General features: G+C 52.2%; 56 protein-coding genes and 1 tRNA gene (2 of these 57 running past the window's edge). 34 read left to right on the top strand and 23 right to left on the bottom strand.

All coding sequences use genetic code 11. The annotated features are described in order from the left end of the window. The 5 genes from RHOLA_RS01660 to RHOLA_RS01680 form a co-directional block, all read left to right on the top strand. A protein-coding gene (locus tag RHOLA_RS01660; protein WP_038503682.1) for a substrate-binding domain-containing protein crosses the window boundary here: on the top strand, window positions 1–227 show its end. Its footprint begins 712 nt before the window's first position; only the last 227 of its 939 coding nucleotides appear in the window; its start codon lies off the left edge, out of view; the stop codon is at window positions 225–227. Window positions 228–323: 96 nt separating this feature from the next. After that, window positions 324–1,829, top strand: coding sequence for a sugar ABC transporter ATP-binding protein (locus RHOLA_RS01665; protein ID WP_038503683.1), 1,506 nt, complete (start codon window positions 324–326; stop codon window positions 1,827–1,829). Between the two features lie 19 nt (window positions 1,830–1,848). Next, window positions 1,849–2,910, top strand: a complete 1,062-nt coding sequence (locus RHOLA_RS01670) for an ABC transporter permease (RefSeq protein ID WP_084321335.1) — start codon at window positions 1,849–1,851, stop codon at window positions 2,908–2,910. Window positions 2,911–3,022: 112 nt separating this feature from the next. Then, on the top strand, window positions 3,023–4,399 hold the full coding sequence (locus tag RHOLA_RS01675; RefSeq protein WP_038501943.1) for a TrkH family potassium uptake protein: 1,377 nt from the start codon (window positions 3,023–3,025) through the stop codon (window positions 4,397–4,399). A gap of 32 nt (window positions 4,400–4,431) precedes the next feature. Next, entirely contained in the window at window positions 4,432–5,124 is a 693-nt protein-coding gene (locus tag RHOLA_RS01680) for a potassium channel family protein (RefSeq protein ID WP_420834832.1), read from the top strand. 7 nt (window positions 5,125–5,131) lie between these two features. Here RHOLA_RS01680 and RHOLA_RS01685 read toward each other — a convergent pair whose 3' ends face one another. Further along, the gene (locus RHOLA_RS01685; protein WP_144239015.1) at window positions 5,132–6,943 is read right to left on the bottom strand and encodes a heavy metal translocating P-type ATPase; all 1,812 of its coding nucleotides are present in this window, start codon (window positions 6,941–6,943) and stop codon (window positions 5,132–5,134) included. A 55-nt stretch (window positions 6,944–6,998) separates the two neighbouring features. Here RHOLA_RS01685 and RHOLA_RS01690 point away from each other — a divergent pair, with 55 nt between their 5' ends. Beyond that, window positions 6,999–8,390 carry an MBL fold metallo-hydrolase RNA specificity domain-containing protein gene (locus RHOLA_RS01690; protein ID WP_038501945.1) on the top strand — a complete coding sequence of 464 codons (1,392 nt, stop codon included), beginning with the start codon at window positions 6,999–7,001 and terminating at the stop codon, window positions 8,388–8,390. Here RHOLA_RS01690 and RHOLA_RS07375 read toward each other — a convergent pair. Continuing rightward, entirely contained in the window at window positions 8,380–8,613 is a 234-nt protein-coding gene (locus RHOLA_RS07375) for a hypothetical protein (protein WP_038501948.1), read from the bottom strand. The two genes, RHOLA_RS01690 and RHOLA_RS07375, sit on opposite strands and share 11 nt — an antisense overlap. Window positions 8,614–8,644: 31 nt before the next feature. Between RHOLA_RS07375 and dacB the strand changes: the two genes are divergently transcribed. Then, the gene (gene dacB / locus RHOLA_RS01700) at window positions 8,645–9,832 is read left to right on the top strand and encodes a D-alanyl-D-alanine carboxypeptidase/D-alanyl-D-alanine endopeptidase (protein ID WP_038501949.1); all 1,188 of its coding nucleotides are present in this window, start codon (window positions 8,645–8,647) and stop codon (window positions 9,830–9,832) included. On the opposite strand, the gene RHOLA_RS01705 is transcribed toward dacB, so the two are convergent. After that, window positions 9,792–10,415, bottom strand: a complete 624-nt coding sequence (locus RHOLA_RS01705) for a copper resistance CopC family protein (RefSeq protein ID WP_038501951.1) — start codon at window positions 10,413–10,415, stop codon at window positions 9,792–9,794. The genes dacB and RHOLA_RS01705 overlap by 41 nt on opposite strands. Before the next feature lie 44 nt (window positions 10,416–10,459). Between RHOLA_RS01705 and RHOLA_RS01710 the strand changes: the two genes are divergently transcribed. From RHOLA_RS01710 to RHOLA_RS01740, 7 genes are all read left to right on the top strand, one after another. After that, window positions 10,460–11,830 carry a D-alanyl-D-alanine carboxypeptidase/D-alanyl-D-alanine-endopeptidase gene (locus tag RHOLA_RS01710; protein WP_051636179.1) on the top strand — a complete coding sequence of 457 codons (1,371 nt, stop codon included), beginning with the start codon at window positions 10,460–10,462 and terminating at the stop codon, window positions 11,828–11,830. A gap of 30 nt (window positions 11,831–11,860) precedes the next feature. Further along, window positions 11,861–13,330: an NAD-dependent succinate-semialdehyde dehydrogenase gene (locus tag RHOLA_RS01715; RefSeq protein ID WP_038501952.1), complete on the top strand. Its 1,470-nt coding sequence runs from the start codon at window positions 11,861–11,863 to the stop codon at window positions 13,328–13,330. A gap of 29 nt (window positions 13,331–13,359) precedes the next feature. Further along, the gene (locus RHOLA_RS01720; RefSeq protein WP_038501953.1) at window positions 13,360–14,829 is read left to right on the top strand and encodes a hypothetical protein; all 1,470 of its coding nucleotides are present in this window, start codon (window positions 13,360–13,362) and stop codon (window positions 14,827–14,829) included. A gap of 131 nt (window positions 14,830–14,960) precedes the next feature. Then, entirely contained in the window at window positions 14,961–16,223 is a 1,263-nt protein-coding gene (locus RHOLA_RS01725) for an inorganic phosphate transporter (protein ID WP_038501954.1), read from the top strand. Next, window positions 16,223–16,480, top strand: coding sequence for a hypothetical protein (locus tag RHOLA_RS01730; protein WP_051636180.1), 258 nt, complete (start codon window positions 16,223–16,225; stop codon window positions 16,478–16,480). Before RHOLA_RS01725 ends, RHOLA_RS01730 begins: the two co-directional genes overlap by 1 nt. A 65-nt stretch (window positions 16,481–16,545) precedes the next feature. Then, on the top strand, window positions 16,546–16,752 hold the full coding sequence (locus RHOLA_RS01735) for a DUF1737 domain-containing protein (protein ID WP_038501955.1): 207 nt from the start codon (window positions 16,546–16,548) through the stop codon (window positions 16,750–16,752). A 16-nt stretch (window positions 16,753–16,768) separates the two neighbouring features. Continuing rightward, a complete protein-coding gene (locus tag RHOLA_RS01740; protein WP_038501956.1) occupies window positions 16,769–17,917 on the top strand; it encodes a MalY/PatB family protein in 1,149 nt (382 codons plus the stop codon). Between the two features lie 4 nt (window positions 17,918–17,921). Here the strand turns inward: RHOLA_RS01740 and metZ are convergent, their stop codons facing one another. Continuing rightward, complete coding sequence (metZ, locus tag RHOLA_RS01745) at window positions 17,922–19,148, bottom strand: O-succinylhomoserine sulfhydrylase (protein ID WP_038501957.1); 1,227 nt, start codon at window positions 19,146–19,148, stop codon at window positions 17,922–17,924. 26 nt (window positions 19,149–19,174) lie between these two features. Beyond that, window positions 19,175–19,870 (bottom strand): SDR family NAD(P)-dependent oxidoreductase, encoded by a 696-nt coding sequence (locus RHOLA_RS01750; RefSeq protein ID WP_038501959.1) that lies wholly within the window; start codon window positions 19,868–19,870, stop codon window positions 19,175–19,177. Window positions 19,871–19,904: 34 nt separating this feature from the next. Between RHOLA_RS01750 and RHOLA_RS01755 the strand changes: the two genes are divergently transcribed. Together RHOLA_RS01755 and RHOLA_RS01760 are read left to right on the top strand one after the other, a co-directional pair. After that, complete coding sequence (locus RHOLA_RS01755; protein WP_038501960.1) at window positions 19,905–20,498, top strand: DUF998 domain-containing protein; 594 nt, start codon at window positions 19,905–19,907, stop codon at window positions 20,496–20,498. A gap of 31 nt (window positions 20,499–20,529) precedes the next feature. Next, window positions 20,530–22,551: an acyltransferase family protein gene (locus RHOLA_RS01760; protein WP_038501962.1), complete on the top strand. Its 2,022-nt coding sequence runs from the start codon at window positions 20,530–20,532 to the stop codon at window positions 22,549–22,551. A gap of 35 nt (window positions 22,552–22,586) precedes the next feature. Here the strand turns inward: RHOLA_RS01760 and RHOLA_RS01765 are convergent. From RHOLA_RS01765 to RHOLA_RS01790, 6 genes are all read right to left on the bottom strand, one after another. Further along, window positions 22,587–22,660: transfer RNA gene (locus RHOLA_RS01765), tRNA-Lys, on the bottom strand. 38 nt (window positions 22,661–22,698) lie between these two features. Next, entirely contained in the window at window positions 22,699–23,586 is an 888-nt protein-coding gene (locus RHOLA_RS01770) for a DMT family transporter (protein WP_051636181.1), read from the bottom strand. Between the two features lie 27 nt (window positions 23,587–23,613). Next, window positions 23,614–25,125 (bottom strand): SDR family oxidoreductase, encoded by a 1,512-nt coding sequence (locus tag RHOLA_RS01775; RefSeq protein ID WP_051636182.1) that lies wholly within the window; start codon window positions 25,123–25,125, stop codon window positions 23,614–23,616. Between the two features lie 4 nt (window positions 25,126–25,129). Then, complete coding sequence (locus tag RHOLA_RS01780; RefSeq protein ID WP_038501964.1) at window positions 25,130–26,074, bottom strand: NUDIX hydrolase; 945 nt, start codon at window positions 26,072–26,074, stop codon at window positions 25,130–25,132. Further along, window positions 26,074–28,203, bottom strand: coding sequence for an RNA degradosome polyphosphate kinase (locus RHOLA_RS01785; RefSeq protein WP_038501965.1), 2,130 nt, complete (start codon window positions 28,201–28,203; stop codon window positions 26,074–26,076). The genes RHOLA_RS01780 and RHOLA_RS01785 overlap by 1 nt, the downstream gene beginning before the upstream one ends. Window positions 28,204–28,297: 94 nt before the next feature. Next, complete coding sequence (locus tag RHOLA_RS01790; protein ID WP_038501966.1) at window positions 28,298–28,987, bottom strand: response regulator transcription factor; 690 nt, start codon at window positions 28,985–28,987, stop codon at window positions 28,298–28,300. Window positions 28,988–29,055: 68 nt separating this feature from the next. Here RHOLA_RS01790 and RHOLA_RS01795 point away from each other — a divergent pair, with 68 nt between their 5' ends. The 4 genes from RHOLA_RS01795 to RHOLA_RS01810 all read left to right on the top strand — a co-directional run bounded on the left by RHOLA_RS01795 (window position 29,056) and on the right by RHOLA_RS01810 (window position 32,195). After that, a complete protein-coding gene (locus RHOLA_RS01795; RefSeq protein WP_038501967.1) occupies window positions 29,056–29,319 on the top strand; it encodes a hypothetical protein in 264 nt (87 codons plus the stop codon). Window positions 29,320–29,439: 120 nt separating this feature from the next. Continuing rightward, window positions 29,440–30,045 (top strand): heme-binding beta-barrel domain-containing protein, encoded by a 606-nt coding sequence (locus tag RHOLA_RS01800; protein WP_038501969.1) that lies wholly within the window; start codon window positions 29,440–29,442, stop codon window positions 30,043–30,045. Between the two features lie 3 nt (window positions 30,046–30,048). Continuing rightward, complete coding sequence (gene ygfZ, locus RHOLA_RS01805) at window positions 30,049–31,113, top strand: CAF17-like 4Fe-4S cluster assembly/insertion protein YgfZ (protein ID WP_051636183.1); 1,065 nt, start codon at window positions 30,049–30,051, stop codon at window positions 31,111–31,113. After that, a complete protein-coding gene (locus tag RHOLA_RS01810) occupies window positions 31,113–32,195 on the top strand; it encodes an FUSC family protein (RefSeq protein ID WP_051636184.1) in 1,083 nt (360 codons plus the stop codon). Before ygfZ ends, RHOLA_RS01810 begins: the two co-directional genes overlap by 1 nt. A gap of 25 nt (window positions 32,196–32,220) precedes the next feature. On the opposite strand, the gene RHOLA_RS01815 is transcribed toward RHOLA_RS01810, so the two are convergent. Next, a complete protein-coding gene (locus tag RHOLA_RS01815) occupies window positions 32,221–33,012 on the bottom strand; it encodes a class I SAM-dependent methyltransferase (protein WP_038503706.1) in 792 nt (263 codons plus the stop codon). A gap of 57 nt (window positions 33,013–33,069) precedes the next feature. On the opposite strand from RHOLA_RS01815, the gene RHOLA_RS01820 reads away from it, so the two are divergent. Next, on the top strand, window positions 33,070–33,825 hold the full coding sequence (locus RHOLA_RS01820; protein ID WP_038501973.1) for a phosphoglyceromutase: 756 nt from the start codon (window positions 33,070–33,072) through the stop codon (window positions 33,823–33,825). 65 nt (window positions 33,826–33,890) lie between these two features. Here RHOLA_RS01820 and phoU read toward each other — a convergent pair whose 3' ends face one another. Then, window positions 33,891–34,541: a phosphate signaling complex protein PhoU gene (gene phoU, locus RHOLA_RS01825; RefSeq protein ID WP_038501975.1), complete on the bottom strand. Its 651-nt coding sequence runs from the start codon at window positions 34,539–34,541 to the stop codon at window positions 33,891–33,893. A 145-nt stretch (window positions 34,542–34,686) separates the two neighbouring features. On the opposite strand from phoU, the gene RHOLA_RS01830 reads away from it, so the two are divergent. Beyond that, window positions 34,687–35,841 (top strand): sensor histidine kinase, encoded by a 1,155-nt coding sequence (locus tag RHOLA_RS01830; RefSeq protein ID WP_096334817.1) that lies wholly within the window; start codon window positions 34,687–34,689, stop codon window positions 35,839–35,841. After that, on the top strand, window positions 35,841–36,527 hold the full coding sequence (locus RHOLA_RS01835) for a response regulator transcription factor (protein WP_038501976.1): 687 nt from the start codon (window positions 35,841–35,843) through the stop codon (window positions 36,525–36,527). The genes RHOLA_RS01830 and RHOLA_RS01835 overlap by 1 nt, the downstream gene beginning before the upstream one ends. Before the next feature lie 68 nt (window positions 36,528–36,595). Here RHOLA_RS01835 and RHOLA_RS01840 read toward each other — a convergent pair whose 3' ends face one another. Beyond that, window positions 36,596–37,093, bottom strand: a complete 498-nt coding sequence (locus RHOLA_RS01840) for a hypothetical protein (RefSeq protein ID WP_038501978.1) — start codon at window positions 37,091–37,093, stop codon at window positions 36,596–36,598. A gap of 100 nt (window positions 37,094–37,193) precedes the next feature. Between RHOLA_RS01840 and RHOLA_RS01845 the strand changes: the two genes are divergently transcribed. The 4 genes from RHOLA_RS01845 to rlmB are packed head-to-tail and all read left to right on the top strand — an operon-like array spanning window position 37,194 to window position 41,592. Further along, complete coding sequence (locus RHOLA_RS01845) at window positions 37,194–37,685, top strand: CarD family transcriptional regulator (protein ID WP_038501980.1); 492 nt, start codon at window positions 37,194–37,196, stop codon at window positions 37,683–37,685. 7 nt (window positions 37,686–37,692) lie between these two features. Then, window positions 37,693–38,898 carry a 2-C-methyl-D-erythritol 4-phosphate cytidylyltransferase gene (ispD, locus tag RHOLA_RS01850; RefSeq protein ID WP_051636185.1) on the top strand — a complete coding sequence of 402 codons (1,206 nt, stop codon included), beginning with the start codon at window positions 37,693–37,695 and terminating at the stop codon, window positions 38,896–38,898. Window positions 38,899–38,902: 4 nt separating this feature from the next. Continuing rightward, window positions 38,903–40,360 (top strand): cysteine--tRNA ligase, encoded by a 1,458-nt coding sequence (cysS, locus tag RHOLA_RS01855; RefSeq protein WP_038501982.1) that lies wholly within the window; start codon window positions 38,903–38,905, stop codon window positions 40,358–40,360. After that, window positions 40,360–41,592: a 23S rRNA (guanosine(2251)-2'-O)-methyltransferase RlmB gene (gene rlmB / locus RHOLA_RS01860; protein WP_038501983.1), complete on the top strand. Its 1,233-nt coding sequence runs from the start codon at window positions 40,360–40,362 to the stop codon at window positions 41,590–41,592. The genes cysS and rlmB overlap by 1 nt, the downstream gene beginning before the upstream one ends. Before the next feature lie 38 nt (window positions 41,593–41,630). On the opposite strand, the gene RHOLA_RS01865 is transcribed toward rlmB, so the two are convergent. Then, window positions 41,631–42,260 (bottom strand): O-methyltransferase, encoded by a 630-nt coding sequence (locus RHOLA_RS01865; RefSeq protein WP_038501984.1) that lies wholly within the window; start codon window positions 42,258–42,260, stop codon window positions 41,631–41,633. 70 nt (window positions 42,261–42,330) lie between these two features. On the opposite strand from RHOLA_RS01865, the gene RHOLA_RS01870 reads away from it, so the two are divergent. Continuing rightward, window positions 42,331–42,678 carry a twin-arginine translocase TatA/TatE family subunit gene (locus RHOLA_RS01870; RefSeq protein WP_038501985.1) on the top strand — a complete coding sequence of 116 codons (348 nt, stop codon included), beginning with the start codon at window positions 42,331–42,333 and terminating at the stop codon, window positions 42,676–42,678. Between the two features lie 39 nt (window positions 42,679–42,717). On the opposite strand, the gene RHOLA_RS01875 is transcribed toward RHOLA_RS01870, so the two are convergent. Genes RHOLA_RS01875 through RHOLA_RS01890 form a run of 4 tightly spaced genes read right to left on the bottom strand, consistent with a single transcriptional unit; the run spans window position 42,718 to window position 47,027 of the window. Next, a complete protein-coding gene (locus tag RHOLA_RS01875) occupies window positions 42,718–44,232 on the bottom strand; it encodes a succinic semialdehyde dehydrogenase (RefSeq protein WP_038501986.1) in 1,515 nt (504 codons plus the stop codon). After that, entirely contained in the window at window positions 44,229–45,311 is a 1,083-nt protein-coding gene (locus RHOLA_RS01880) for an Mrp/NBP35 family ATP-binding protein (protein ID WP_038501987.1), read from the bottom strand. The genes RHOLA_RS01875 and RHOLA_RS01880 overlap by 4 nt, the downstream gene beginning before the upstream one ends. Continuing rightward, complete coding sequence (locus RHOLA_RS01885; protein ID WP_051636186.1) at window positions 45,292–45,786, bottom strand: DUF1003 domain-containing protein; 495 nt, start codon at window positions 45,784–45,786, stop codon at window positions 45,292–45,294. Before RHOLA_RS01885 ends, RHOLA_RS01880 begins: the two co-directional genes overlap by 20 nt. Further along, window positions 45,786–47,027, bottom strand: coding sequence for a magnesium transporter MgtE N-terminal domain-containing protein (locus RHOLA_RS01890; protein WP_038501988.1), 1,242 nt, complete (start codon window positions 47,025–47,027; stop codon window positions 45,786–45,788). The genes RHOLA_RS01885 and RHOLA_RS01890 overlap by 1 nt, the downstream gene beginning before the upstream one ends. Before the next feature lie 37 nt (window positions 47,028–47,064). Between RHOLA_RS01890 and RHOLA_RS01895 the strand changes: the two genes are divergently transcribed. Further along, entirely contained in the window at window positions 47,065–47,580 is a 516-nt protein-coding gene (locus RHOLA_RS01895) for a YflT domain-containing protein (RefSeq protein ID WP_051636187.1), read from the top strand. On the opposite strand, the gene RHOLA_RS01900 is transcribed toward RHOLA_RS01895, so the two are convergent. Continuing rightward, window positions 47,573–48,940 carry an aminopeptidase P family protein gene (locus tag RHOLA_RS01900; protein ID WP_051636188.1) on the bottom strand — a complete coding sequence of 456 codons (1,368 nt, stop codon included), beginning with the start codon at window positions 48,938–48,940 and terminating at the stop codon, window positions 47,573–47,575. The two genes, RHOLA_RS01895 and RHOLA_RS01900, sit on opposite strands and share 8 nt — an antisense overlap. Before the next feature lie 17 nt (window positions 48,941–48,957). Here RHOLA_RS01900 and RHOLA_RS01905 point away from each other — a divergent pair, with 17 nt between their 5' ends. After that, the gene (locus RHOLA_RS01905) at window positions 48,958–49,842 is read left to right on the top strand and encodes a PHP domain-containing protein (RefSeq protein WP_038501989.1); all 885 of its coding nucleotides are present in this window, start codon (window positions 48,958–48,960) and stop codon (window positions 49,840–49,842) included. A gap of 18 nt (window positions 49,843–49,860) precedes the next feature. Continuing rightward, window positions 49,861–50,073, top strand: a complete 213-nt coding sequence (locus RHOLA_RS01910; protein ID WP_038501991.1) for a DUF4287 domain-containing protein — start codon at window positions 49,861–49,863, stop codon at window positions 50,071–50,073. 6 nt (window positions 50,074–50,079) lie between these two features. Here the strand turns inward: RHOLA_RS01910 and RHOLA_RS01915 are convergent, their stop codons facing one another. Further along, window positions 50,080–51,531, bottom strand: a complete 1,452-nt coding sequence (locus tag RHOLA_RS01915; protein WP_038501992.1) for a DEAD/DEAH box helicase — start codon at window positions 51,529–51,531, stop codon at window positions 50,080–50,082. A 49-nt stretch (window positions 51,532–51,580) separates the two neighbouring features. Between RHOLA_RS01915 and RHOLA_RS01920 the strand changes: the two genes are divergently transcribed. After that, on the top strand, window positions 51,581–52,354 hold the full coding sequence (locus RHOLA_RS01920) for a ferritin-like fold-containing protein (protein WP_158384485.1): 774 nt from the start codon (window positions 51,581–51,583) through the stop codon (window positions 52,352–52,354). A gap of 13 nt (window positions 52,355–52,367) precedes the next feature. Here the strand turns inward: RHOLA_RS01920 and RHOLA_RS01925 are convergent, their stop codons facing one another. Next, window positions 52,368–52,709: a hypothetical protein gene (locus RHOLA_RS01925; RefSeq protein ID WP_038501996.1), complete on the bottom strand. Its 342-nt coding sequence runs from the start codon at window positions 52,707–52,709 to the stop codon at window positions 52,368–52,370. Continuing rightward, window positions 52,709–52,933, bottom strand: a complete 225-nt coding sequence (locus tag RHOLA_RS01930) for a DUF3107 domain-containing protein (RefSeq protein ID WP_038501997.1) — start codon at window positions 52,931–52,933, stop codon at window positions 52,709–52,711. The genes RHOLA_RS01925 and RHOLA_RS01930 overlap by 1 nt, the downstream gene beginning before the upstream one ends. 59 nt (window positions 52,934–52,992) lie before the next feature. On the opposite strand from RHOLA_RS01930, the gene RHOLA_RS01935 reads away from it, so the two are divergent. Both RHOLA_RS01935 and RHOLA_RS01940 read left to right on the top strand, forming a co-directional pair. Next, complete coding sequence (locus tag RHOLA_RS01935; RefSeq protein WP_051636189.1) at window positions 52,993–56,115, top strand: ATP-dependent helicase; 3,123 nt, start codon at window positions 52,993–52,995, stop codon at window positions 56,113–56,115. Beyond that, window positions 56,108–57,322, top strand: partial view of an ATP-dependent DNA helicase gene (locus RHOLA_RS01940; RefSeq protein ID WP_038501998.1) — the 5' end (the start) only. It continues 1,950 nt past the right edge of the window; 1,215 of the gene's 3,165 nt are visible here — the first part of the coding sequence; the start codon lies at window positions 56,108–56,110; the stop codon falls past the right edge of the window. The genes RHOLA_RS01935 and RHOLA_RS01940 overlap by 8 nt, the downstream gene beginning before the upstream one ends.

Here is a 57,322-nt window from a genome sequence, read left to right on the forward strand (position 1 = left end):
GCGTTGGTGGAGTGCTAGTTGGTGGCGTTGACGCTACTGCAGACGCTCTAGCATCACTTGAGGCTGGCGAACTAGCTACCACCGTGTTCCAGGATGCATCTGGTCAGGGTTCAGGTGGTGTAAAGGCTGCTATCGCACTAATCAACGGCGAGTCAGTTCCTGACTACGTTGACGTTCCTTACCAGTTGGTAACCCTAGACAACATCTCGGATTTCAAGGGTAAGTAATCTAGGTTAGGCATCAGGGTTGGCCGGGCCGGGAAACTGGTCCGGCCAACTTCACTTATCGATACTTATAAAGATGTAAGTATGAAAGAGCAAATTATGAGCAAATTCATCGTAGAGATGAAAGGAATCACAAAACGATTCCCCGGCGTCCTAGCGCTAAATGACGTCAAACTAAATCTTCGTGCCGGAACCGTGCACTCGCTAATGGGGGAAAACGGCGCTGGTAAATCCACTCTCATGAAAATTCTTGCGGGTGTGTACACACTCGACGAGGGTCAAATTCTGATTGATGGTGAGCCTGTTTCCATCACGGACCCAAGATCAGGCCTGGATCACGGTATTGCCATGATTCACCAGGAGCTTTCTTTCATTCCAGAGTTATCAGCCGCCGAAAACATTTACCTTGGCCGTGAACTTCGCGGAAAAGGTGGATTAGTGAGTAAGGCCAGGATGGCTGAAGAATCGCAGAAGGTATTCGACCGATGGGGTATAAAGATCAATGCCAAATCTCAAATGAAAGATCTGAGCGTTGCTCAGGCTCAGATGGTGGAAATCGCCAAGGCAATTGCTTTTGATGCCCGAATCATCATCATGGATGAGCCAACATCTGCCATTACCGAGCGCGAGGTGGCCGCTCTACACAAAATTATTGCTCAACTTCGTGAAGCAGGAACGGCAATTATTTACATCACTCACAAGATGGATGAAGTATTCGCAATTTCTGATGAGATCACAATTTTCCGAGATGGCACTTGGGTAGCGACAGAACTTGCAAAAGACATGAACCGCGACCGGTTGATATCTCTTATGGTTGGTCGAGAACTGACAGCCTTGTTCCCTAAATCTGAGGCCAAAATCGGTGAGGTAATTCTTGAGGTTCAAAACCTGAATCGGGGTCGCCAAGTCAAGGATGTTTCGTTCACAGTAAAGCGTGGTGAAATCCTCGGCTTTGCTGGACTAATGGGTTCTGGTCGAACTGAAGTTCTTGAGACTGTTTTTGGCATCTACCCGGCTGAGTCGGGAACGATCAAGGTTCGTGGAAAAGAAGTAAAGATTCGTGAACCCCACCAAGCTATTTCGGCAGGTATCGGCTTACTTACCGAGGACCGCAAGAAGACCGGCATCATGGGAGTTCTTTCCGTACGCGACAATATGTCCGTCGCAGCCTTGTCCAAGTTCACCGCCGGTGGAATTTTACGCAAGCCACTAATCGACAAACAGTGTGAAGAGCAGCGTCAGGCACTGTCGTTGAAAACTCCATCACTAAATCAGCAGATTCAAAACCTATCGGGTGGTAACCAGCAGAAGGTTCTACTTTCTCGCTGGCTTCTCACTGACCCAGATATTTTGATTATTGATGAACCGACGCGGGGAATTGACGTTGGTGCAAAATCTGAAATTCACCGACTGATGAGCGAACTAGCCAAGCAAGGCAAGGCCATCATTATGGTTTCGTCAGAAATGCCAGAAATTCTGGGTATGAGTGACCGCGTAATCGTGATGTGTGAAGGTCGTTTGGTTGGCGAGGTTGCCCGCAAAGACGCCACTCAAGAAAAAATTATGGAACTAGCAACCCAATTCAGCGACGAAGCCGTTGCTTAGAAAATAGGAAAACAAAAAAATGGCTAAAAAAGTAATCACCGAACCTCCTACCACCACGACTCTGATGACCCTTTCTCAGAAATTCAACTGGCGTGAGTTCTTGCAGAAGTACATGATTGTCGGTGTTTTGATCATGTTCATCACCGTTTTGGCAATCATGACCGATGGAAATTCCATTGAGCCGGTCAACCTTGTAAATGTGATTCGTCAGGTATCGGCTATCGGCATCATCGCCGTTGGAATGACGTTTGTGATCATCACCCTCGGCATCGACCTTTCAGTAGGTTCTATCCTTGGCCTTGCGGCGGTGGTTGCCGCGAGTTTGGCACAGGTACCTACAGGTTCCCTGGTGAAGTTTGAAGGCATTGACCTTCCGGTTATTGTTGGCGTTCTAGCCGGCCTGGCGGTGGGGGCATTGGCGGGATTGATCAATGGTGTGCTAATCGCCAAGTTCCGACTTGCACCGTTCATCGCAACCCTAGGCATGATGTCAATTGCGCGTGGTCTTGCATATATCTACACCGGTGACGGACGACCTTTTTCTGACCTAAAGCCGGAGTACAACTTCATTGGTCAGGGTTACCTCTTTGCAGACCCAAACCAACCGCTGTCAGGTATCCCGGTACCGGTGGTGTTGTTTTTGCTCGTCGCAGGTATAGCTAGCTTTGTTTTGAACTACACCAAGTTTGGTAGATACAACTTTGCTATTGGTGGAAACGAAACTGCCGCCAGGGTCTCAGGTATCCGCATCCCACGCGTCACAATTGTGATTTACACCATCAGCGGTCTGCTTGCCGGACTGGCGGGTGTGCTGTTGTCAGCGCGAATCGGCTCCGGAAACTCAACCCTTGGTACCGGTATTGAACTTGATGCAATTACCGCGGTTATTATCGGTGGCACCAGCTTTAAGGGCGGAATCGGTACCATTTGGGGCACCATCGTTGGAGCGATTCTGATCGGTGTTATCAACAATGGTCTTGACCTACTTAATGTGTCTCCGTTTATGCAGATCGTGGTGAAGGGCTTGATTATCATCATTGCCATCATCATCGATGAACGAAAGAACTCAAAGAAAATCTAATTTATCCGTGGTTGGAGGGTGTAGCCCAGGCAAATTTGCCTGGGCTACACCTTTTACCAAAATCTACTTAGGGCGGTTGTAGGCTAAATGATGGCTCTGGAAGGGGTTCAAAATGGCTAGCCGCAAGGGCTTTCATCCAACTCAAATCGTTGCAGGTGCATTCACCGCAATCATCCTTTTGGGTACCTTTCTACTCTGGCTACCGATTTCAGCAGCGCAGGGCAAAACAACCGGCTTCATGGATGCCCTGTTCACTTCTACCTCTGCCGTTACGGTCACTGGGCTGGGAACTTTAGATACTGAAACGCATTGGTCCATGTTTGGCCACTGGGTCATTGCAGTGCTGATTCAAGTTGGCGGTTTTGGAATCGTGGGATTCGCAAGCTTGGTTGGTTACTTACTTGAAGGCCGAATCTCACTCAAGAACAAAATGACAACCACTTCAGAGGCTTCAGTAGCTGTGGCACCGGATGTTAAATCGCTACTTAAGAACATCGCCAAACTGATGCTTGGTTTTCAATTGCTGCTGCTGATATTTCTGTTCTTTAGATTCCTGACCAAGTACGAATACAGTTGGCAGGACGCACTCGGTCACGGAGTTTTTCATTCAATTGCTTCATTCAATAATGCTGGTTTTGCGCTTTACAGCGATAGTTTGATTGGATTCGCTCGCGATGGCTGGATCATCGTTCCAGTTTTCATCACTGTCTTTTTGGCCAGCCTTGGATTTCCGGTTCTGGTGGAAATTCGCGACCGTTTCAAATTGAAGCTGTACAAGGCCTTTGGTAAACAACCTGACTATTGGATGAGACCACAGTGGTCGCTGAACTCGCGAATAATTCTTTGGTCAAGTTTCGTGCTCTTGGTTGCCGGTGCAATTGGAGTTGGAGTTCTTGAGTGGGACAACCCAAAAACACTTGGGCCACTTGACCCTTTGAGCAAAGTTCTAGACTCAATTTTTGCCTCGGTTATGCCACGCACAGCCGGTTTCAACGCAATGGACATTGGTGCCATGCACCCCAGCACCTGGCTAGGAACTGAGATTCTGATGTTCGTAGGTGGCGCTAGCGCTTCCACCGCCGGAGGAATCAAACTGGGCACCGCGGTTGTTTTGTTTTACGTTATTTACACGGAGATTAGAGGCGAGGCCGCAGTCAACATCGGCAACCGTAGATTACCTCGCTCGATGCAGCGCCAGGCGCTGACAATTGTGTCGCTGACCACTTTTGTGATTATTGGCTCGGTCATGCTGCTTCGACTGACAACCAATTTTGATCTGGACCAAATTCTCTTTGAGGTGGTTTCGGCCACCGGTACCGTGGGGCTTTCTACCGGAATCACAGCCAGTCTTCCCGACCACGCAAAATTCCTACTTTCGTTACTCATGCTTTTTGGTCGCCTTGGTCCAATCGTTGTGGCTACATCATTGGCCATGCGCAGAACTAGGCGCCACTTTGAGTACCCAAAGGAACGTCCACTTATCGGCTAATCGGGCTACTGTTTATTTGTAGCTAGGAAAGGGTGAATACCTTGACGAACAAACCAACTCGCAAGCGCGGTTTCCACGCGGCAAATGTTGCCGTAATCGGATTGGGTCGCTTTGGCTCAGCGCTAGCCCTTGAACTAGTGGGCGGCGGCCATCAGGTCCTTGGTATCGACTCCGATGAAAAGGTTGTCCAGTCACTAGCGGGTAACCTTACCCACGTGGTTTCTGCTGACACCACCGATGAAGAGACCCTCAAGGAGCTGGGCCTGGCTGACATGGACAGCGCAGTGGTTGCCATCGGTGCTGATTTGGAATCAAGCATTCTTACCGCGTCACTGCTTCTGCAATTGGGCATCAAGCAGGTGTGGGCTAAGGCAAACTCAACCGCACACGGAAAGATCTTGCGCCAGCTTGGCGTGCACCACGTCATTTTCCCCGAGTACGAAATGGGCCGCCGCGTGGCTCACCAGGTTTCCGGTGAATCGCTTGACTACGTGCACATTGATGAAGACTTTGTGATGGTTAAGGTCCAATGCCCACCATCTTTTGATGGCCGAGACCTTGCCGATCTAAAAATTAGAAGTACCTACGGAGTCACCGTGGTTGCGTACAGTCACGGAGATTCTAATTACACACCAGCGTTCCCAGAGACAGTTCTTCACGCGGGTGACCACCTGGTGGTCGCGGGCCGCAAGAAGCCACTCGATGAGTTCTGTCAACTGGATTAGAAAGACTCTAATTTTTTAGTTTGCTGGCAACTGGGACCAGTGCCCAAAGAATCGCAGCCATGTCAATAAACTCTTGAGTCACTGCTGCGACGGTTGCGTTCATGATTCCGGTTGCCGCTAAAAGCATTGCTGCAACTGCAAGGCTCATTCCAATTCCGGCTGCCTGAAGGGCACGATTGCGCGCCCCTTGGGAAATCAATACGGCAGTAGCTAGATGCTTTATGGAATCTTCAATTATCACTACGTCCGCTGCCTCACTTGCCGCTGTCGCTCCGCGAGCACCCATGGCCACGCCAACCGTCGCTGCCGCAAGTGCAGGTGCATCGTTGATGCCATCGCCAACGGCAATCACGGTTCCCTTGGTAGCGAGCATTTCGGCATGAACTATTTCAAGCTTGCGCTCGGGAGTGCACTCGGCGAAAACCTGGTCCACGCCCACCTCGGCACCAACCTGGTCGGCGGTTGATTTGCGATCACCAGAAACCATCAAAATTTTGTCGACGCCAAGTTTTCTTAGAGTTAGCAAAGTTCCTTTTGCTTCATCGCGCAGCGGATCATCTAGGCCAATCACAGCTTGAAGTAAACCATCAATTTCAATTCCAACAATCAATGCGTTCTCTAGCGGAGCCCATTTAGGCAGCGACCCCGATATCTGCCCGACGCGCACATGTTGCTCGCCAACTTTTCCCTCCAGGCCAACGCCGTGATTTTCTTTGACATTGGTGGCGAGTGTGAGCGAAAGTTTTCTGCGAGCTGCTTCGGCAAGAATTGACTTTGCTACCACGTGCGGGCTTGACTGCTCGAGCGATGCGGCCAACATAAAAACCTTGGATTGGTCTGCCCCAGGAGCAAAAGCAACGCTTGACACCTCTGGCCCGCCTTGAGTCAGAGTTCCAGTTTTATCTAGCAGCACAGTCTTCGCGCGGGCGAGTTGTTCTAAAGCTGCACCGCCCTTAATGATTGCTCCCTTGGCAGCAGCCTTAGACATTCCAGAAATAATCGCCACTGGCACCGCAAGGATAAGTGGGCAAGGCGTGGCGGCCACGATAACGGCAACTGCGTTGGAATAATCGCCAGTCAAAAGCCAACTTGCCGCCGCTAGTAAAAGGGCAAAGGGTACGAAACGCACCGCCCATTTATTTGCCACGCGAACTCCACTTGCCGTCGATGCCTGTGCCTGCTCAACTAAACGCACCAGAGACGAATAGGTGGAGGTCTCCGAAGTCTTGCTTGTGTTGATTTCAACCGAACCACCGGCATTCACCACGCCAGAAGCCACCTCTTCGCCAGCAACTCGAAATTGCGGGATTGGCTCACCAGTTAGGGCTGACTCATCGAAGGTTCCCTGACCAATCACGAATCCATCTAGTGGGACAACCTCACCCGAGCGCACCATGATTCTGGAGCCAAGGGCAACTTTGCCAATCGGTGCATCAATCACGGATCCGTCTGACTGAACTAGATGCGCTGAGTTGGGCGCACGTTTCAAAAGCGATTCAAGTTGAGTTCTAGCCCTGCCCTCAGCCCAGCGCTCCAAGGCACGGCCGGTGGCAAGCATCACCGAAATCACGCTAGAAGCTATCCATTCCCCGGTCAGGGCGGTCACAAATATTGCAATTAGCGCTAGAACATCGCTGCCAAATTCTCCTAGGCGAATGGCCCTAATTAAGAGAGCCAGCGAAATTACAAAACCCACCGATGCTCCGCACGCGTATGCAATTACCGAACCCAACGAACTTTGGGGCTGCAGCAGGCCGGCACCAAGACTTGCCACAGTTATCAGCAAGAACAGGTAGTCATTTCGCATGGTTTTACTCACCCCATCAGTTTGCCAGTCTTTAGGGTTGGAATTTTGTGGGCCTAGACTTGCGATTATGGGGATACCAAAAATTGAATTTTTAGGCGCGGCTGGCACTGTAACCGGCAGCCGTTTTCTGCTCTCGTGTGATGACACCAAGGTTTTGGTGGATGCCGGAATGTTTCAGGGCCTGAAAGAGCTTCGTCTTAAGAACTGGAACCCGTTTCCGATCGATCCCCAGCAAATAGATGCCGTGATCCTCACGCACGCGCACCTTGACCACTGTGGTTATATCCCAAAGTTGGTCAAAGACGGTTTTGAAGGAAAGATTTACCTCACCGAGTTCACCGGAAAGCTTGCCGAAGTTGTGCTGCTGGATTCAGCGAGAATTCAAACCGAGGACGCAAAGTACGCCGCGAAAAAAGGTTTTTCAAAACATAATCCGCCTAAGGCCCTTTACGAAGAGCCGCACGCGGCCAAAGCCGTGCAGCAGTTTTCAGTACAGCCATTCAGAACCAGAATCCAAGTCGCCGAGCAAACCTTTGTGACTTTTTTCCCATCGGGCCACATTCTTGGTGCTTCTTTTGTTGAGGTTGAATTCTTTGGCAAGCGACTTCTGTTCACCGGTGACATGGGCAGGCAGGAGCACCCGCTGCTGGTAACGCCTGACAAAATTCCATCCGGTCATTTTGACGCGGTAATCACCGAATCCACCTACGGTGATCGAGAGCACGCGCCAACGACCACTGTTTTTGAAACTGCAATAAATGAAACGATTGATCGCGGAGGTTCAGTTCTGATTCCAGCCTTTGCGGTGGATCGAACCGAAGTCATTTTGGTGCAACTAAGGCAGCTGATGGAGACGGGCAAAATTCGCCGAGTTCCGATTTACGCTGACTCACCGATGGCGCTTAAGGCCTTGTCTTTTTATCGCAAGGCAATTGATGAGGACTCCGAGGAAATTCGAGACGAAATTGTTCGCGACTGGGCGGACAAAGATCCTTTTGACCCGGGCACTCTGGTTGAGCTGCTTACGGTCGAAGAGTCCAAGTCAATTAATGAACCGCCGCAGCCCTGCATAATCATCTCTGCCTCTGGAATGGCCACCGGCGGGCGAGTGGTGCATCATCTGCGCAATATGCTTCCAAACCCAAAGCACACCGTGGTACTCGTTGGCTACCAAGCAATCGGCACCAGGGGTCGTCGCCTGATCGAAGGTGAGACTGAGGTTAAGATGCACGGCGAGATGGTTCCAGTGAGGGCGCAGATTGAACAAATTAAATCTTTCTCGGTTCACGCGGATTCTGAAGAACTCATTGCCTGGCTTAAGACTGCCAGTGAGCAGCCCGGTCAAGTTTTGGTGGTGCACGGCGAAGCCGGGGCCGCAGAGACTTTTAGCGATCGCATAAAATCTGAACTCGGCTGGAAGTCCCACGCTCCAATCGACGGCGAGGCAGTCACTTTATAAAGCCTGGAAAGTCTATTTTTAAGTAGATGCCTCTGATTACTCGTTCGCTTTTGGCTACCACTGCCGCTTCGGCATTGGTAATGGCGCTGGCTGCACCTGCAATCGCGGTTGATGCCACCCCGTCACCCAGCCCCACCCAAAGCCCAACCTCACCTTCATCGCCAACTCCGGCACCTTCTTCATCGCCATCGCCCTCCGTTTCATTACCGGTGCTAGTTCCCAATCCGCCAAATTCCTGCAGTGCAGGATCAGCGGTGTCGCAGAGCTCACTTGGCCAGTTCTATGCCTACGTGGTGGATGTCAACACTGGGCGAGTGCTGCTAGACATCCGCGGAAACGAAGCAACGCCGTCGGCATCGGTGTTGAAGGTTTTGAGCGTGGCAGCTGGACTTACTTATTTACCGGCAACTTATACCGCAACGACAAGAGTATTTACCGTGCCATCGCAACCAGGAACAATCGTGCTCAAGGGCGGCGGCGACCACACTTTATCCCAGATGACCAAGGGTAGCTACACAACTTATTCCAAGCCGGCACGACTAGAGACGCTAGCGAACAAGGTGCTGACCAGTTGGAATAGCGATCAACCAATTAGCAAAATAATTTTGGACAGTAGCTTTTTTAAGGGTGCAAGTTATAACCCGCACTGGTTAGCTAGCGACCGAACCAACGGATACATCTCGCACATCACTGCACTTCAGGTAGACAGTGATCGCGCTAATGGTGATCAAACCAGCTACGCCTACAGCGGGTACCGGAGCACAGATCCGGTGCTAAAGACTGGAACGCTTTTCAAGGCGGCCCTAAAGGGATTAGCACCAGGGGCCAAACTAGTAAAGGGAGCCACTCCAAAGGATGCGGTTGAGCTAACGTCGGTAACCAGCCAACCAATTACCACTTGGATGGCTCATGCAACTGGAATCTCGGACAACACCGAAACCGAATTCATTGCTCGTCACGCTGCCAAAGCATTTGGCCTACCCGCTGCCTTCACCTCGGTGGAGCCAATGGTGAAAACAATGCTGTCTAGTCTTGGCATCGACTCCAGTCAATTGGTTATGAAAGATGCCTCTGGCTTGGCGCAGGCCAACCGGGTAACCCCAAAAATGATTACCGAACTAATGCAAAAGGTTGCGCAAGGAAACAGTGCGCTTACACCGCTCGAAAGTTACCTTCCAGTTGCAGGCCTGGGCCCAGGTTCGATGGGTGGCCGCTTCACCGGAGCTAACGCGGTGGCAAGAAAGTTCGTCAAGGGAAAGACCGGTTTCATCCCGGGTCTATACAGTTTGGCCGGAGTGATAAACGCCAAAGACGGCAGCCGCTTGGCTTATTCAATTTTTGCTCGAAGCGCCGGTGGCAAAAAGGTTGGCTGGGCAACTCGCGGGGCTCTAGATACCGTGGCTACTCGTTTTTATTCTTGCGGGGCTGGGCTTTACCTGTAATCGAAGCCCTGGCCTTTAGGGTTCGTCGAGTGGCAATCCAAATAACTGCCAAGACTCCAACGAAGGCGGCACCAATAAAAAGCGCACCGGGTAGAGCATCACGTGATTCTTCGTTTGCCGAAATTACCTTTGGTTCCTCGCCGCTGGTGGCCATTGCGTAAACGCAAGCATCCACTGCATCTGAGGCCGCGTCGTAATCGGTGTTATTGACCACGCTGAAATCAAAAGTTCCATCAACCGGGTGACCGTCTTCTGAAACTGTTCGCCAGGTCACCGTATATTTTCCTGGCTCGTCAATGGCCGCCGCGGTGCTTAGGTTGAAACCCTCGGCTGATGCGCAAAGGGCCGGAATCAAGGCTCCGGCCTCATTTGCCACCACAACTTCGTGACTAATCGAGTCATCGCCAGTTAGCAGCTCCTCGGCGAAGGTCAAAATGATTGGAATTCGCCCCGCCTCAACTGTGGAGCCTTGCTCCGGGCTGGTTTTTAGCTCATCGCTGTGGGCCAACGCCGGGCTTGAAACACCGATGATGGCTGTGAGAGATAGGCTTAAGGCTGCTATGGAGTTGAGGATTCGCTTCATTTTTTCAGTCTAGTTCTTACCAATATGGAAAGTGTGTGTCCCCGGTGAACCAAGGTTTTACTTACTTCAAAGAAGTTGGCAAGGGAGCGCTTATCGGTTTGGGTATTTTGGCCCTAATTATTGGTGGATTTAGCGTCGGTGGCCTTGGTTCAGCTAATAACGCTCAGGCGCCACAGGTTTCGGCTTCGGTCGACGCATCGGCATCGCCGAGCCCATCATCATCTAGTGCCCGCAGTTGCTCGGTGGCTGAGCTGGCCGCCGACCCACGACTGGCAAAGCTCTCAGGCGTGGTGATCAATTCAGCAACCGATGAGGTCCTCTTCGATCGCAACGCAAATGTGCCCGCCTCTACCGCATCGGTGATGAAGACTCTGACTGCGGCCGCCGCGATACTCACCCTGGGGCCAAATTATCGAGTTGAAACTAGGGTCTATCAGGACGCGACTGACCCGGGAACAATTATCTTGGTCGGCGGTGGTGACCCAACCCTTTCGAAAACCGCAGCCGGAAAGCAGTCGGTTTACGTCGATGCACCAAAGCTGTCAACTTTGGCGCTGAATGTAAATAAGAAGCTTGCGGCAACGCCAATCACAAAAATCATCGTCGACGCCACCTTGTTCAGCGGTCCTACCTGGGAACCTTCTTGGGAGAAGTCAGAGTTGACTGAAGGCTACATGTCAGAGGTCACCGCACTGCAGGTTGATGGTGACCGTGCAAATCCTGCTGCTGAAACTTCACGCCGGTCAACCTCGTCGGTGATGAATGCCGGCAACGCATTCAAGAAAGCACTTGGCGCAAACGCTGCCGGAGCCACTGTGGTTGCCGCGGCAATGCCAAGCGACGCGTCGCAGATTGCCAGCGTTTCAAGTCAACCAATCAGTAAGTGGATCACGCACATGTTGCAGGTCTCTGACAACACACAGGCCGAGGCTTTGGCAAGGCTTGTGGCACTTGATCAGGGTCTTAGCGGGTCATTCGCTTCAATAGACGCGGCTATCAAAAAAGCAGTTGCTCCACTGGGATTAAATCTTTCGGGAATGTCAATTCGCGATGGCTCAGGACTAAGTGATTACAACGCGGTTTCACCAACCGTTTTCGCGAAGCTAATGCAGTTGGTAAATAAACCTGGTTCAGGAATTGATTTGATACGACAAGGTCTTCCTGTTTCGGCAGAGTCGGGCAGCCTGGCTGATCGATTCAAGGGAGATAACATTGACGCAGCAGGTCACGTCTTTGCAAAGACCGGCTGGATCAAAAAGGGTTACACCTTGGCTGGAATCATCAACGCTAAGGACTCAACCACTTTGACCTTTGCCGTTTATGCCTTGGGCGATGTTAAGGCCGATGCTAAACAGGCAATCGATAACCTAGTCACCGGTTTCTACCGATGTGGTGACCAGCTTTCAAACCAGTAACAACAAGTAGCAACGAACAAAGGAAAAGCAATGGCGCTTACTGAAAAAGACCTTCTAGCTAAGGTCCCAACCGGCTTATACATCAACGGTAAGTGGGTGAGCGGGCACGGTGAAAAGCAAATCACCGTTGAAGACCCCGCCACAGGTAAGCCTCTGCTTGAAATCGCTAACGCAACTGCTGAAGACGCTCTTGCTGCGCTAACCGCTGCAGACGAGGCACAGGCCAAGTGGGCCAGAACCCCTTCGCGCGAGCGAGCAGAGATTCTGCGACGCACTTTTGATTTGGTGCGTGATCGTGCAGAGGAATTTGCCATGCTCATCTCTCTTGAGATGGGAAAACCACTTGCCGAAGCTCGCGGCGAGGTTACCTATGGAAATGAATTCTTGCGCTGGTTCAGCGAAGAGGCCGTCCGGATTACCGGTCGATACAACTCAAACCCAGAGGGCACCGGAAAAATCCTGATTGCCAAGCGTCCAGTTGGACCGGCATTCGCCATCACACCTTGGAACTTTCCGCTGGCAATGGCCACCAGAAAGATTGGCCCGGCGCTAGCTGCTGGTTGCACAATCGTGGTCAAACCGGCCGAGCTAACCCCGCTAACGACACTTATGCTGGTCAAGACTTTCGAAGAGGCTGGAGTTCCCGCCGGTGTGATCAACGTGATTACCACCTCAACTTCTTCGGCAACATCGGGTCCACTAATTGCCGATCACCGGTTACGTAAAATCACCTTCACCGGTTCAACTTTCGTTGGGCGCAAGTTGATTCAGCAGGCGTCAGAGCGTGTGTTGCGCACCTCAATGGAACTTGGTGGAAACGCACCATTCTTGGTATTCGAAGATGCAGATGTAGATGCTGCGGTGTCTGGAGCAATGCTTGCCAAGATGCGAAACATAGGTCAGGCCTGCACGGCTGCCAACCGATTCATCGTGCACGACTCAATTGCTGAAGAATTCGGCACTAAGTTTGCGGCCAAGATGGGTGAACTGAATCTTGGTCGAGGTATTGCCGATGGAACCACCTGTGGTCCGGTAATCAACCAGGCTGCTCAAGACAACATGGAGCGACTAGTTGCGGCAACGGTTAGCGAGGGTGGTGACGTGCTGGTTGGTGGAGAATCACTCGCGGGTGATGGTTACTTCTTCAAGCCAACCGTGCTTGATAACGTCTCGGCGGATTCCACGATCTGGAAAGAAGAAATCTTTGGGCCAATCGCTCCAATCGTTCGCTTCAAGAGTGAGGAAGAGGCCGTGCGTTTGGCCAATGACACCGAATACGGCTTGGTTTCTTACGCCTACACCAGCGACGCCAAGCGCCAGCTGCGTTTGATTGAAAGCCTGGACACCGGCATGACCGGAATCAACTCAGGATTGGTATCTAACGCAGCAGCGCCATTTGGAGGCACCAAAGCTTCAGGAATGGGCCGCGAAGGTGGACTTGAGGGCATTGACGAATACCTTGAGGTCAAGTACGCCTTCATTCCGGATCCGTTTGCCTAGAGGCGAGTTCGCCTAACTAGGCTTGGCGTATGTCGCTGAATTTTGTGGATTCCAGCACGGGTCAAGCCGTTGGTTCAACTTCGTTAGCCCGTACAGTACTGCTTGCTGCAACAAAAGACATAGACGCCGAGTTATGCAACAAAATTCAGCAGGTCAAGAACTGGCGCAAGGAATATCTGGGCGTCTATCGAGCGCTGACCAAAACCGAGTTTTACCAAGAGCAAAATGGTTTAGAAATTGCGCACCTGGGACTGGAATTGCTGGCTAGGTCAATACACGATGATTCAGGACGCAACCTGGCCGAAATCGTAGAAGCCGGTTGGGTTGGTGACGCCCAGGTAGAAACTTTCATAATCAGCGGAACTTCCCCAATCAGGCCACTTTCTGTGTCAGGAATTTCTTCGCTAACCGATGCCGCCCAGATTTGGTCCCATGAAAAACTTGCCGAACCAGGTCTGGTTGGGTCCTTCAAATTTCTGGATGCTCACAAAAAACTTCCAATTTCGATGGACCTGCTAATTGCTCTTGCCGGTGCAGCTGAGTACGCACCAACCAAACACTGGCTAGGCGCGGGCGGAACCGTGGCTGTTGTTGCAAGAAAAAACACCCAGCGTTGGCTTGACTTAATTGCTCATGCCAGAAATAGTGCCGGTACTCTCTTGGTGCCCGTGCTGAAGAGCCGGGTGCCGTTGGATGCAATTTCACTCACCGATGAGGCCATCGCACAAAATGCAGGTCTGGATATTTGTGATGACGCAGAAGCCTTAGCCGGCTGGGTTGCTGCACTATCCATGACGCGAAAGGAACGAATTGTTCTTGGGCAGTACGCCTATGCCCCCGGGGCAAAACATATTCTTGTTCAAGCGGTCCAAGATGCTTTAGCTGCAAAAGTTTGCGCCAAATTACCAGCAAATCGAGTTGCTCTTGCTTGGCTAGCAACGCCAACTGATTCAACGGCTGTGCCGGCTGAAGTTTTGCAAGATGCGCTAAACCGATACGCCTCAAGATCCTGGGGTACAAAACTTCGCGATCTGATGCTGGGCATGCGCAAAACTAACGGCCAATTCTTTGACACTCGGTTTGGTGAAAAACTTGCCCTGATTGATCCGACTTCCACCGTCCAGGGGTCCAGTTACGCACTGGCCAAACGCTCGCAAAGGTGGCGAGCTTATTTGGCAAACAGTCAGGGAATAAAGGTCTCCTACGCAATCGCACCACCGGCACGCACTGAATCGGTGTTTAGTTTCAAACTCTTGAGGGCAACCTTCAGGGGAGCTCCAGCTTTTGGGGTTCAGGCATTTGGCGTCGACGATGCCGCCGTTGCGGCGACCGCCTTGCTCATCAGGGATCTACACGGGCCGATGCCTCATAGAGGGTCAACGGCGCTGCACACAGAAAGCGCCATCCACGGTGGTCTCTGGCGCATGATTTATTTGCCGAAATCGGTTTGGAATAAGGCCACGCTGATTGGCTGGCTAGGGCTGTTTAGCCGAAAATAAGTGAATGAATTTTGCTGCTCGACCGCTAGTCTTTGTTTACCTAGTGTTAACTTTCCGTTTCTAATGTGAACAACGTATTTTCAGAAATTTTCCCTAAGTTTCCTAAACGGTCATAATTCAGAAAGGATCCCGTGGATCCAATACTCATCGTTGCGTTGGTTGTCGGCCTCGCACTTTTCTTTGACTTCACTAACGGTTTTCACGACACTGCAAATTCAAGCGCTACGGCAATTGCTACAGGAGCCTTGAAGCCAAAGACCGCTGTCTTGATTGCAGCCATCATGAATTTTGTGGGAGCGTTTCTTTCCACTGCGGTAGCCAAAGCTATTTCCGTTTCCTTGATCAACGAGGGAATCGATATCGGTCCGGAATTGGTCTTCGCCGGTCTCACCGGTGCAATTTTATGGAATCTCACTACCTGGCTTTTGGGTCTTCCGTCATCTTCATCCCACGCTTTGTTTGGTGGTTTGGTTGGCGCAGCTTTGGCATTTGCAGGTGTGGCCGCCATCAATTTTCCAGCTGTGCTGGAAAAGGTTGTATTCCCGGCTTTGTTTGCCCCGGTAATCGCCGGACTTGCCGCTTTCCTGGCAACTCGCATCGCATACCTAATGACAGCTCGTTCGCAAAGTTCTCGCAAGGCAACCGGAATTGGCACGGGTCGCTCAAACTTCAAAGTGGGGCAGGTCTTCACTTCATCACTCGTAGCTCTCTCGCACGGAACAAATGACGCACAAAAGACGATGGGTGTGATTACTTTGGTTTTGGTTGCGGCTGGCCTTCAGCCAACCGGCGACCATGTAGAGTGGTGGGTCATTATCTCAGCCGCCACCGCGATTGCTGTTGGAACCTACATGGGTGGGTGGCGAATTATCAAGACTATGGGTTCCGGTCTTGCAGAGATCAAACCAGCACAAGGACTTGCCGCCGAGGTGGCGACTGCATCAACTATCCTCGCTTCAAGCAACCTAGGTTTTGCACTTTCTACAACTCAGGTTGCATCCGGCGGTGTCATGGGTGCTGGTCTTGGACGTAAGGGCGGTGCAGTGCGTTGGAACAAGGCAGGACAGGTAGTAACTGGTTGGTTGTTCACTCTGCCAGCAGCGGGTGCTGTCGGCGCGCTTTCCGCGTTTCTTGTGATGTCTGGACCGTTTGGAATTATTGCTGACCTGATTTTGGTAGTTTCCGTTTCAATCGCAATCTTCCAAATTTCTCGCCGCAACCGCATTAACCACAGCAATGTATTGAGCGAAGTCGAGGGTGCATCTGAAGTAATTGCCTCTCCTCGCCAGGTTAGAAAAGCTGCTGCGGAAGCAAAGAAAAAAGCTTCAAAGAAAGTGACCGCAAAAAAGGCGCCAAAGAAATCGGCGGCCACTAAGTCAAAGGGTGGAAAGTAATGATTAACTGGAACAGCCTAATTTTGGTAGCCATTGTGGCTATCGGCTCATCTGTTGGTTTGGTAACTGTTTTCTCGCTTGGCATGCGCCTGCTAACCAATGCTCAGAACATTAACCAGCACACCAAGAAAAAAGATGGTGTCAAGGTCTCCGAGGCAATCAACCGAATCGGTGCATATCTAATGTTCACAATATGTGGATCAGCGGTGCTTTACGGCATCTACCTGATCGTGCCCTACTTCCACCTAGACAAGTAGGAAAAATTGTCACTGAAAACCCCGGCCATGGACCGGGGTTTTCGCTTTACTGGCAAGATAGAGGCATGGCTACCGAAAAGAAAAAGAAATACGTATTGCTCACCGGCAAAGACGACGCTGCATTTTGTCAGCGAGTCTCCGACCGCATGGATGATGGCTACGAGCTCTATGGTTCACCGGCAATCACCTTCAATATTTTCAAGCGCCACCCAGTTGTGGCTCAAGCGTTGGTTCTAAAAAAGAAGCCAGCTCGCAAATCTTCGAAAAAGTAATCACAAAAATTTACTCATGGTGAATCCAATTGTCACTCCGCTTTCCGAACTAAAGAAGCGCTCTAGCTCAAAGTGGCGAAGATTTGCTCCTGACGTCCTACCCATGCACGTAGCCGAGATGGACTACGACATTGATGAGGGCATCAAGAAAATACTGCTTGAGAAAGTCTCTAATTCCGACCTTGGCTACACCGGTCCGATGCCAGAGGTGGCCGATGGTTTTGTGAAGTTCGCAGAGAGGCTCTGGGGTTGGCGCCCTGATGCCAAGCAAGTCCGGCTTTCAACCGATGTTGGAGTTTCGGCGGTTGAAATCTTTCGAGCACTTGGTAATAAAGGTGACGGCGTCGTAATCAACTCACCGGTCTACCACTCATTTTTTGATTGGATTGCTGAAGTAGAAATGCTGGTGCACGATGTGCCACTGGTTAGAGCCGCAACTGATTGGCAACTAGATTTAGTCGCGCTAGAAAACGCATTCAAACTAGGTCCTAAGTTTTATCTAATTTGCAACCCGCATAACCCATTGGGCAAGGTCTACACTCAAGCAGAACTTGCTACCGTCGCGGATTTAGCAAAGCACTACAACGTGACCGTGATTAGCGACGAAATTCACGCACCGCTGACCTACGTCAACACCGATTTTGTTCCCTACCTAAAGGTTTCTCAGTCTGCCAAGGAAACTGGAATCTGCATTACAGCTGCCAGTAAATCTTTCAATCTTGCTGGCCTCAAGGCGTCAATTATCGTTACTGATGCCGCACAAATGCACGAGCGGTTAGCCAAGTTGCCTGCGGCACTTCACTGGCGATCTGGCCTATTGGGCGCTTTTGCTATGGCAGAGGCATTCAGCAATGCGGGGTCGTGGCTTGATTCGGCGATTTCGGCAAATCTTGAATCACGCGAACTGTTGAGTCAACTGGTTGCTGACCAGCTGCCCAAGGTGAAGATGTGGATTCCAGATGCCGGTTATCTAGCTTGGTTAGACATTTCAGAATTGAATCTTGGCGATAATCCGGCGGCCAAAATCCTCAGCGAACAAAAGGTTGCCTTTGTACCTGGACCTGACCACGGCGAGGACTACAAAGATTATCTGCGGATCAACTTTGCCTGCCACCCCGACTCACTTAGGCGAGCCGTGCTGGCACTTGCCGCCTACGCAAACTAAATTCCTACTTCAGCGCCTGCTTCAGGTCAGCAATTAGGTCGTCAACGTTTTCAAGGCCCACCGATAGGCGCACCAAGTTTGGGGTAATTCCCATTTGCAATTGAATCTCAGGGCCAAGGCGGCGGTGAGTTGTTGATGCCGGGTGAGTAATCAACGACTTGCTGTCTCCAAGGTTGTTCGAGATGTCGATTACCCGCAAAGCATTCATGAACTTAAAGGTTTTCTCTTTGTTGCCTTTGATCTTGAAGCCAATTGTGGTGCCACCACCGCGCATCTGCTTTTTGGCAAGCTTGTAGTTCTTGTCGCTCTTTAGGAATGGGTAAGAAACCGATTCAATTTTCTTTTCGTTGGATAGGAATTCCGCTACCTTTAGCGCATTCGATGCCATGCGCTCAACCCGCATTGTCAAGGTCTCGAGCGATTTGAGCATCACCCAGGCGTTGAAAGCACTCATGCTTTGTCCGGTGTGACGCGTGAACGGAATTACCGAATTCTTTATGTAGTCCTTAGAGCCCAAAATCGCGCCGCCCAGCACGCGGCCCTGTCCGTCGATGTGCTTGGTTGCCGAATACATCACAACATCTGCCCCAAGTTCCAGAGGCTTCTGCAGAACTGGGCTGCCCATCACGTTGTCGACAATCACGGTTGCCCCAACCTTGTGGGCAAGATCGCTGACCATGCGAATGTCAACGATTTCCATCATTGGGTTGCTGGGTGACTCAATAAAGACAACTTTGGTTGGCTTGGCTAGCGCGTCCGCCCATTTCTTTTTGTCATTGCCATCCACCAATTCAATCTCTACGCCCCAGGCCGGAAGAATTTCATTCAGCACGACGTAGCAGGAAGAGAACATTGACATGGAGGCAACTATGCGGTCCCCGGCTTTGACCAAGCAGGCCACCGACGAAAACATCGCAGACATTCCGGTAGCGGTAGCAAAACAAGCTTCTGCACCCTCCAGGGCAGCCAGACGCTCCTCAAACATTGCGACGGTTGGATTTGAGAACCTGCTGTAGAGATGGTGAGCGGTTTCTTCTTTGAACGCAGCCTCTGCCATCTCTGCAGAGTCGTAGGTAAAGCCGCTGCTTAGGTAGAGAGCCTCACCAGTTTCACCGAACCCACTTCGTGACAGGCCGGCGCGAAGCGCAAGGGTATCGGGGTGTAATTGCCAGTTTGGCTTTTTACCATCGAAAGGATCTTGATAACCCCATGGGCGTGTGCGCTGTGTCATTCAACCAACAATATCGCATCCGGGGACTAGAACGAAGTGCTTGGCAAATCCTTTTCATCGTCGGTGATGCCTCTGATGATTCTAGAAACCACGTGAGATACCTCAAGCCCAACGCCAAAATTTGGAGCCTGGCCAAACACGGCTCTGGTTGCCAGGCCGGATTCTGTGTGCCCGGGACGAGCATCCAGCCATCTAATGCCAAGCTTCTTTAGTTCTTTGCTGGCAGCATTCGCGTAGCCAAGCAGAGCGGTTTTACTAGCTGAATAGGTGGCGAGACCTGCCATTGGGTTCTCGGCAATCACTCCGCTGATCGACACTACAAACGGGGCTTTGCCAGAATCACTTGATGCTTTCAGCTTTGAAATCAGTTGGCTCACCAGATTTATTTGACCAAGCGCATTGACTTCAAACAGTTTGCGTCGAACCTCAGGTGGAGTATCGGAAATTGGACCAAAGGCTACCAGGCCGGACGCCAACACGATACCGTCAAGAGATTCGGGAATTGAAGTGAGGTAATTAGCCAGCGTGTTGATTGAATCCTGATTCTCTAGATCCAAAAGCAATCGCTGAGCAAGATCGGCCCGCAATCTTGCCGAAGTCTCTGGACTTCGAGCCGTACCAAAAACGGTTGCTCCCGCTTCAATTAGTTGATTGCAAAACTCTGCTCCGAAGGCCCCGTTCGCCCCAACCACTAGAACTGATGATCCTGATAATGCCACCACGACTGTGCTCCTTTGCTTGGTCTAACCTTATGACATGAAAACAATCGGCAAGCCCGCGCTTTTTGCCGCGACCTTGGGTCCGGTCCAATCGGTGCTTGGTTGGGTAATTGCCGGCGCTCTTTGGCCAGGCTACGATCCAATTCGCAAAACCATCAGTGATTTGGCTGCAGATGATTCACCGGTGCAATGGATTCAATCTAGCTTTTTCATCTTGGGTGGAACTCTAAGTTTGATTGCGGCAATTTACGCCAGAAGTTTTGCCATGCCGGGGCGAGTGGTAATTTTTCTCGGCGGCGTGGCAACCTACGGCTTTACTTACTTCACCACCCCCAGCCAAGACAGCTCATCTGAAATGCATCGGGTATTTGCGATCATTTCTTTTGTTTTGTTCTCGGCCTGGCCGCTATTTTCAATGAGAATCTCAGGGAGCTACCCTTGGGTGCTTCGACCGGTTGGGGCAATTGTTGCCACCCTGGGCTTCACCGTGATTTCCCTGTGGTTCCTGAGCACATGGACCAACCCAGAAGCCACCAACGTGGGGCTGGTGGAGCGAATAATTGCGACTGCGCAGACTACTTATTTATCGGCAGTTATTTGGATTGCCTGGCTGCACGCCAAACGTTCCTGACTTTTCGTTTTTCCCCTGAATACTTATAACTATGTCTGTTGCGCAATCTCCGGTTCAAACCAGGCAGATTCGCACCGATATTCAGGCGCTCAGAACAATTGCGGTAACGCTGGTAGTTCTCTTTCATCTTTGGCCCAATAGACTCTCCGGCGGTTTCGTTGGGGTAGATGTATTTTTTGTAATCTCGGGTTTCCTAATTACCAAGCACCTAATCCAAGAGGTTCAGGACGGGCGCTTCAGCATCACGGGTTTCTGGGCCAGGCGAATAAAAAGACTGCTGCCCGCATCGTTCACAGTTTTGGGAGCCACAGCCGTTGCGGTGGTGCTGTTCGTGCCGGTGTCCCTATGGGAGCAGTGGTTGCAAGAAATTCAGGCCTCTGTTTTCTATTTCCAAAACTGGTACCTGGCTGCCGACGCGGTGAATTATTTGGCCCTGGCTAACCAATCTTCACCGGCACAGCATTTTTGGTCGCTATCAACTGAAGAGCAGTTTTACTTTGTCTGGCCCTTGCTGGTGGCCTTAGCTTTATTGATTACAAAGCGAATGGTCAAACTAAATGTTTCGAGTCGCAGAGTTTTACTGGTTATTTTCTCTACTGTCACGGTTCTGTCCTTCAGCTACTCCCTATATCTGACTAACACTGATCCAGCGGTTGCCTACTTCTCAACACCGGTACGCGCGTGGGAATTTGGAATAGGCGCAATAGCGGCATTCTTGAGACCAATCCAGAGCAGCGTGACTAAAACTGTTTTGGCGCTGACTGGTTTGCTGGCTATTTTTAGTTCAGGTTTGGTCATCACAAACCAGACCCCGTTTCCTGGTGTTGCTGCACTGGCTCCTACGGTGGGCACTTTTCTTGTAATAGTTGCGGCAATCGATACCGGTATTGTTTCAAGAATCTTGGGATTGAAACCCCTGCAGTGGGTTGGTGACAAGTCCTACGCAATCTACCTGTGGCATTGGCCCATTTTGATCGGTGTTCCGTTTGTCACCCACTCAGCTTTAACCACGATGCACAAAATCTGGATTGTGATAGCAACCTTGGTCTTGGCCTGGGCTACCGAGCGACTGATTGAAAAACCAATCTCAAAAATGCAGGTCAAAAAGTTCAAGGTCTTTGCTCTCACTGCCACGACTTCTGTATTGATTGCCTCACTCGCCGGTTTGGCTGTCAACTTGGGCAACCAGCGAATTGCTCAGGAGTTGGAGTTTGGCAAGGTTGGCCAAGTTGCCAGTCACGAGTGTTTTGGTGCCGCTGCTCGAATTACAACGGATTCAGATTGCAATAATTCCTCACTTGAGGGAATCTACCCATCGCTAACGGTGGCTGCATCGGATACGCCAACCTTGCCAGATGATTGCTTTTCCGTTACCCGTGAACAAACGGAAGCAAGTTTCTGCGCCCTTGGTTCGCGAACTGGCTCTGTCCGAGTTGCGGCAGTAGGAGACTCACACTTGGCGCAATTTGCTGGGGCGCTTAATGTTTTGGCCTTGAGAAATAATTGGCAACTTGATCTTTATGCCAAGGGTGGTTGCCCATTCACCTATGCCGTCCGAAAGCACGATGCTTTGCTCACCAAGAATTGCCCAATCTGGGTCGCTAACGCTGCGGCAAGGCTTGAGAATTCAAAGTACGAAGTTGTAATCACCTCGCAGCGTGCTGGAGTTGACTGGGTTGCCGGCAAGGTCTCCGCTGTGAAAGACCTTTCAAGGCTTTGGAATCAACTTTCGGCCAACGGTAATCGGATAATTGCAATCAAAGACAGCCCAAATCCTGGCAAAAACATTGTTGCCTGTTTATCGACTGGCGCGGAGTGTAATTTTTCAAGATCCAGCGGCTTGAAATTTGATCCACAGGTTGAAGCAGTTGCCAACTCTCCAGAGGTGCGACTGATTGACCTTGACGACATCTATTGCGAGCCGGCAAATTGCCTCGCCGTTATCGGTAACGTCGTTGTGTACCGCGACGACAATCACTTGACAGACACCTTTGCCAGAACACTCGCCCCGGTAATTGAGTCCGAAATTTTTGGCGCGCTAACCGGAAAATGAAAAATCCCAGTCTCATTGACTGGGATTTTTACATGTAGGCCCCGTGGGGATCGAACCCACGACCCTCGGATTAAAAGTCCGATGCTCTAACCAACTGAGCTAGAGGCCCACGCCTCGTAAACGAGACATTGCCGCAAAGCAACCTGACTAGTCTACCAAGCGAGGTTGGATTGGAAGTTCCTTAGAGGATTTGGTTGGCCACTCAACTACCAGCATGGCCGCGACCATCACGACCCCACCTAAGACGGTCTTTAGCCCAAGCACCTCTTGGCCCACAAGCACGGCAATCACAGCGGTCCAAAGCACCTCAGTGGTTAGGAAGATCGCCACCCTTGACGGGTCCATGATGCTCTGCGCCCAGGTTTGTACCAAGAATGCAACCGCGGTTGAGAATACGGCCGTGAAAACCACAGCGAACCAGCCATTGGCATCTACTGGCGGGTCGTAATCGCCATCCAAAAAGGCGCCTGCCCAGCTGTACAGTGCCACCATTGCAAGCTGAATCAAGGTCAAGGCATAAACATCTTTCCCCGGGCTCCAGACGCTCAAGCCAACGATGTGACCGGCGAACAGCAGGGCACACAGCACAATCCACAACTGATTGACGTCTACGCTGAATCCATTTAGGGTCAGCAAACCAAGTGCGCCAAGAGCCAGAACAATTCCGATAACCAGTTGCTTATTGATCTTGTTGCCGAACATCAGCCAACCCAAGAGCGGGGTCAGCACAACATAGAGACCGGTTATGAATCCGGTGATTGCGGCGGTGGTTAGTTCCAAACCGATTGTCTGGGTGATGTAACCTCCCGACAGCAACGTGCCAAGCAGTACACCGTGCTTAAGTAACTTGCCATCAATCGCCTTGAGGACGCTTGGTCGGAATGCAATCATCACCAATACAGCCAGGGTGAAACGGATTGCTAAAAAGTCATTGAATGGCTGAGCCGCAATGGCGTCTTTCATCACTACGAAAGCTGCGCCCCAGGCAATTGCCACGGCAAGCAGCGCAATTGCTGCCCAGGTTGTTTTTTTCATCCTGCCAGCCTAACCGACGCTGATTTTTTATTTCTTAGTCAGTGCTGCGTTCTTTGCCATTGAGGGGAATACCAGCCCGTGCATCGGCCAAACTGACCACCAGTATGCGTGTCCCAATAGACCTTTTGGCGCATAGATTGCCACCTGGGTCAGAATTGTCCCACCGGTTTCAACATCTTCCTCCAGCCCAAACTCCAACCAGGCCAAGCCTGGCATTTTCATTTCGGCGCGCAGGCGCAAAAGTTTGGGTCTAATGATTTCCTCAACTCGCCAAAAATCAAGCGCGTCACCAACTTGCAATTGGTTTGGGTCTCTGCGTCCTCGTCGCAATCCCACTCCACCAAAAATTTTGTCGATAAATCCGCGAACCTCCCAAGCCCAGGTCGCTAGAGAGTAACCGTTGTCACCACCGATAGCTTCTACGCGCTTCCAAACATCTTCAATTGAATCAGGGGAGTGCACGATGCGAACATCGCGATACAAAGTTCCACCGGCCCAATCGGGGTCAGTGGGTAGCGGCTCAGATGGAGTCCAAGGAACAGAGGCATCGCTCCATCTGGTTTCTACGCGGGCATCTTTGATTTTGGTAAGCGCAAGTTGCACCGCGCGCTTGAATGGAGTCAGCCCGCCTTCCGGATCTGGAATTAGACCACGAATGCTGTCGTCGGCGGCGACCACCTCATTCTTTAGGCTGGCTACCAGACGCTTTGCCAGTGTGTAGGGAACCGGAGTAACCAAACCAACCCAGCCGCTCGAGAGCCTTGGGGTAAGCACTGGAACCGGAATGATAATTCGCCTTGGCAATCCGGCAGCTTCTGCGTATTGCTGCATCATCTCTTTGTAGGTGAATATTTCTGGCCCACCAATATCAAATACTCCCGAGATGGTTGGGTTAATGCTTGCGGCACCCACCAAATATCTCAGCACGTCGCGCACCGCGATGGGTTGAATGCGCACGTTGACCCACTTTGGAACGGTCATGATTGGCAGGCGCTCGGTCAGGTAGCGCAACATTTCAAAAGATGCCGAACCAGAACCAATCACCACTCCGGCTCGCAGTTCAATTGTTGCTACTCCGGACTCGCGCAAAATCTTTCCAGTCTCGGCCCGGGCCTGCAGGTGCGGAGACATAACTTCGTTTGGCGCGATGATTCCGCCTAGGTAAACAATTCGCTTGACGCCCAATGCTTTAGCCGCCTCACCAAATCCCTTTGCCATATCGCGTTCTTCTTGCTCGAAGTTGTCTTTAGACATCAACGCGTGCAACAGATAGTAGGCAACGTCAACACCTATCATTGCCTCGGCTAGGACATCGGGGTTATGGGCATCACCCTCGGAGACTTCAACCTGGTCAATCCACGGGTGGTATTTCAATCGATCGGCATTGCGGGCAAGAATTCGAACTCGATAACCATGCTTGAGCAGTTCCACGATTAGGCGACCACCAATGTAGCCGGTGGCTCCGGTGACCAGGCAGAGCGCAGGCTTTCCGGATTCGTTCTTCAGTAGGGGAAGGCCTTGGCTCACCGATGAGTTCATGGCTCTAGATTACGCCGTAGCGCTCCACAGAAACTATCTTTCTATTCTCGCCATCATCCTTTGTGGTCAGATGAATAACAATCATCTCGGCTGGCTTCAAAGTGGTTCCCTCTTGCAGTTGATCCCTATGGGCTGCCGACGCATGCTTCGCTAGTGTTTCAAAAATTGTAGGGAGAGCCGGTCGGTGTGAGCAGATCACCGATGCCCGGCCATATTCGATTATGTCGTTGATGACGTTCTTGGTGCGCTTGGGGCCTTTTTTATTGCCGAGCTCGCTTAGTTGAGAGCGCTCGATGATTTTTAGTTTTCTCTTCTTGGCGTACGGCAAAACTGTATTTAGGCATCGAGACCACGGGCTGGTAATTACTCTCTTGGGTGCAAAGGCACCAAGTAACTTAACCAACTGTTTTGCCTGGGCGTACCCCTCGGGCAAGAGTGGTCGCTTGCCATCATCAATTGCCTCACCATTCATCCAGTCGGTTCGGGGTGTTGCTTTGGCATGCCGCAAAACAATTAGCGGCTTGGTTCTCAATTGTCCGCGCTTATAGATAGCCAGAAGTTCGTCCAGCACTTCGCTATCGAATTCATAGGTAAGAAGCTTTCTAGCTTCCTCTGGGGTGCGCCACTCAACGCTTTCGACCTCTTCAGAGGGCTTGAACTTTGATTTGGCAAGTGCCGCTGGAGTTACTCGCGCAGCCCAGTAGTGAACTTCTTTTGGTGTGCCGCTAGGAATTTTGTAATTCACAATTTTCAAACGTGGCCCAAGTTTAATCTTGAGTCCGGTTTCTTCAGCAATTTCTCTAACGGCAGTAACCGGTAGCAACTCACCTGGATCGACTTTGCCCTTGGGCCAACTCCAGTCATTGTGGCGATTGCGATGAATCAGTGCCACTAGAAGTTTGCCTTTTTCTTCGCGCCACAGAATGGCACCGGCTGCATAAATTGTCATTAGATTCGAACGTTGCGCTTGGCGTGTACTTCTTTCATGATTTGATCCTGCAGATCAATCAACAAGTTTCCGTTTGCATCTACCTTGTGACGGGTCCAGTTGCCATCCTCGGCCAGATACCAAGACGCAACGGAATCGCTCATTGCTGTTTCGAACAGCGAGTTCAATTCACGAATGTGATCCGGTTGCGAGAGGCGAACCAGAGCCTCAACACGGCGGTCTAGGTTTCTGTGCATCATGTCGGCAGAGCCAATGAAAACAGCGGGGTCGCCGCCACCGGCGAAAGCAAAAATTCTTGAGTGCTCTAGGTAACGGCCGAGCACCGATCGAACCTTGATGTTTTCACTTAGCCCAGGTACGCCCGGTTTCAATGCGCACATTCCACGCACCAAGATTTCTACGGGCACGCCCGCGTTTGAGGCCTTGTATAGCGAATCAATAATCTGCTCATCAACCAGCGAGTTGACCTTGATTCGAATCCGGGCATCCTTACCGGCTAGCTTGTTGGCAATCTCTTGCTCAATGCGGGCCGTTAGCCCTTCGCGAACTCCGTTTGGCGAAACCATCAAGGACTTGAATTCTGCCTCTGGTGCGTAGCCGGATAGCTGGTTGAACAGCTTGGTTAGGTCTTCACCGACAGATTCGCGCGAAGTAAGTAGACCGTAGTCCTCGTAGTAGCGTGCAGTCTTTGGGTTGTAGTTCCCGGTGCCCACGTGGCAGTAGCGGCGAAGCTGACCCTTTTCTTGGCGAATTACCAAGGCCAACTTGCAGTGCGTCTTCAAGCCGACGATTCCATAAACCACGTGCACGCCAGCCTGCTCAAGCTTGCGGGCCCAGGCAATGTTGTTTTGCTCATCGAAACGAGCCTTGATCTCAACCAGGGCCAGCACCTGCTTGCCAGCCTCGGCTGCCGCAATCAGTGCATCAACAATTGGTGAATCACCGGAGGTGCGGTACAGGGTCTGCTTGATTGCTAAAACCTTTGGATCTGCCGCAGCCTGTTCAACGAATGCCTGCACCGATGTAGAGAAAGACTCGTATGGGTGATGCATCAGGATGTCGCGCTGACGCATTGCCGAGAAAATGCTGACGTCTTTGTCTTCCACCGGTTGCAAGTAGCGATTAGTAATTACCTGGTGCGGTGGGTAGTGCAGATCGGCACGCTTGAGCGATGAAATTTCAAAAAGACCAGTCAGGTCAAGTGGTGATGGCAAGTGATAAACATCTTCATCGCTAATGTCCAACTCACGAATCAACAGCTCCAGAACCTCTGGGTTGATATCGTTGGCAACTTCAAGGCGAACCGGTGGACCAAAGCGGCGACGCAGCAATTCCTTCTCTAGCGCGAGCAAAAGATTTTCGCCCTCATCTTCGTCGACTTCAAGGTCTTCGTTGCGCGTAACGCGGAAGGTGTGGTGCTGCAAAACTTGCATGCCTGGGAAAAGTAAACCTAAGTACTCACCGATGATATCTTCGAGCGGAACGAATCGGGCGTCTTGAACTCCGCTATTGCCTGGGATGCGCACAAAACGGGGAAGCAGCGGTGGAACCTTGACGCGGGCAAAGTGTTCTTTATCGGTGTCTGGGTTTTTCAGGACCACAGCAAGATTCAGTGACAAGCCTGAAATGTAAGGAAAAGGGTGAGCAGGGTCTACCGCAAGCGGAGTCAGTACCGGGAAGATTTGGTTTTGAAAGTAGTCGTGTAGCAAAGAACGTTCAGAATCTTCCAGGTTCACCCAGCGCACAATGCGAATGCCTTTTTCTTTCATCGCCGGCTTGATGGTGTCAATGAACAGCTGAGCGTGACGCTCCTGCAGTCGGTGGGCTTCGCGGCTAATTTGGCTGAGCACCTCTTGCGGGGAAAGGCCAGAGCTTGAGGTCACTGCCAGTCCGGTGGCGATGCGGCGCTTGAGACCGGCAACGCGAACCATGAAAAACTCGTCAAGGTTTGAGGCAAAGATCGCTAGAAAGTTCACTCTTTCAAGCAAGTAAAGGTTTGGGTCTTCGGCCAGTTCCAAGACGCGCTGGTTAAACGCAAGCCAGCTGAGCTCGCGGTCAAGGTAGCGATTTGGGGCTAATTCGGTGCCGAAATCCGGCAACGAGATAGACATGGTTTCTTCTGAAGACATTCTTCAATCCTGCCACGCCCAGGTTGCTTGCCGGTAGCCGCAGTTTTACGGCCTGGTAAATGCCTTTCAGGGCATTCTTATGGGTGTTTTGCCTTTATTCGGAGACCGAATTGGTCAGGGAGTCGGCGTTTTCGTCGATGTTGAAGCGGTAACCCACGTTGCGCACTGTGCCAATTAGCGCCTCTAGATCGCCCAATTTGGCTCGAAGGCGGCGAATATGAACGTCAACCGTGCGGGTGCCACCAAAGTAGTCATAGCCCCAGACTTCGCTCAAGAGTTGTTCACGAGTGAAAACCCTGCCCGGGTGCTGGGCTAAAAAGCGCAGCAATTCAAATTCTTTATAAGTCAGGTCCAGTGGTCGTCCGTTTACCTTGGCCGAATAGCTTGCCTCATCAATGACCACCCCGGAGGCGTGAATCTTGTCGCTGCCCTCAACTTGCTTGGCTTTGCCAATCGCCAGCCGAATCCGGGCGTCCAGCTCGGCGGGCCCGGCGCCTTCAACCACAATGTCGGCGGCGCCCCACTCGGCGCTTACAGCGGCCAGCCCGCCCTCAGTGACCACCAAAATTAGGGGCGCACTGAGGCCGGTGGCGACGAGGATTTTGGCCAGTGACTTGGCTCCGGCCAGATCTCTGCGGGCGTCTAGAAAAATAAGGTCGTGACCCGGGGCATTTACAAGATTTGCGGGTTCCGCGGGGATCTGTCGTACCCGGTGGATTAGCAGGCCCAGCGCAGGAAGCACCTCTGATTCAGCTGTCGCTGACAAAACTAGAAGTTGAGCCATGATCTCTCCCAAAACGCTTGGCTAAAGTTTAGCCCTTTATTTATGCGGACTTAAGGCATGATTGCCTTGTGAAAGCGAAATGGGCCCAGATCATTATCATTTGGGCGTTGGTCGCCGCCGAAACTCTGATTCTGGTGATTGGTTTCAGCAGTGAGGGTCAAAACGTTGAGGCATCCTTTGGTGCCGTCTTGGCCGGATCAATAGCCACCGTCTCGCTGTTGCAACTGTTCCAAAACAACGCAGAGGGCTTCGTGCGCAAATTGGTTTACGTGGGTGGGGGAAGCTATCTGATTCTGGCAGTGGCCACCGCGTACCTTTTCTTGAAAGGTTAGACTTTAAACATGTTGCTAGCACTTGAGATTTTCTTTACCGGACTATTGGTCTTGGCTTCTTTGGCTATCGCGGGAGTTTCAGCGCTCGTGCTTTACAAGTTGTTCAAGGGTCAGAAATAGTTGTTCGTATTTCCTGAGGGGCTACCGCTGGAGCTCACTCCCTTCGCCTTCCTGGTTGGTAAATGGGAAGGTACCGGAATCATTAGTTACAAGCTGAATGACACCGATGAAGCGCCAATCGAGCGCGAGTTCAAGCAACGAATCGAATTTGCCCACGATGGTTCGAATGCCCTGACTTATGTTTCGTCGGCAGAACTAATTGATGAAGCGGGAACAATCCTGCCAAGCGAACTTGGCTACTGGAGAATTGCCCGACCAAGTGAATCAGCAGATCACGGGCCAGGCCTGATGATTGGCGTTGGTGAGAAGAGCCTGCAGACGCACGAAGATTTAGAGAAGCTTCGCAATAAAGAGGGTGGCTTTGATATTCAAGTTTCCGTTTTGCACCCTGGCGGAATGGCTGAGCTTTACAACGGAAAAATCAAGGGCGCTCGTGTAGACCTTGCCTCCGCTTACGGAACAGCTTTTGAAACTGCAAAAACCTACCGACACTCAACCCGCTTATTTGGGCTGGTAGAAAACGCCCTGCTGTGGGTTTGGGAAATTGCGCTGCCTGGTGCAGACCTAAAGCCCCACGCATCCGCGCGCCTCGAACGAGTGGAGTAAATCGTGAGCGCGGCTGAGCAAAACGCAAAAGAACATTTTGGTAACCCAAATATCGAGCAGCGCAACTTGGCCGCAGGCACCGCAGCAGTTGATTTGGGCGCTCGCGGAATAATCACAGTAACCGGACCAGATCGACTTGACTGGCTGCATTCGCTGCTTTCACAAAATCTCAAAAACCTTTTGCCCGGTGTTTCCGCCGAGGCTCTGCTGCTTGACCCCAACGGGCACATTGAACAGGTGATTCACTTTCTTGATGACGGCGAAACCTCTTGGTTGGTAATCGAGGCAGAAGGCCGCAAAAGTTTCTTGGCTTGGCTAAGCAAAATGATTTTCCGCATGAAAGTTGAAGTTGCCGATCGGTCAAGTGACTTTTCGGTGATTGGGCAAATCGGTGCTGGCATTCCACATGCCTATATTTCAAATGGCGTGGCTTTGATATGGCAAGATCCGTGGCCCGGAGTTGTCACCGGTGGTGTGCGCTACTCAATGGCACGACCAGCCAAGTGGCAGTGGACCGAATCACTTGTTGAAGTAAATAAAGTTGAAGCTGTTTTGGCTGAGTATGAAAAGGCTGGAACCATGGCCTACGACGCCTTGCGTGTTGCAGCTCATCGGCCGCGACAGCTAACCGAGGTAGATACCAAGGCATTGCCGCACGAGTTTGACTGGATGTCCACCGCGGTGCACATGTCCAAGGGTTGCTACCGCGGTCAAGAAACCGTGGCCAAGGTTCACAATCTGGGTCACCCACCGCGCCGACTTACTTTCTTGCACCTGGATGGTTCGGGTCATTTCTTGCCTTCTGCCGGTGATGAAGTTTTTGTGGTCGGAGAAAACGGCGTGGTTGAGGAGCGGTCGCGCGGACACGTCACTATTGCGGCCCAGCACTTTGAATCCGGTCCGATTGCGCTGGCGCTATTGAGTCGCTCGGTTCCGGAAGATGCACCGTTGGTGGTTCGCGGTGAAAGCGGCGAGATTGATGCGGCCCAAGAGGTGATTGTTCCAGCCAGCGCGGGTAAGGCGGCCAACCTACCCAAGCGCAATTTGTTGATGGGTGGAAAGCACTAGTGGCAATCAAGCCCGCAAAAGTTAATTGGACCGTCAGGACCTCGCTGCAGCGAGTTTTGGATTCGCTACCTTCGATCCTGCAAATCGTGGCCGCAGCAACTGCTGCCTATGCGATTGCGTATTTTCTTTTAGGTCACAAGAATCCAATCTTCGCGGTCACGGTAACTATTGCTTCACTTGGTTTCACCCGTGATGCCAGAATTCGCCGAGTGCTGCAGACAGCAATTGGCATGGTGGTTGGCATTGCACTTAGCGAAGTAATGCTGCTGCTTATCGGTGGTGGAATATGGCAGACCTCCATCGTCTTGCTGATTGCACTTATCGCGGCAAGATTCCTGTCGGGCACGGCAGCCTTTGCGTTGACCGTGGCTAGTCAGGCCATGCTGGTTTACATCATGCCCGCACCGGAGGGCGGAGCATTCATCAGAAGCCTTGATGGTGTGATTGGCGGATTGACTGCACTTTTGTTCACCGCATTTATTCCACGCGACCCAATGGGTTCGGCTTCTAAAGATGCCGGAAAACTATTTAGTGTTTTTCTTAATGCGGTTGACGCCCTTGAAGCCGCGGTGCGCACCGCCGATGTAAAAGTTGCCGACGCAGCTCTTGTTCGCGTTCGCGGATCACAACCCCTAGTTGATAACTGGCGCATGAGTTTAGACAGCGCAATCTCTGTCTCAAAGATTTCACCATTTATGAAAAAGCACCGCGAGGAATTAAGCGATCAGGTTCGCCTGATGCGCGGCATGGATTTAGCAACTAGAAACCTGCGAGTGGTCGTTCGCCGTGTTGACTTTTTAATTCGCGACGGAAAGCCGCGTGCCTACCTGGCCGATTTGTTCTCCCAAATTTCTGCGGCCACCGCTGTGTTGGCTAAGGGGCTTGAGGGCCCAGACGCACTTGCCGAGTCCAGAGCCATGTTGCTGGATGTTATTCACCAGCTTGATCCAAAGCGCTTTGGTATTGCTGATCAGCTCAGAGAGGCATCGGTGTTGCTGTTGCTTCGCCCGCTGCTGATTGATTTGCTGTGTGCCAGTGGCATGCGTGAGGACGACGCTCGTGCCGAACTTCCTGAGGTTTGAGCTTGCTGTGCCGTGCTTGCTCAAGCTAATTGGGTGCGACGGCCGACCATTCAATTGTCAGTTCGCCAAGGCGCCAGCGTTTGCGATCACCAATCAGTGGCCAACCAGCCGCCACCAATTGTTTGCAGGTTGAAACCCAACGCTGAGCGGCACTAAATGCACCAATTCCCGCGTTAGATTGCCAGGCCAAATCCAGCGCCTGCAGAAAATCATGAATCTTTTCGCCGGCAACGTTGTGGTGAATCAAAACCTTTGGCAAACGTTCGGCAATTTTGCTGGGCAAGTCCAACTCTGACAGTCGCAAAGAAATTGTGAAACTGATTGGTCCATTTTTATCCAGGGTCACCCAGCTAGATAACCTGCCAATCTCATCGCAGGTACCCTCAACCAAAATTCCACTGGCAGAAAGTCGCGACTGCATTTGCTGCCAAGCTGCTGCGACCTGGGATTCGTCATACTGGCGCAAAACATTGAAGGCGCGAATCACATCTGCCTGCTGTGCCAGATTTGCTGGCAGGGGAGTTTCAAATCCACCATGGGTAAAGTGCAGGTGTTCGTGCGCCACTGCAAGCCCACGCTCCACTCGTTCTCTATCTATCTCAATACCAACCACGTGTGTGTGCGAATTCACTTTGCGCAATCGTGAGAGCAGTTCAACCGCGGTAATTGGCGAGGCACCAAAGCCCAGGTCAACCACAATCGGTGTTGGAATTTGTCTGAGGAGCGGCTGGCTAGCAATGAAGCGATCGATGCGGCGAAGGCGATTGGGGTTAGTTGTTCCCCTGGTGATTGTGCCTATCGGCTTGCGTACTGCCACAGACACAATCTACCTCGGCCCGATAAGTCTCAAGCGGGCTCACGCTAAACTGGCTGGATGACTGCCAAATACACACTTATTCTTTTGCGCCACGGTAACTCGGTATGGAATCAGGAAAACCTGTTCACCGGTTGGGTGGACGTTGACCTTAGTGACCAGGGTCGCGCCGAGGCAAAGCGTGCAGGCGAACTGCTAGCTGAGTCGGGTCTAAAGCCAGATCTTCTTTACACATCTCGTTTGAAGCGTGCCATCAACACCGCGCACATTGCATTGAACGCTGCCGACCGCAGTTGGATTGATGTGCAGCGCGACTGGCGCTTGAACGAGCGTCACTACGGGGCACTGCAGGGCAAGGACAAGGCACAGACTTTGGCCGAGTACGGACCAGAAATGTTCCAGACTTGGCGCCGCAGCTTTGACGTGCCTCCGCCACCAATTGAAGACACCGATAAGTATTCGCAGGCCCACGATGAGCGCTACGCAGATCTTGGTGACAAGATTCCAAAGACCGAATGCTTGAAGGATGTGCTTGAGCGCATGCTGCCATTCTGGCTGTCTGACATTCAGCCATCGCTAAAGAGCGGCAAGACTGTTTTGGTTACTGCTCACGGAAACTCACTTCGCGCACTGGTTAAGCATCTTGATGGTGTTTCTGATGAAGACATCGCCGAGTTAAACATTCCAACCGGTATTCCACTGGTCTACAAGTTGGATGAAAACTTCAAGCCGGTTGTTGCCGGTGGCGAGTATCTAGATCCAGAGGCTGCAGCCGCTGGCGCTGCTGCAGTTGCTGCACAGGGTAATAAAAAATAAGTGAAATAAGAAGTAAAACGCTTTTATAAAAAAATGCCTCCCAATCCTGGGAGGCATTTTTTGGCTTATTCAGTCTCGGCCCATTCGCCCGTGGTTAGGTAACTAACCTTCGAGGAAATGTCAACCACGTGATCAGCGAAGCGCTCGTGGTAGCGGCTTGCCAAGGTCACATCCACGGTGAACATGGCGTTTTCTTTCCAGTCATCTCCAAGCACCACGTCAAATACGTGACGGTGCAATTCATCAACTCGGGCATCCTGCGCCTGGATTTCGCGCGCAAAATCTGCATCGGTGTTTTTTAGAAGTTCAACAACCTGCTTGGCAAGTTTTACATCTAGTTGACCCATCTCGGCGAAGGTACCGGCAAGCGATGCAGGAACCGCTGAGCCTGGAAAGCGGTAGCGAGCAATCGCGGCGATGTGACCGGCAAGGGCACCCATGCGCTCAAGCGAGGCAGAGATTCGAAGCGCCGAAACCAGAACGCGAAGATCGCGAGCAACAGGAGATTGTTTCGCCAGGATCTTGATAACGAGCTCATCAAGAGCCAGCGCCTTGTTGCCGGTAGCGTCGGCGATCGCAATTGCTTCATCGGCCAGGGTGGCATCTGAGGTGGTGAAAGCCTTTGAAGCCTTCTCGATCACTCTGGCCGAGTCTGAGGCAATCTCAACTAGGCGGGCTTGAACCTCTTGCAACTGGGATTGGAAAATCTCGCGCACGCGGGCACCTCTCGTTTGAATTCCTGTGCAGAATCGCAGGCAAAGGTAAACAAAGGCCAAACTTTTACTGAACTGCCCAAGAATTCCCTATTTTTAGCGGGTTCTGGGCTGTTAACCAAGGAAACAAATCACCTAGTCTTGAATCGTGAGCTACTCCTGGGAATTCTGGTCATCGGTAATTCTTGCCTTTGTTACTGGCTCAGTTGCGACCGGACTAATCGTCTGGAGTTCTAGCAAAGCCCAGGATGCCCAGCAAAAAGCCCAGGTGATCCCCGATGGAATTACCGGTGCCCTGCACGCTTTGGCTACCGCCGGTTTGGTTCTGGACTCAGACAACAAAATCGTTCGAGCCACCCGCAGTGCCTTTGCGCTTGGCCTGGTCCGCGATCAGTATTTGGTTCACCCAAAGCTGGTTGCTTTGGTCGATAAGGCGCGCAAATCAAAAAAGAGCAGCAAGGCTCGAGTCAAGGATTTTGCTCTGGCATCAGAAATTGGCGATGCCACCATCTGGGTAAACTCTCGCGCCCTGCACCTGGGTGAGGGCTTCGTGCTGCTTCTGGTCGAAGACCGCACGGAATCTCACAATCTTGAAGAAACTCGTCGCGATTTCGTGGCCAACATTTCTCATGAATTAAAGACCCCGATTGGTGCAATCAGTTTGCTTGCAGAGGCAGTTCAATCTGCGGCAGACGATCCAAAGCAGGTTCGCAAATTTGCCAAGAGCCTTGAAACCGAATCTTTGCGTCTTACTCAATTGGTGCAAGACATAATTCAGCTTTCGCGAGTCCAATCTGCAGACGTCGCGGGTGGAACCTCAGAGGTTGACCTACAGTTGGTTGTTGCCGAGGCAGTAGATCGCAATCGGGTCTTAGCAAATAAAAAGAAAATCCAACTGAAGGTTTCAACCACCGATGGCATTCGGGTTTTTGGTGATTTGGAATTGCTCACCACCGCCGCAAAGAATTTGATTGAGAACGCAATCTCTTACTCCGATACCGAATCACCGGTATCAATTTCACTGCGCAAGAAAAGTGGAGTTGCCGAGATCGCAATCAAGGACAAGGGTGCCGGAATTGCCACTGACGATCTGGACAGAATTTTTGAACGCTTCTACCGGGTTGACCAAAGCCGTTCACGGGCCACTGGTGGCACTGGGTTGGGGCTCAGCTTGGTAAAAAACATAGCCCAAAAGCACCTTGGTGAGGTTCAAGTCAAATCAAAGGTTGGCGCCGGTTCAACCTTCACAATTCGTATTCCATTAGCCACAGCTCCAATTGATGCCACAGGAAGTAAAAAATAATGACTCGAGTATTAGTTGTTGAAGATGAGCAATCGCTTCGTGAGCCGCTTGTTTACCTATTGAAAAAAGAAGGCTTTGAAACGGTAGAGGCTGCCGATGGCTCGCAAGCCATTGAACATTTTGAGAAGGGCAACATTGATTTGGTCCTGCTGGATCTGATGTTGCCTGGCATAAGCGGCAACGAGGTGTGTCGAATTATTCGCCAAACATCACAGGTGCCGATCATCATGTTGACCGCCAAGGATTCAGAAATTGACAAGGTCGTGGGTCTGGAAATCGGTGCTGATGACTACGTGACCAAGCCCTATTCCACTCGTGAACTTCTGGCGAGAATGAAAGCTGTTCTTCGTCGTCACACCGATGCGGTGCCGGTTAGTGACACCCCTGGCGTGATTGAGGTTGGCTCTGTGCGGATGGATGTGGATCGCCACATCGTTGAGGTGCACGGCGAGCGGGTCTCGATGCCACTCAAGGAATTTGAACTGCTGGAGCTATTGCTTGAGAACGCCAATCGAGTGCTAACCCGCGGTCAGATTATTGACCGGGTTTGGGGCTCGAATTACTTTGGTGACACCAAGACTCTTGACGTTCACATCAAGCGCATTCGCTCAAAGATTGAAGATGATCCGGCTCGGCCAGTTCACCTGTTGACCGTAAGGGGACTCGGCTATAAGTTCGAGGCCTAAGCGGAGCAAAGAACCTACCGCAACAAAAAATCCCCCATCAAATCGGTGGGGGATTTCTCTTTTAAGAATTATTTAGCCGATGGCTCGACTACTGATAGTGAATCCACCATCTTCTTGTAGAAATCGAAGGTGTCATCAAGTACCGGCACACGAACCTCTACCGGAGTGCCTGAGCCCTCCGCCACGTTGATGCGCACTACGCCGCCGGCCTTGCCGCCAAGGTTGATGGCCAGCGCCTGACCACCGTTGTAGCCAAGATCAATCTTTTGGCCACCATTCACGGTGAAAGTCACCTCTTTGGTCTCGTTCACGGCAGCATCGGTGTATTGGATTTTTAAGACCGCTGGCTCAAGGCCTGAGTTCACGATTGAGCCGGTAAGGGCCGACTGGGTGCCGTTAGTTAGGTAGATAAAGTTACGAACCTTTAGGTTTTCTAGGTCTGCCTGTGAGCCATCGGCAGGAGCGTAATCGATCTGCGAAGCCACTGGGCTGTTGAATGTGCATCCAGTTGTGCCAACTAGCACCGATGCAGCAATAACGACGGCAGCAAACTTACGAATAGCCAATTTTTCCTCCTGGGATGCGCAATACAACCCTCCCAGTTTAGCCCTTTGTTAAGGCCTGTCCCTGTGGTAAAATTGTGGTTTCTGAGAGGTAATCACCCGCATGAAGTTTGAAGTCGGCGAAACAGTCGTATACCCACACCACGGAGCAGCAAAGATCGTTGAGGTCGCTGACAAGACAATCCGTGGCGAGAAAAAGAAGTACCTGCAGCTTAAAGTTGCGCAGGGTGACCTGACCATTTGGGTTCCAGCTGAGAACGTTGACATGGTTGGTGTTCGAGACGTGATCGACAAAAAGGGTGTTCAGGTGGTTTACGGCGTTCTTCGCGCTGAATTCACCGAGGAGCCGACCAACTGGTCTCGCCGCTACAAGGCCAACCTAGAAAAGCTTGCATCGGGCGATGTTGTAAAGGTCTCTGAGGTTGTTCGCGATCTATGGCGCCGCGACCAGGACCGCGGTCTTTCTGCCGGAGAGAAGCGCATGCTCGCCAAGGCTCGTCAGATTTTGGTTTCAGAACTTGCGCTGGCTCACAAGAGCGACGAAGAAAAAGCTTCTGCAGAACTCGACAAGGTTCTAGCAACTCCAGGAAAGTAGTTCTTAAATGACCAGTCGCGATTTAGCGGTGGTCGTTGTTGCTGCTGGTTTGGGCACACGACTGGGTGCCGACAAACCCAAAGCCTTTGTTACTCTCGCCGAAAAAACCCTGATTGAGCACGCGCTCGAAAACGTTGCTGAGGTTCCGGCTCTTGAGCAGGTAATCGTTGCCGTTCCAGCCGGTCACGAGGCGCAGACCGTGGAAATTATTGAGCTTGCTCTGGCCGGTAAAAACGTTCGCTTCGACGTTGTAGTTGGTGGCCAAACTCGCCAGCAGTCAATTGCAAATGCACTTGGCGTGATCGACCCAGAAATAGAAGTTGTTTTAGTGCACGACGCCGCGCGCGCGTTGGCTCCGGCCTCGTTGTTTACCCGCGTGGCCAGCGAGGTGCGTCGCACCGGCTTAGGTGTTGTGCCGGTAATGAAAATTGCCGACACCGTTAAGCGAGTTGACGCAAATGTGGTGCGTGAAACCGTAGATCGCGAGGCACTTCGTGTTGCGCAGACTCCGCAGGGTTTTGTGGCCAAGGAATTACTAAAGGCCTACGCTGCAACAACTGCCGAACACACCGATGACGCTTCGCTGGTGCAGGCACACGGTATGCAGGTGAATGCCATCGAAGGTGATGAGCGCGCCTTCAAAATTACAACCGCCGATGACTTGACCGCTGCAGAACTTCGTTTTGTTGCAGCAGATTCGGATGGCAGCTTGCGAACAGGAATCGGCACTGACGTGCATCGCTTCACAGCGGATGCTGAAAAGCCGCTTTACCTTGGCACGGTTATTTGGCCAGGTGAGCGCGGACTTGACGGTCACAGTGATGGCGATGCAGTCAGCCACGCGATTGTCGATGCGTTGTTGTCGGCCGCGGGGCTTGGCGACATCGGTGCGAATTTTGGTGTGGACCGTCCGGAATTTGCCGGGGCAAATGGCCGAGTGTTCATTGAGGCCACCCTCAAACTTTTGCAGCAAAAAGGTTTTTCAGTCAGAAACGTTGCGGTTCAGATAATTGGCAACCGTCCAAAAGTTGCACCGATGCGTGCCGAGGTTGAAAAGGTTCTAACCGACATTATTGGCTCACCGGTGACTCTGGGCGCGACCACAACCGATGGCCTGGGTTTTCTAGGAAATGCAGAGGGAGTGGCCGCGGTAGCTACCGCGCTAATTGCGCACACCAATTCAGGGCCAACAACAGCCCCAAAGGTAGGCTAGCCTCGTGAGCCTCAGCCTGTTTGATTCAAAAGCCCAAGCCGTGCGTGCATTTGCACCCATCGTTCCAGGTCAGGTTGGTATCTACCTATGCGGCCCAACGGTTCAGGGCGCACCGCACGTTGGTCACCTTCGTTCTGCCTTGGTTTACGACCAGCTTCGTCGCTGGCTGACCGTTCGCGGTCACAACGTAACTCTGGTGCGCAACGTCACCGACATTGACGACAAGGTTCTAGACAACGCCAAGCAAACAGGTCAGCAGTGGTGGGCACTGGCTTACCGATACGAGCTGGAATTTAATAGCGCGTACTCAGCGCTGGGAATTCAGGCTCCAACTTATGAACCGCGAGCAACCGCTGCAATTCCAGAAATGATTGAAATCATTCAGCGCCTGATTGATAACGGATACGCCTATGTTGCCGACGATGGTTCGGCGAATGTTTATTTTTCAGCCGGCAAGTGGGCAGACTACGGCGAGCTGACCAATCAGCGAATCACCGAGATGGAATCATCGGACGATGGCGAGCAGCGCGGCAAGCGCGAGTCGCATGATTTTGCTCTTTGGAAAGCGCACAAGCCTGGCGAACCAGAATCTGCTTCCTGGCACACGCCGTTCGGCGACGGCAAAGGTAAAGGTCGCCCTGGTTGGCACATTGAGTGCTCAGCCATGTCAACAAAATACTTGGGCACTAAGTTTGATATTCACGGCGGCGGGTTAGACCTAAGGTTCCCGCATCACGAAAATGAATTGGCTCAGTCCCGCGCTGCCGGCGATGAATTCGCCAACTACTGGCTGCACAACGGCTTGGTCAATGTTTCCGGTCAAAAGATGTCAAAGTCTTTGGGCAACTCCATTTTTGCCAGCGATCTTCTGGATGCCGGTCGCGGCATTGCGGTGCGCTACTACTTGGGCTCGGCGCATTACCGCAGCGTATTGGATTACCACGAGGGCGTGCTTGACGAAGCCGAATCGGCAGTATCGCGAATTGAAACCTTCATTGACCGAGCCACCCGCCGACTGGCAGGCACAAAGTTTGCCGCCGAGCCAGTGGCGGCAGCGCAACTGCTATCGGTGTTGCCCACTGAATTTGTCAGCGCCATGGATGACGACCTGGCCATACCAGCGGCGCTGGCTGCACTGCACGAAACCGTGCGCGGTGGTAACTCCAGTTTGGACGCCGAAGATCTTCCAGCAGCAGCGAATGCGCTGGTTGAGGTTCACGCGATGACCGAGGTCCTGGGAATCAATCCACAGGCTTGGCAGGCGGCCGCGCACTCTGGCACAACCGGTGGTGCTGCGAAAGACGAGGCGCTAGAAACTTTGGTGGTTAGCTTGATCGCCGAACGAGACGCGGCCCGTGCTGCAAAAGACTTTGCGCGATCAGACGCAATTAGAGATCAACTTAAGGCAGCGGGCATCGTGCTCGAGGATGCTGCCGACGGAACCCATTGGAGTGTTAGTTAATGGCTGGAAAACCAGGTCGCCCAGGAGCGGCAAAAAGCAAAAAGGGCGGCAAGGTTGGTTCCGGTGGAAACAACAAGCAGCGTCTGGAAGGCCGCGGGCCAACCCCAAAGGCTGAGGATCGCAAGAACCACAAAGCATTCAAGGCAAAGCAGGCCGCCGAGCGCAAGGCCGCAGCTCTTGGCATCAAGATTGTGGGTAAGGGTGCCGGTAACTCTTCAACCGCTCGAAAGTTTGCTTCGGAGCTAGACCCAAAGATCGCCAGCGCCAGAACCGGTAAGGCTGCTCCACGCGCAGCTGCCGGTCGCGCCGGTGCAGCGTCTGGTCGCGCGGGTACCTCAGGAGCAGCACGCGGAACCGCTGGAACTCGCGATGGTGCGCGCCGCGGTGAATTCTTAGCACCGGGGCAGCGCACCGCTGGTGCCGCCGGTGCGGCTAAACGTGCCGGTCAGCGAGTAGCTAAAGCTGAGAATGCATCAGAGGTTTTGTCTGGTCGTAACTCGGTACTTGAAGCGTTGCGTTCAAAGGTTCCGGCAACCGCTTTGTTTATAGCCACTCGCATTGAAATGGATGAGCGCGTAAAAGAAGCCATCAAGATTGCAGCTGCTCGCGGTGTTCCCGTTACCGAGCTAACCCGCCCTGAGATTGACCGAATGACCGGTTTTGATTCGGTGCACCAAGGCATCGCACTTCAGGTTCCGCCATACAAGTACCAGCACCCAATGGAGCTGCTAGATCTAATTCTTTCTCGCGGACAGAAACCACTGTTGGTGGCGCTGGATGGAATCACCGATCCTCGAAACCTTGGTGCAATCATTCGTTCGGTTGCTGCCTTTGGCGGGCAGGGAGTGATTTTGCCGCAGCGTCGTTCAACCGGTGTGACCGCATCTGCTTGGAAGACATCAGCCGGAGCGGCCGCCCGTATTCCGGTGGCCCTAGCTGCAAACCTAAACGCAACTTTGAAGGATCTGAAGAAGCGCGGTTGCTTCATTGTTGGTCTTGACGGTGGCGGAGACATGAGCCTGCCAGAATTCTCACTTGGCACCGAGCCGCTGGTGCTGGTGGTTGGATCTGAGGGCAAAGGTTTGTCTCGTTTGGTGACTGAAAACTGCGACGCGGTGGTTTCGATTCCAATTACCGGAGACACCGAATCGCTAAACGCAGGAATTGCGGCCAGCGTGACTCTTTACGAAGTTTCAAAGCGTCGCGCGGCGATAGCCAAAGGTAAAAAGTAGAACTAAAAAATTCCCCTCGAGTGATCGAGGGGAATTTTTTATGCACGCTTGCTTGCCAACATCAGGCCATCGCCCGCGGTGGATAGTGCTGAAACAAAATCATCATTGTTGCTGAAGAAACGCAGGACGTCTCGGTAAATTGCCGTGGCATCATCACGCATCGCTGGGTCTGGCACTCGGTCACGCCAAAGCGCGTGTGCAATTGCAACCACTCCACCCGGGCGCAACAAACGCGATGCTTCGTGCAGCTGCTCCTCTAGGGTTTCGCGGTCCGCATCAAGAAAAACTAAGTCATAGGCAGCATCGGCCATGTTGCTCATCACGTCAATTGCGCGCCCGTGAATTACTCGAGTTCGATTCGCTGGAATCTTGGCCTCGTTGAAAGCGCGCTTGGCAATCATCTGGTTTTCTGTCTCTGAGTCAATCGTGGCAAGCACGGCCTGCGATGATCCACTCAATAACCACAACCCCGATACCCCGGTTCCGGTGCCGGCTTCAACAATGGCTTTAGCACCGAGCGCCGAGGCAAGCATGGCCAGCTGAGCACCGACTGCTGGGGTAATGCATTCAACTCCCAGTTCTTCGGCGCGGCCTCGGGCATCGCGGAATACTTCAGATTCGGTCGCAAAGTCTTCTGCGAACTTCCAGCTTGTGATTTTGTCTACCATGGGACTCCTTGGCTTACAGCATAAAGCGCGAGCGGGGCAATGCCTTGCATAGAAGAGGTAACCTAAAAGGGTGTTTGGACTAAGCGGCGAGAAACTCCTGATCCTGGGGCTGATTGCCGTATTCATTTTGGGGCCAGACCGTCTTCCGCACTACGCGCAGCAGTTGGCGCGCTTTGCTAAGTCGGCGAAGCGAATGGCCGATGGCGCCAAAGACCAACTCTCTAATGAGATCGGCGAGGAGCTGGACTGGAAGAAGCTTGACCCGCGTCAGTATGACCCGCGCAGAATTATTCGTGAAGCGCTGGCTGAAGATGTGGTTTCCGCACCAAATGCCACCGCTCTGAATAAGCCAAAGACTCAGCTGCAGCCCAAGTTGGCCCCTGGCGAGCAGGCCCCGTTTGATTCTGAAGCCACTTGATGGCTTCAGACCTAGGCTCTGCGAGGCTACTTAGTTTTTCTACTTGAGTCGCTTTAGCATCATGCGCATCAACGGCGCCATGCGGTTGTAATCCTTGGCTCTGCTTGGCAACTTGATTGCCCCGCGTGCTACACCAATGGCTTTGGCTTCGGTAAAGCGCAACAGCCCACCCGGACCGTTTCGACGACCCTGACCCGATGATTTGAATCCACCCATCGGTGTCTCCATTGAAGCAAAGGTTGCGCGGAACCCTTCGTTGATGTTGACGCTTCCCGCATTGAGTTTCTCGGCTACCTTGATGGCCTCGCGCTCCGGTCCAACCACCGATGCGTTGAGACCGTAATCGGTGTCGTTTGCCATTTTGATTGCATCGTCTAGATCTTCATAACCCTCGACATCAACCACCGGACCAAAAACTTCTTGACGATACATGCGAGCATTTTGGTTCACATTTGTAATCACGGTTGGCGAATAGAAGTAGGGGCCGGTCTCGGTAAGTTGCTTGCCGCCGGCAACCACGGTTGCTCCGGTGCTGACGGCATCGTCGATAAAGCCCATCATTCGCTGAAGCTGGTTATATCCGGTCAGTGACCCAATGTCCATGCTGAAGTCGTTTGAGCGACCAACGGTTAGTGACTCGGTGCGCTTTGCAATTTCAGCCAAGAATTCATCTTTGATTCGATTTGGAACATAGACGCGCTCGATAGAAACACAGAGTTGCCCGGCGGAACCAAACGCACCGGCAATTGCAATTTCGGCCGCTCGCTTAATGTTGGCGCCTTCCAGAACAATGAGTGGATTCTTGCCGCCAAGCTCAAGCGAGCAACCAATCAGTCGCCTCGCCGCGCGTTCGGCAACCTTGCGGCCGGTGGCGGTGGAGCCGGTGAAGGCAACGTAGTCAACATTGTCGGTGATTGCATTACCCACGGTCTCGCCGTCACCCACAACTACTGTCCAGAGCTCGGCGGGAATTCCCGCTTCGATGGCAAGGTGACGAGCAAACAAAACTGTGAGCGCTGTTTGATTGTCAGCCTTTTGAATCACGGCATTACCGGCAATTAGCGCCGGTAAGACATCAAGCATGGTGAGGGCAAGCGGGTAATTCCAAGGAGTGATGATGCCAACCACACCAACCGGTACCTGATCAACATAGGTGCGGGTTAGTACTGGAACTCCCGGCTTGGTTTTGCGGCGAGAAAGATATTTTGGTGCGATGCGAGCGTAGTAACTGGCCGAGGCAATAGCACCGGCGGTTTCTTCAAAGGCATGCGCACGAGACTTTCCGGTTTCAAGTTGCAACAGATCAAGCAACTTGGTTTCGTCTTCTAACAGCAGCGCGTGAAGTTCAACTAGCAACTTTGAACGCTCGGCCACCGGAGTCTTTGCCCAGTCGCGCTGGGCCACACGCGCTGCCGCAATTGCTGACTCAACCTGAGCCACGCTCATTTGCGGCAGGTCGTAAATCTTTTTCCCGTTGGCCGGATTCATCACCGGAACGGTATCGGGGTTGGCAGGAAGATGGGCGACTAGGGCCTGGATGCTGGTTTCACTCACAGGCTAACTCTAAGCTTTTTGCCGGCCAGTCCGATCTTGTCTTGGCTAATCTTCAGAGCAATTTCACCGATGGCACTCGCTGCCGGGTCGGCAGGGTCGCTGAGCACGATGGGGTTGCCGGCATCAGAGCCTTCGCGAAGAGGAATGCTCAGCGGGATCTGGCCCAAGACCGGCACCGGGCTGCCAGACAAAGTGGTCAGCCGTGCGGCAACATCTTCGGCACCGCCACTGCCAAAGATCTCAAGTCTGCTGCCGTCTGGCTGTACCAACCAACTCATGTTCTCGATAACTCCAAGAATGCTCTGTCCGGTTTGCAGGCCAACCGCGCCCGAGCGTTCGGCAACTTCGGCGGCAGCAAGTTGCGGCGTGGTGACCACGATGGTTTTTGCGGTTGGCAAAAGCTGACCAAGGCTAATGGCCACGTCTCCGGTACCCGGTGGCATGTCGATCAGTAAAAAGTCCAGATCGCCCCAGTAGACATCGCACAAAAACTGCTCGATGGCGCGATGTAACATTGGGCCGCGCCAAGCAACCGGTTTGTTGTCATCAAGAAACATACCGATTGAAATTACCTTTACGTCAAAGGCAACCGGCGGCAAAATCATTTCGTCGACCCGGGTTGGTTTGTCCTTTATGCCAAGCTGACCTGGAATTGAGAAACCAAAAATATCTGCATCTACTAGACCGACGCGAAAACCCTTGTCGGCAAGTGCCACGGCAAGATTGGCCGTCACCGATGACTTACCCACGCCACCCTTGCCCGAACCAACCAGGTAGACACGCGTCAGGGTATCGGTGTCAAAAGGATTTTGACGAGGAGCTTTGCCGTTGCGCAGTTTGGCCTTTAGTGCATCGCGCTCTGTTTGATTCATCACGGACATGGTCACGGTGGATTCAAATTCTGCAACCGCAGCTCGCACGTCAGCTTCAATTCTTTGCGCTGCCGGGCAGCCGGCCACGGTGAGTTTTACGGTGACGTTGTTTTCGACAATCTCAACCATGTCAAGGTCGGTGATTGGCAGGCGTAGCTCTGGGTCTATGACTTTGTCGAGCGCACGCTTAATCGCGCTTTCGCTCATCAACAATCTCTTTCAGAAGATCGCGCAGTTCATCACGCACGAAATCTTTGGTGGCCAAATCTTCAATCGCAATGCGCAGCGCAACAACTTCACGGGCAAGGTACTCGGTGTCGGCGAGGTTGCGCTCGGCACGCTGACGATCTTGCTCAAACTTCACGCGATCGCGGTCATCCTGGCGGTTTTGAGCCAACAAGATTAGGGGAGCGGCGTATGATGCCTGCATTGACAAAATCAGTGTCAACAGAGTGAAGTTGGTGGCGCGTGGGTCAAACTGCGCGGACTCTGGAGCCAAAGTGTTCCAGGTAAGCCAAATGGCAACCACAACGGTCATACCAATAAGGAATGCTCCGGTGCCCATTGCGCGGGCGAATGATTCCGAAGCGCGACCAAAACGCTCCTGATCAATGGTGATTTTTGGAACCAGGCGCGCACGCTTACTAATTGGACGATCCAAACGAATCTTGACCTTAGCCATTAGTGCACCTCCTCTTCGGTTCGCCAGTCATCAGGCAGTAGGTGGTCTAGAACGTCGTCCACGGTAACCACACCAATTAGTCGGTGTTCGTCGTCAACAACGGGTAGCGCCACAAGGTTGTAATTTGCAAAAGTTCGGTGAATTACTGAGATGTGGGTATCGGCCTTAACCGGCTCCAACTCAACATCAAGCAGCACGCTCAAACGTTCGTGCGGTGGGTAGCGCAGCATCTTTTGGAAATGCACTGTGCCCAGGTATCGACCCGTTGCAGTTTCGTAAGGTGGCAAAGTAACAAACACCGATGCCGCAAGCACTGGTGAAACTTCTTTTTTGCGGATCATCGCCATGGCTTCGGCAACCGTTGCGTCGGCCGCACAAATAATTGGCTCTGTGGTCATCAAACCACCCGCGGTGAATTCGTCAAACTGCATCAACATACGAATGTCTTCAGCTTCTTCTTCATCCATCAGATCAAGAATTGCTTCGCTTCGCTCCTCAGGCAGATTCGCCATCAAGTCCGCGGCGTCATCGGGTTCCATCAAATCAAGCACCTCGGCGGCACGCTCGTCATCAAGTTCAGCGATGATGTCAATCTGCTCTTCTTCAGGTAGCTCTTCAAGCACATCGGCTAGACGTTCGTCATCTAGTTCTTCGGCAACCTCAAGCATGCGCTCGTCTGGCAGATCCAAAAGCGCCGAAGCAAGGTCGGCAGGGCGAAGTTCCGAGTAGGTCGCAATCAACTGCTGTGCGGTCTGACCCTCGTCACCCTCGTGCTCTTCAGAAATCTGTTCCCAGGATGCAAAAACCGTTGCGCCGCGGGCAAAAGGCGAGGCAGAGGTCTTTGGGCGGCGAAGGAAAAGTTCGCTTACGGTCCATTCCTTGTTTTTGCCCTGCTCGATGGCTAGGTCCTCGATATTTGCTGAGCCGGTGCCGTCTAGCAGGCGCACCTTGCGACCCAGCATTTGGGCAATTACGCGAAGTTCCTGACCGTGCTGAGTGAATCGGCGAAGGTCAATCAAGCCGGTGGTGATTACCTGGCCGGCAGAAATTGAGGTGACTCGGGCGATTGGAACGAAGACCTTGCGACGGCCGCTGATTTCAACCAGCATGCCGGTGGCCTTGGGTGAACCCGATTTACGGTACGCCACAAGAACGTCAATGACTTTTCCAACGCGGTCTCCCGCTGGGTCAAAGACGCCACAGCCAGCCAATCTGGCGATAAATACTCTCGAAGCGCTCACCTTACAACCTTAGACGAGAGGTTGAAGGCGTGCCAGAATGAGTTTTGTGAACAATAAGCGAACCCCACGAAACCAGCCAGCAGTGATGCCACAGGGCGAAGTAATTGCAAATTTCAAGCAGTACAACGAGGCATTGGCCTACGTGGACAATCTGCTGAAGCACAACTTTCCAGCTGGTTCGGTGGCAATTGTGGGTTCCGACCTTCGCACCGTTGAGCGAATCCGAGGAAAAGTAACTTACGCAAGACTGGCCATCGGTGGTGCCGTCACCGGTTCTTGGGTTGGTTTGGCCTTTGGGTTAATTTTTGGCGGTAGCTCAGCAACCACTCAGGCGGAATTTGTTTCTGCTTCAGCTGGCATCGGCCAGTCCGTGGTGATTGGTGCTGGCCTTGGAATGCTGTTCAATGTGATTCGCTATTCCATGTCACGTAACAAGCGCGGGTTCGTCTCGCAGTCAAGCGTGGTTGCGTCCAAGTATCAGGTTCAAGTGCCGGCCGCGCTGGCCGATCAGGCTCGCGCGGTGCCTGACCACACCGCCGTCGAAGCTAAATAAATTTAGCCAACCACTTTTCGACATCTGTTGATTTACGCGGTAGTGCCGCGGTCAAATTTTCAACGCCGCTCTTGGTAACCAATACGTCGTCTTCAATTCGCACACCAATGCCACGATATTCCTTTGGCACCGATAGGTCGTCTTGGTGAAAGTAAAGTCCCGGCTCAATCGTGAAGATCATGCCCGGCTGCAAGATGCCGTCCACATACATTTCGCGGCGGGCCTGCGCGCAGTCATGAACATCAAGCCCTAGGTGATGGCTGGTGCCGTGCACCATCCAGCGGCGGTGCAGTTGCACATCTTGCTTCATCGATTCCTCGGCAGAGATGCCAATCAGGCCCCACTCGGCGGTTTTCTTGGCAATCACGTTCATTGCTGCCTGGTGGACATCACTGAATTTCACACCCGGCTTGGCCACCTTGAACGCGGCATCTGCCGCTTCCAGCACCGCGTCGTAAATCTTGCGTTGGATGTGGGTGAATTTTCCAGACACCGGCAGGGTCCTGGTGACATCCGCCGTGTAAAGGCTGTCTACCTCAACACCTGCGTCAAGCAGAATCAAATCGTTTTTGTTGACCGGGCCATCGTTGGTGATCCAGTGCAGGGTACATGCGTGTGGCCCAGAGGCGGCGATGGTGTCGTATCCAAGTCCGTTACCATTTATCCGGGCCTCGGCATAAAACGCTGTCTCAACGATGCGTTCTCCGCGCTGATGACCAACCGCTTGCTTCAAACTCTTGGCTGCAGATTCAAAACCCATCACCGATGCCGCAACGGCCTTACGCATTTCGGCAATCTCGTAGGAGTCTTTTACCAAGCGCAGTTCAGATACAAATTGCGCAAGTTCGGCATCCTTATTTAGGTTCCGTATTTTTTCTTTTGGCAGCGTCTTCAGAAATGCCTTGTATGAAGTTAAGGAGCGGGTCTGAATATCTAGCAGAGCCGAAACTTGCTTCAGGCTGGGACGCTTGCCAACCCAAAACTCTCCGATAGCGGCGTTTGCAAAAAACTCATCACTGTCGTGGCCTGCAGTCTCGCGAAGAAAAATCATGGACTTAGATGTCTTGCCGCGAGCGTCAATTACTAAGACTGAATCAGGAACAGTTGCCGAGCCCCACCCGGTCAGGTGAGAGAACGCGCTGTGAGCGCGATACATATAATTGGTGTCGTTTGAGCGAACCTTTGCCGCACCCGCTTCGAAGACTAGAATCTGGCCTTTGAATTTTTTTGCAACCGCATCGCGGCGGGCGGATGCATATTTAGCCACCGCAGATTTTTTTGGGAGTGAATCTTTTTGTTTCGCCCAGTTGGCGCCCATGTATTCAAGGAATTTGCGATTCTGCGGAGTGCGGGTTCTCATTCCTTTATTCTGGCACTATGGCAATCATTGACCTGCACTCGCACTCCAACCGCTCAGACGGCAAAGAGTCGCCGACAGAGGTCTTTGAGCATGCGGCAGCTGCTGGAGTGAATGTGTTGGCGCTGACCGATCACGACACCACCACCGGTTGGGCAGAGGGTGCAGAGGCTGCGGCCCGATTGGGAATTGGCTTTGTGCCTGGCATTGAGGTAACCACGCGTGCCAAGGTTCGCGTTGGCGAGCGTGACCGATTTATCAGCGTGCACATGTTGGCTTATTTGCCCGACCCACAGTACAAACCTCTCGCCGACGAATTGCATGACACCGTGGGTTCACGTGAGATTCGTGCGATGGGCATCACAGACAAGCTAGCCAAGGATTTTCCGATTACCTGGGATTTGGTTTTAGAAATGCTGGAAGATGGCGCAACCATTGGTCGCCCGGCAATTGCTGATGCGCTGGTTAAGTTGGGCGTGGTTGCCGATCGCGCCGAGGCGTTCAGGGGAGTGCTCGACAAGCACGGCCCCTATTACATAGCTACAGACACCACCGATACCTTCGACGCCATCAAGTTAATTCGCGAATCTGGTGGCGTGCCAATAATTGCTCATCCATTGACCGATGTTGGGGCAAATGCATCTCGCGGTGATTTGCCAGAAGAGCACTTTGAAAAACTAATTGATGCCGGACTGATGGGATTTGAGGTCTACCACCGCGAAGTGCCAGAGGTTGCCCGCGAATGGTTGTTAATGCTGGCGCGTAAACACGATTTGATTCACACCGGCTCTAGCGATTACCACGGTGTGCATGGCAAACCGAATCGCCTTGGTGAAAACACCACCGCTCCAGAAATGTTTGAAAGAATTTTGGCAGCGGGTACCGGTTCAAAAGCAATTTTGTAGCAGAAGGTCAGAGAAAAAATGGCAGAAAAAGTTATGGGACCAAAGTCTTACTTTCCATCGATTGAAAAGAAGTATGGCAAACCCATCGAACACTGGATGAAGTTGCTCAAGGCAACCAAGAGCATGAAGCATATGGAAGCGGTGAACTGGTTAAAGACCGAACATGAAATTGGTCACGGTCACGCCAACGCCTTAGTTGCGGTTTACCGCCAAGAAAACGGGCTTAGTTAACGCGACTTAGTTAGCGGCCGGTTTTCCGCCTTTAGTGCGGTTGCGCTGACGCGGTGGACGCTTGTGTTCGCCACCTCCGTGTGACTCAGTCTTTGGCGCATCCGACTTAGGTGCATCTCCGTTTGACTTGTGAGGGCGGTCGCCACCGCGGTGACGGCTCTTATCTCCACGACCAGCACCATCTTTGTGGTTTCTACCGGCTTGCCCACCCGCGCGACCAGAGTTGCCGCGAGGCTTCTCATCATCACCAGGCTTCCAACCCTCAGGTCGCTTGCTCTTAGCGATGCGCCCCTTGGTACCAGCGGGAATTTCTAGATCCTTAAACAGGTGATCTGAGCTTGAGTAGGTCTCGGTTGGGTCTGGTTGACCAAATTCCAAAGCGGTGTTGATGTGAGTCCAGCGAGTCAGGTCCTCCCAGTCAACGAAGGTCACGGCAATACCGGTGCGTCCTGCGCGACCGGTGCGACCAACGCGGTGCAGGTAGGCCTTCTCGTCCTCTGGAATTGTGTAGTTGATCACGTGAGTTACATCGTCAACATCGATACCGCGAGCGGCGACTTCGGTGGCAACCAAAATATCTTTTTTACCGGCGCGGAATGCAGCCATCGAGCGCTCACGTGCTTCTTGCGTCATGTCTCCGTGCAGTGCGCATGCGTTAAAGCCGCGATCAATAAGTTCTTCCGAAACCTTTGACGCTTGACGCTTGGTCTTGGTGAAGATTACGGTCTTGCCGCGACCTTCGGCTTGCAGAATGCGGCCAACCACTTCATCTTTATCCAGCGCGTGCGCACGGTAGATGAATTGCTTAATGTCGGCCTTAGTCTGGCCTTCATCGGGGTCATTGGTGCGAATGTGCACCGGGCGGTTCTGGTATTTGCGAGCCATGGTCACGATGGTGCCTGGCATAGTAGCCGAGAACAACATGGTCTGGCGACCATCTGGTGTGTAGGCAAAAAGTTTTTCAACGTCCGGCAGGAAGCCAAGGTCAAGCATTTCGTCTGCTTCATCAAGAACCATGAAACGAATGTTGCTCAAGTCCAGAAGTTTCTGCTTAGAAAGGTCAATCAAGCGACCCGGGGTGCCAACAATAACCTGCGCACCAGCATTGATTTCGGCAACCTGATCTTCGTAAGACTTTCCACCGTAAATTGCGGCCACCTGAGTCGAGCGGTTTGCAGATGCTAGCTTTAGGTCGTCGGCAACCTGGATGGCAAGTTCGCGAGTTGGAACTACTACCAGCGCCTTTGCCCCAGGCTCTGGATTGATTCCAAGGCTCTGCAACAGTGGCAAACCAAAGCCAAGAGTCTTACCGGTACCGGTTTTTGCCTGGCCGATGATGTCTTGGCCAGTTAAAGCAAGCGGAATAGCCTGTTCCTGGATTGGAAACGGACTGGTGATACCTCGGCTCTCGAGGGCATCAACGATGTCCTGATCAATGCCTAATTCCTTGAAATTCAAAATGCTCCTAAGTCTTGACCAGTCTAGCCGTCGGGTTATCCTTGTTGACGTGTTCGAATGGCTGAAGCGTCTACGTACCACCGCCCGCAATTTCACATTGCCAGCGCGTGAGGAGCGAGGCGCACGCAACACCGAAAAGGTGAACCTCAAGCCATACACCCCGGAACCTAAGGTTTTTCTTGGCCAGTTGGCGTATCTGCAGCTAAGCCAGTTTGAAATTTTGACCAGTGAATTGAAGTATTCACCCAACACGCAGTACAAGGCGGAATTAGGTGAGGCTGCGGCCAAGAGTTTTGAAAAGTACCGCGCCATCTCTAAGAAGATTGCCGCCATGGGAATTGATCCCACCGATGCAATGGACCCGTTCGTTGAACGCATCGAAACTTTTCACTCTCGCACCAACGGGCTTGATTGGTACGAGACAGTCATCAAGATTTATTTGGTTTCTGGACTACTCGATGACTTTTACCGTCGTTTGGCAATTGGGTTAGACCCAATTACCCGCGCCGAGGTAGAGAAAGCACTTAAGGACACAAAGTTTGAAGCGTTCGCCAAGAAAGTTTTGATTGAGTCAATGGCGCGTGATGCGCAACTGGGTTCACGTCTAGCGCTGTGGGGCCGCCGAATCATGGGCGATGTGTTACTTGAGCTGCGTGCGGCATTTGATAATCGCAAGCTCGCGGGAATCGCGAAAACCAAGAAGCTGACTATAGAAGAAGAGCGTGCGGTTAACCTGGCGTCTTACTCAAAACTTGAGCCATTGATCACCGAACTTATCGGTGCTCACACAATGCGCATGGACGCGCTTGGCCTAACTGCCTAATTCGTAAATTCGCTTAGGCGCTCAGAATTACCGTGTCGTCTTTGTTTGAATTATCTTTTTTAGCGGCGGGCTTCAATGACTTTCCGGCCGCGCGGCGCTTATCGATGTATTTAGCACCGAACCAAATAGCCGCAGGCATGCCAAGCATCACAATTAGCCAAATCCAAACCTGGTCGTAGTGCAGGCCAACCCAGGTTCCGATAATCCAAAGCAAGCTTCCAGAGATAACACCCAGGGCAGTTGGCACCAGGGATCCATAGTTTTCGCTTTTTACGCCCACGTATGGAGCGACCAGGCCAAGAATTACTGCGTAAATTGCAATAAAGAGCACATTAAGAAGTGAGATGAAATCCATTAGGCAATAAATCCAACTCGACGGGTTTCTTCCTCGCCGATTTCTACGTAGGCGAGGGCATCAGTCGGAACCACGAACAGGCGCCCCTTGTTGTCAACTAGCTTCAACACTTTTGCGCCGGCTTCAAGCGCCTGGGCAACAACTGATTCAACCTCCGCGGCAGACTGTGCTGACTCGAAGCTGATCTCACGCGAGCTTTGGCGGATGCCGATTTTGATGTCCATCGCAGACCTTTCGTTTACCTGACAAGATTACGACACCTGCACGACCGGCTGTGCCAGAAATGTCACTCTCGCAGGGTAGTTTTGAGCGCATGAGGGTGACTACGGTTTTTGCGTCTCCGGGCGCGGGCAAAACAACCGAGGTCAAACGCCGGTTCTTAAGCGCCATTGAATCTGGCCTCTCCCCAGATCAGGTTTTGGTGATTGCGGCCAGCCGTGAGGCGGCCAACACTCTGCGCGATGATCTAGCGCTAAGCCTGCAGCAGGCAGTTCCTGGCTCACTGGCTCGCACACTGAGCTCATTTGCCTATGCGGTACTACGGGTCAAGGCCATTGCGGCTGGAGAGGTGCCCCCTGAACTAATCAGCGGAAGTGAGCAGGATCGAATTCTGGCCGAAATCATCAATGGACGGTTGGCGGCAGGAATTGGTGATGCTTGGCCCAAGCAGATAAATGCCCAGGTTATGCAACTAAACGGCTTCCGTGCCGAACTGCGAGACCTAATCACAGCCTGTCTAGAGCACGGTGTGAACCCCGATGAACTTAGCGGCCTTGGTAGACAGCACCAGAAACCGGAGTGGACAGCCGCGGCTGAGCTGCTCGAAGAGTACCTTCAGAAATTGTCGGCAGTTGAGTTCGAAAGTCGATACGACACGACCATGTTGCTTCGTGAAGCTGCCGATTGGCTTAGCGCGCTCGCCGAATGGCCAAAGGCAATTGCTGAAGTCAAATTAGTTTTAGTTGATGATGCCCAAGAGCTAACTCCGGCTTCAAGCTATTTTTTGAAGTCACTGACCGCTCGCGGCGCAGATCTAGTTTTAGTTGGCGACCCCGATGCATCCACGCTTGGTTTTCGTGCCGCTGATCCAAGAGCGATGAGCAATTTGGCGCAAGAAATAGCTCAGTTGCACGGCGTAGATGTAGAAGAGATATTTTTGCAACCGCAACATGCAATTCGCACGCCGGCGATATCGCGTGTTCTATCAAAAATTAGTGCTCAAATTGACACCGCACGTGCTGGGCGTCAGCGCAAGGGCCTTAATCCAAAGCAAGAACTAGTTGATGAAGACACGATGGGGGTTGAGGGCCATGTTTTCAATCAGCCACAGGAAGAGGTTGCTTGGTTAGCTAGGCGGCTTCGAGAACTTCATCTCTACGAGGGAATCGGCTGGAACGAGATGGCCGTGGTGGCTCGATCAAGAAACCAACTCGAGCAACTGGCTGTTGATCTAGCCCATGAATCCGTGCCGGTTTCCGTTGCAGGAGCACAGAGCGCACTGCGCGATGAATTTGGTTCAAGAATCTTGTTGCGACTTGCCGATGTTTTATTACACCAGCGACCTATCGATGCGAGCCTGGCCGTGGAGCTCCTTAGTTCACCGCTTTGTGGCTTGGATTCACTTGGTCTGCGCAGGCTTAGACGTGGATTGCGTCGCGAAGAGTTATTGGCTGATGGACTCCGCAATAGCGACGAGCTCTTAGTTGCCCTCTTCGATGCGGTCGGCTCTGTTGTCACCGTGAAGAGTCAAGAGGGGAAAAAGGTTGATCGGTTTCTGAAGAATTATTTCGCTGCTGCCAAAATTGCCAGTGACCCAAACCAGAGCATTGAAGACTTGCTCTGGCAGATTTGGGACTCATCAGGATTGGCAAAATCTTGGCAGGAACTTTCCCGCGGAATCGGTGAGGTTGCCCTTCAGGCGAATCGAAACCTTGATTCAGTAGTTTCTTTATTTGCGGCTGCCAATCGCTATGCGGAACGAAACCCCGGCGGTGACCCACGGGTTTTTGTAGATCAACAATTGGCCTTGGGATTGCCAGAAGACACCTTGGCTCTGAACGATTTACAGAACCGTTCCGTGCTGCTGCTAACTCCGTCGGGTTTAATCGGTCGTCGCTTCCGGGTGGTGGCTACACCGCAGTTGGTTGAAGGTGTCTGGCCAAATTTGCGTCCTAGATCTTCGTTGCTGGGAGCCACGCTTCTTGACGCTTTGATGTCTGGGCGAATTGATGATGTCAAACAGTTGCAGCGCTCTGAATTACCCGATGAATTGCGCATGCTGCACAAGACCGTTGGGTCTGCCATCGAGCGATTGCTAGTGTCGGCAACGAATACGGAAGACAATCAAATCTCACAATTTATCGGCTTGATGCTTGGTCAGATTCCTGACACAAGAACATTCAATTCAAATTCACTTACCCTGCGTGGAATGGCTGGAGCTCTGCGCAGAAAGTTAGCAACCACTCAAGATTCGGCAGAGCAAAGTTATGCCCTTGGCCTCGCGCGACTTGCGCAGGCGGGCATTCCAGGTGCTCACCCGGACAGCTGGTACGGGCTTCTGCCGATTTCTACAATCGAACCACTGGCAGACCTAGAAAACGAAGAAGTCACAATTCGTCCGTCGCAACTCGAAAACTTCGTGAAGTGCCCGCTGCACTGGTTCCTAAATGCCCACGGCGGTGGCGACAAGACCTTTTCGGCAAATCTTGGATCCCTAGTTCACAAGGCGCTGGAATTGGGTGCTGAGGTAAACGAGGAATCGCTTTGGAAACTCGTTGAGTCTAAGTGGCACACTTTGAGTTTTGAATCCGATTGGCTTGAACAAGCTGGGGAACGTAAAGCCAAGAAGATGATCGGCAACATGGTGCAGTACCTGCGCAAGTTTGAAGCAGATGGCGCAAGCGTTATTGGTCGCGAAGTAAGTTTTGAATTTGAAATTGGGAAAGCTCTAGTCCGCGGACAAGTGGACCGGCTTGAACTATATCCCGACGGGCGAGTAATGATCGTGGATCTAAAGACTGGCTCAAAGGCATTCACGGCTGAGGAGGCTCGTGAACACGCTCAGCTTGGTCTTTATCAGCTGGCTTTTGAAAATGGTGCTTTTGATTCGGCAAATGGAAACAACGACGTTATCTGGCCAGCAGATTTTGATCCAAAAACCGCAAAACTCGCTGGCGCAAAGCTACTGCTAGTGAGCGGTGATAAACCAACCGAGCGCGAGCAGCGATCGATTGCCGAAGATTCCTCGGCAAAACAAAAATTTGAATCTATAGTTGCGGCGGCCACTCGTGGAATGGCTATGACTGAACAAGTATTTGTGGCGCAGGTTGGCTCTCATTGCACAAATGAAAATGAGTTTGGCTCCTGCCAGATCCACCTCACTAGGGCGGTGAGCTACGTTGGGTAAATTCAAATTCAGCGCCAACCAGGTTTACCAGGTAATAAAGCCTTATACATTGACCGCTCAGCAGGCTTCAGCCGTCGAGCAGGCCAGAGTTGATTCGCCCACCTTGGTCGTTGCCGGTGCGGGCAGTGGCAAAACTGAGCTAATGGCCGTTCGCGTGCTCTGGCTAGTGGCCAATGGTTTTGCTAAGCCCGAGGAAATTCTGGGATTAACCTTTACCCGAAAGGCCGCGGCTGAATTAAGTAAACGCATTTATGAAAGCCTGCTCAAATTACGAGACAGCCAAATGTGGCCCGAAGATTTGGATTACGACTTCACCGCACCGACTATTTCCACCTACAACGCCTACGCAAATAACTTGTTTCGCGATCATGCACTTTCAATCGGTTACGAGCCTGAGGCGGCACTACTGACTGAAGCAGCCGCATATCAGTTGGCGCGAGAGGTGATTCTGAAGCAGGGATCGCAAATCGACGGTCGGATTGCCGATCTGGATCAAAATCTAAATTCAATCGTCGAAAATGTGCTGGCCTTAGCGCAGAGCATGAATGACAACCTGGCAAACTCCAATCAGGTAGAGGCGTTGCTCAACGAGGTAATTGAGTCGGTCAGTGATTTACCAAAGAAGGCCGGTGGAACAGATAAGTCACAGTTTGCCTACATGTCTTCGAGTCTGCAGCCACTTGCTATCACCCCAATCTTGGCCAAGCTTGCTGATGCATATCGTGCCGAGAAGATGCGGCAGGGATTTGTTGACTATTCTGACCAGGTTGCGTTGGCCGAGCTTGCAGTTCGAGAAGTTCCTGCGCTTCGTGAACGAGAACGCAGCCTGCACACTCAGGTTCTGCTTGACGAGTATCAGGACACTTCTTATCTGCAGACGCGCCTGCTACAGAATCTATTTGCGGGGACATCGGTATTTGCCGTAGGCGATCCAAACCAATCAATTTATGGTTGGCGCGGTGCGAGCGCTTCTAATTTAAGATCTTTCTTCAAGGACTTCCAAGCCCCAGATGAAGCCGTGCCATTTGAACTTTCGACCTCGTGGCGCAACCCCACCTCAGTGCTATCTCTAGCAAATCACCTGATTGATTCACTAAAGGTTGTGGAATTGCAGCCGGCACCTTCAGCATTAGCCGGTCAGGTGTCAGTGGAGTTTGCTCAGGATTTAAATCTGGAGGCGCAAGCTGTAGCTGCGTGGTTTAAACAA

This window comes from Rhodoluna lacicola (assembly GCF_000699505.1).
Classification (GTDB): Bacteria; Actinomycetota; Actinomycetes; order Actinomycetales; family Microbacteriaceae; genus Rhodoluna; species Rhodoluna lacicola.

What these genes read in the sequence shown, in the direction of transcription:
- RHOLA_RS01820 (WP_038501973.1), top strand. Translation starts at nt 33,070, where the DNA reads ATGACTGCCAAATACACACTTATTCTTTTGCGCCACGGTAACTCGGTA.
- RHOLA_RS01740 (WP_038501956.1), top strand. Translation starts at nt 16,769, where the DNA reads ATGGTGAATCCAATTGTCACTCCGCTTTCCGAACTAAAGAAGCGCTCT.
- ispD (WP_051636185.1), top strand. Translation starts at nt 37,693, where the DNA reads ATGACCAGTCGCGATTTAGCGGTGGTCGTTGTTGCTGCTGGTTTGGGC.
- RHOLA_RS01865 (WP_038501984.1), bottom strand. Translation starts at nt 42,260, where the DNA reads ATGGTAGACAAAATCACAAGCTGGAAGTTCGCAGAAGACTTTGCGACC.
- RHOLA_RS01880 (WP_038501987.1), bottom strand. Translation starts at nt 45,311, where the DNA reads ATGAGCGAAAGCGCGATTAAGCGTGCGCTCGACAAAGTCATAGACCCA.
- RHOLA_RS01775 (WP_051636182.1), bottom strand. Translation starts at nt 25,125, where the DNA reads ATGAACTCATCGGTGAGCCAAGGCCTTCCCCTACTGAAGAACGAATCC.
- metZ (WP_038501957.1), bottom strand. Translation starts at nt 19,148, where the DNA reads ATGACACAGCGCACACGCCCATGGGGTTATCAAGATCCTTTCGATGGT.
- RHOLA_RS01780 (WP_038501964.1), bottom strand. Translation starts at nt 26,074, where the DNA reads ATGACAATTTATGCAGCCGGTGCCATTCTGTGGCGCGAAGAAAAAGGC.
- RHOLA_RS01935 (WP_051636189.1), top strand. Translation starts at nt 52,993, where the DNA reads ATGTCACTCTCGCAGGGTAGTTTTGAGCGCATGAGGGTGACTACGGTT.
- RHOLA_RS01900 (WP_051636188.1), bottom strand. Translation starts at nt 48,940, where the DNA reads ATGAGAACCCGCACTCCGCAGAATCGCAAATTCCTTGAATACATGGGC.
- RHOLA_RS01910 (WP_038501991.1), top strand. Translation starts at nt 49,861, where the DNA reads ATGGCAGAAAAAGTTATGGGACCAAAGTCTTACTTTCCATCGATTGAA.
- RHOLA_RS01735 (WP_038501955.1), top strand. Translation starts at nt 16,546, where the DNA reads ATGGCTACCGAAAAGAAAAAGAAATACGTATTGCTCACCGGCAAAGAC.
- RHOLA_RS01715 (WP_038501952.1), top strand. Translation starts at nt 11,861, where the DNA reads ATGGCGCTTACTGAAAAAGACCTTCTAGCTAAGGTCCCAACCGGCTTA.
- RHOLA_RS01760 (WP_038501962.1), top strand. Translation starts at nt 20,530, where the DNA reads ATGTCTGTTGCGCAATCTCCGGTTCAAACCAGGCAGATTCGCACCGAT.
- RHOLA_RS01720 (WP_038501953.1), top strand. Translation starts at nt 13,360, where the DNA reads ATGTCGCTGAATTTTGTGGATTCCAGCACGGGTCAAGCCGTTGGTTCA.
- RHOLA_RS01730 (WP_051636180.1), top strand. Translation starts at nt 16,223, where the DNA reads ATGATTAACTGGAACAGCCTAATTTTGGTAGCCATTGTGGCTATCGGC.
- RHOLA_RS01705 (WP_038501951.1), bottom strand. Translation starts at nt 10,415, where the DNA reads ATGAAGCGAATCCTCAACTCCATAGCAGCCTTAAGCCTATCTCTCACA.
- RHOLA_RS01835 (WP_038501976.1), top strand. Translation starts at nt 35,841, where the DNA reads ATGACTCGAGTATTAGTTGTTGAAGATGAGCAATCGCTTCGTGAGCCG.
- RHOLA_RS01905 (WP_038501989.1), top strand. Translation starts at nt 48,958, where the DNA reads ATGGCAATCATTGACCTGCACTCGCACTCCAACCGCTCAGACGGCAAA.
- RHOLA_RS01770 (WP_051636181.1), bottom strand. Translation starts at nt 23,586, where the DNA reads ATGAAAAAAACAACCTGGGCAGCAATTGCGCTGCTTGCCGTGGCAATT.
- RHOLA_RS01885 (WP_051636186.1), bottom strand. Translation starts at nt 45,786, where the DNA reads ATGGCTAAGGTCAAGATTCGTTTGGATCGTCCAATTAGTAAGCGTGCG.
- RHOLA_RS01785 (WP_038501965.1), bottom strand. Translation starts at nt 28,203, where the DNA reads ATGTCTTCAGAAGAAACCATGTCTATCTCGTTGCCGGATTTCGGCACC.
- RHOLA_RS01845 (WP_038501980.1), top strand. Translation starts at nt 37,194, where the DNA reads ATGAAGTTTGAAGTCGGCGAAACAGTCGTATACCCACACCACGGAGCA.
- RHOLA_RS01690 (WP_038501945.1), top strand. Translation starts at nt 6,999, where the DNA reads ATGGGGATACCAAAAATTGAATTTTTAGGCGCGGCTGGCACTGTAACC.
- RHOLA_RS01675 (WP_038501943.1), top strand. Translation starts at nt 3,023, where the DNA reads ATGGCTAGCCGCAAGGGCTTTCATCCAACTCAAATCGTTGCAGGTGCA.
- rlmB (WP_038501983.1), top strand. Translation starts at nt 40,360, where the DNA reads ATGGCTGGAAAACCAGGTCGCCCAGGAGCGGCAAAAAGCAAAAAGGGC.
- RHOLA_RS01665 (WP_038503683.1), top strand. Translation starts at nt 324, where the DNA reads ATGAGCAAATTCATCGTAGAGATGAAAGGAATCACAAAACGATTCCCC.
- RHOLA_RS01790 (WP_038501966.1), bottom strand. Translation starts at nt 28,987, where the DNA reads ATGGCTCAACTTCTAGTTTTGTCAGCGACAGCTGAATCAGAGGTGCTT.
- RHOLA_RS01895 (WP_051636187.1), top strand. Translation starts at nt 47,065, where the DNA reads ATGAGTTTTGTGAACAATAAGCGAACCCCACGAAACCAGCCAGCAGTG.
- RHOLA_RS01930 (WP_038501997.1), bottom strand. Translation starts at nt 52,933, where the DNA reads ATGGACATCAAAATCGGCATCCGCCAAAGCTCGCGTGAGATCAGCTTC.
- RHOLA_RS01670 (WP_084321335.1), top strand. Translation starts at nt 1,849, where the DNA reads ATGGCTAAAAAAGTAATCACCGAACCTCCTACCACCACGACTCTGATG.
- RHOLA_RS01925 (WP_038501996.1), bottom strand. Translation starts at nt 52,709, where the DNA reads ATGGATTTCATCTCACTTCTTAATGTGCTCTTTATTGCAATTTACGCA.
- RHOLA_RS01755 (WP_038501960.1), top strand. Translation starts at nt 19,905, where the DNA reads ATGAAAACAATCGGCAAGCCCGCGCTTTTTGCCGCGACCTTGGGTCCG.